51 protein-coding genes (1 of these 51 cut by a window edge) are annotated in these 57,019 nt (G+C 72.1%); 9 read left to right on the top strand and 42 right to left on the bottom strand.

All coding sequences use genetic code 11. The annotated features are described in order from the left end of the window. Window positions 1-205, bottom strand: partial view of a roadblock/LC7 domain-containing protein gene (locus tag AB0M39_RS17800; RefSeq protein WP_365365229.1) — the 5' end (the start) only. The gene continues 239 nt to the left of window position 1, outside the view; only the first 205 of its 444 coding nucleotides appear in the window; it begins with the start codon at window positions 203-205; the stop codon falls past the left edge of the window. Further along, entirely contained in the window at window positions 198-2,873 is a 2,676-nt protein-coding gene (locus tag AB0M39_RS17795; protein ID WP_365365227.1) for a nitrate- and nitrite sensing domain-containing protein, read from the bottom strand. Before AB0M39_RS17795 ends, AB0M39_RS17800 begins: the two co-directional genes overlap by 8 nt. A 212-nt stretch (window positions 2,874-3,085) precedes the next feature. On the opposite strand from AB0M39_RS17795, the gene AB0M39_RS17790 reads away from it, so the two are divergent. Both AB0M39_RS17790 and AB0M39_RS17785 read left to right on the top strand, forming a co-directional pair. Next, complete coding sequence (locus AB0M39_RS17790) at window positions 3,086-4,099, top strand: GDSL-type esterase/lipase family protein (protein WP_365365225.1); 1,014 nt, start codon at window positions 3,086-3,088, stop codon at window positions 4,097-4,099. Window positions 4,100-4,152: 53 nt separating this feature from the next. Further along, window positions 4,153-4,539, top strand: a complete 387-nt coding sequence (locus tag AB0M39_RS17785; RefSeq protein WP_365365223.1) for an ATP-binding protein — start codon at window positions 4,153-4,155, stop codon at window positions 4,537-4,539. A 217-nt stretch (window positions 4,540-4,756) separates the two neighbouring features. Here the strand turns inward: AB0M39_RS17785 and AB0M39_RS17780 are convergent, their stop codons facing one another. The 4 genes from AB0M39_RS17780 to rpe form a co-directional block, all read right to left on the bottom strand. Beyond that, complete coding sequence (locus AB0M39_RS17780) at window positions 4,757-5,557, bottom strand: RNA polymerase sigma factor SigF (protein WP_365365286.1); 801 nt, start codon at window positions 5,555-5,557, stop codon at window positions 4,757-4,759. 235 nt (window positions 5,558-5,792) lie between these two features. Next, entirely contained in the window at window positions 5,793-7,235 is a 1,443-nt protein-coding gene (locus AB0M39_RS17775) for a GuaB1 family IMP dehydrogenase-related protein (RefSeq protein ID WP_365365221.1), read from the bottom strand. Between the two features lie 208 nt (window positions 7,236-7,443). Then, window positions 7,444-8,487, bottom strand: coding sequence for a sugar-binding domain-containing protein (locus AB0M39_RS17770; RefSeq protein ID WP_365365219.1), 1,044 nt, complete (start codon window positions 8,485-8,487; stop codon window positions 7,444-7,446). A 96-nt stretch (window positions 8,488-8,583) separates the two neighbouring features. Continuing rightward, entirely contained in the window at window positions 8,584-9,273 is a 690-nt protein-coding gene (rpe, locus tag AB0M39_RS17765; RefSeq protein ID WP_365365217.1) for a ribulose-phosphate 3-epimerase, read from the bottom strand. A gap of 136 nt (window positions 9,274-9,409) precedes the next feature. Here rpe and AB0M39_RS17760 point away from each other — a divergent pair, with 136 nt between their 5' ends. Continuing rightward, window positions 9,410-11,644 carry an MMPL family transporter gene (locus tag AB0M39_RS17760; protein WP_365365215.1) on the top strand — a complete coding sequence of 745 codons (2,235 nt, stop codon included), beginning with the start codon at window positions 9,410-9,412 and terminating at the stop codon, window positions 11,642-11,644. Between the two features lie 59 nt (window positions 11,645-11,703). Here AB0M39_RS17760 and AB0M39_RS17755 read toward each other — a convergent pair whose 3' ends face one another. Beyond that, window positions 11,704-13,146, bottom strand: a complete 1,443-nt coding sequence (locus AB0M39_RS17755; RefSeq protein WP_365365213.1) for a transcription antitermination factor NusB — start codon at window positions 13,144-13,146, stop codon at window positions 11,704-11,706. 41 nt (window positions 13,147-13,187) lie between these two features. Further along, the gene (fmt, locus tag AB0M39_RS17750) at window positions 13,188-14,132 is read right to left on the bottom strand and encodes a methionyl-tRNA formyltransferase (protein ID WP_365365211.1); all 945 of its coding nucleotides are present in this window, start codon (window positions 14,130-14,132) and stop codon (window positions 13,188-13,190) included. A 226-nt stretch (window positions 14,133-14,358) separates the two neighbouring features. Here fmt and AB0M39_RS17745 point away from each other — a divergent pair, with 226 nt between their 5' ends. After that, the gene (locus AB0M39_RS17745; RefSeq protein ID WP_365365209.1) at window positions 14,359-14,895 is read left to right on the top strand and encodes a hypothetical protein; all 537 of its coding nucleotides are present in this window, start codon (window positions 14,359-14,361) and stop codon (window positions 14,893-14,895) included. A gap of 254 nt (window positions 14,896-15,149) precedes the next feature. Here the strand turns inward: AB0M39_RS17745 and AB0M39_RS17740 are convergent, their stop codons facing one another. The 14 genes from AB0M39_RS17740 to pyrR form a co-directional block, all read right to left on the bottom strand. After that, a complete protein-coding gene (locus AB0M39_RS17740) occupies window positions 15,150-17,294 on the bottom strand; it encodes a primosomal protein N' (protein ID WP_365365207.1) in 2,145 nt (714 codons plus the stop codon). 159 nt (window positions 17,295-17,453) lie between these two features. Beyond that, on the bottom strand, window positions 17,454-18,662 hold the full coding sequence (metK, locus tag AB0M39_RS17735) for a methionine adenosyltransferase (RefSeq protein ID WP_365365205.1): 1,209 nt from the start codon (window positions 18,660-18,662) through the stop codon (window positions 17,454-17,456). Between the two features lie 262 nt (window positions 18,663-18,924). Next, window positions 18,925-20,127: a bifunctional phosphopantothenoylcysteine decarboxylase/phosphopantothenate--cysteine ligase CoaBC gene (gene coaBC, locus AB0M39_RS17730; protein ID WP_365365284.1), complete on the bottom strand. Its 1,203-nt coding sequence runs from the start codon at window positions 20,125-20,127 to the stop codon at window positions 18,925-18,927. A 125-nt stretch (window positions 20,128-20,252) separates the two neighbouring features. Beyond that, complete coding sequence (gene rpoZ, locus AB0M39_RS17725) at window positions 20,253-20,525, bottom strand: DNA-directed RNA polymerase subunit omega (protein WP_005319902.1); 273 nt, start codon at window positions 20,523-20,525, stop codon at window positions 20,253-20,255. 42 nt (window positions 20,526-20,567) lie between these two features. Continuing rightward, entirely contained in the window at window positions 20,568-21,131 is a 564-nt protein-coding gene (gene gmk / locus AB0M39_RS17720) for a guanylate kinase (protein WP_365365203.1), read from the bottom strand. A gap of 38 nt (window positions 21,132-21,169) precedes the next feature. Then, entirely contained in the window at window positions 21,170-21,493 is a 324-nt protein-coding gene (locus AB0M39_RS17715; RefSeq protein ID WP_005319887.1) for an integration host factor, read from the bottom strand. 310 nt (window positions 21,494-21,803) lie between these two features. After that, the gene (gene pyrF, locus AB0M39_RS17710) at window positions 21,804-22,643 is read right to left on the bottom strand and encodes an orotidine-5'-phosphate decarboxylase (protein WP_365365201.1); all 840 of its coding nucleotides are present in this window, start codon (window positions 22,641-22,643) and stop codon (window positions 21,804-21,806) included. Then, window positions 22,640-23,749, bottom strand: a complete 1,110-nt coding sequence (locus tag AB0M39_RS17705; RefSeq protein ID WP_365365199.1) for a quinone-dependent dihydroorotate dehydrogenase — start codon at window positions 23,747-23,749, stop codon at window positions 22,640-22,642. The genes pyrF and AB0M39_RS17705 overlap by 4 nt, the downstream gene beginning before the upstream one ends. Window positions 23,750-23,812: 63 nt before the next feature. Further along, on the bottom strand, window positions 23,813-27,124 hold the full coding sequence (carB, locus tag AB0M39_RS17700; RefSeq protein ID WP_365365197.1) for a carbamoyl-phosphate synthase large subunit: 3,312 nt from the start codon (window positions 27,122-27,124) through the stop codon (window positions 23,813-23,815). After that, entirely contained in the window at window positions 27,117-28,268 is a 1,152-nt protein-coding gene (gene carA / locus AB0M39_RS17695; protein ID WP_365365195.1) for a glutamine-hydrolyzing carbamoyl-phosphate synthase small subunit, read from the bottom strand. The genes carB and carA overlap by 8 nt, the downstream gene beginning before the upstream one ends. Next, the gene (locus tag AB0M39_RS17690) at window positions 28,265-28,891 is read right to left on the bottom strand and encodes a hypothetical protein (RefSeq protein WP_365365193.1); all 627 of its coding nucleotides are present in this window, start codon (window positions 28,889-28,891) and stop codon (window positions 28,265-28,267) included. Before AB0M39_RS17690 ends, carA begins: the two co-directional genes overlap by 4 nt. Further along, on the bottom strand, window positions 28,888-30,183 hold the full coding sequence (locus tag AB0M39_RS17685; RefSeq protein ID WP_365365191.1) for a dihydroorotase: 1,296 nt from the start codon (window positions 30,181-30,183) through the stop codon (window positions 28,888-28,890). The genes AB0M39_RS17690 and AB0M39_RS17685 overlap by 4 nt, the downstream gene beginning before the upstream one ends. A gap of 2 nt (window positions 30,184-30,185) precedes the next feature. Beyond that, window positions 30,186-31,172 (bottom strand): aspartate carbamoyltransferase catalytic subunit, encoded by a 987-nt coding sequence (locus tag AB0M39_RS17680; RefSeq protein WP_365365189.1) that lies wholly within the window; start codon window positions 31,170-31,172, stop codon window positions 30,186-30,188. Window positions 31,173-31,264: 92 nt separating this feature from the next. Beyond that, a complete protein-coding gene (pyrR, locus tag AB0M39_RS17675; protein WP_365365187.1) occupies window positions 31,265-31,843 on the bottom strand; it encodes a bifunctional pyr operon transcriptional regulator/uracil phosphoribosyltransferase PyrR in 579 nt (192 codons plus the stop codon). Window positions 31,844-32,064: 221 nt separating this feature from the next. Between pyrR and bldD the strand changes: the two genes are divergently transcribed. Continuing rightward, on the top strand, window positions 32,065-32,565 hold the full coding sequence (gene bldD, locus AB0M39_RS17670; RefSeq protein ID WP_030355502.1) for a transcriptional regulator BldD: 501 nt from the start codon (window positions 32,065-32,067) through the stop codon (window positions 32,563-32,565). A gap of 237 nt (window positions 32,566-32,802) precedes the next feature. Here bldD and nusB read toward each other — a convergent pair whose 3' ends face one another. From nusB to AB0M39_RS17595, 15 genes are all read right to left on the bottom strand, one after another. After that, complete coding sequence (gene nusB / locus AB0M39_RS17665) at window positions 32,803-33,231, bottom strand: transcription antitermination factor NusB (protein WP_365365185.1); 429 nt, start codon at window positions 33,229-33,231, stop codon at window positions 32,803-32,805. Between the two features lie 2 nt (window positions 33,232-33,233). Further along, window positions 33,234-33,800: an elongation factor P gene (gene efp / locus AB0M39_RS17660; RefSeq protein WP_365365183.1), complete on the bottom strand. Its 567-nt coding sequence runs from the start codon at window positions 33,798-33,800 to the stop codon at window positions 33,234-33,236. 58 nt (window positions 33,801-33,858) lie between these two features. Beyond that, entirely contained in the window at window positions 33,859-34,965 is a 1,107-nt protein-coding gene (locus AB0M39_RS17655; RefSeq protein WP_365365181.1) for an aminopeptidase P family protein, read from the bottom strand. Window positions 34,966-35,043: 78 nt separating this feature from the next. Beyond that, a complete protein-coding gene (locus AB0M39_RS17650) occupies window positions 35,044-35,982 on the bottom strand; it encodes an AAA family ATPase (RefSeq protein ID WP_365365179.1) in 939 nt (312 codons plus the stop codon). Window positions 35,983-36,128: 146 nt separating this feature from the next. Further along, window positions 36,129-36,569 (bottom strand): type II 3-dehydroquinate dehydratase, encoded by a 441-nt coding sequence (aroQ, locus tag AB0M39_RS17645; RefSeq protein WP_365365282.1) that lies wholly within the window; start codon window positions 36,567-36,569, stop codon window positions 36,129-36,131. After that, window positions 36,566-37,660: a 3-dehydroquinate synthase gene (gene aroB / locus AB0M39_RS17640; protein WP_365365177.1), complete on the bottom strand. Its 1,095-nt coding sequence runs from the start codon at window positions 37,658-37,660 to the stop codon at window positions 36,566-36,568. The genes aroQ and aroB overlap by 4 nt, the downstream gene beginning before the upstream one ends. Further along, on the bottom strand, window positions 37,657-38,139 hold the full coding sequence (locus AB0M39_RS17635) for a shikimate kinase (protein ID WP_365365280.1): 483 nt from the start codon (window positions 38,137-38,139) through the stop codon (window positions 37,657-37,659). Before AB0M39_RS17635 ends, aroB begins: the two co-directional genes overlap by 4 nt. Window positions 38,140-38,168: 29 nt before the next feature. Continuing rightward, the gene (aroC, locus tag AB0M39_RS17630; protein WP_365365175.1) at window positions 38,169-39,353 is read right to left on the bottom strand and encodes a chorismate synthase; all 1,185 of its coding nucleotides are present in this window, start codon (window positions 39,351-39,353) and stop codon (window positions 38,169-38,171) included. 309 nt (window positions 39,354-39,662) lie between these two features. Then, window positions 39,663-39,827, bottom strand: a complete 165-nt coding sequence (locus tag AB0M39_RS17625; protein ID WP_365365173.1) for a hypothetical protein — start codon at window positions 39,825-39,827, stop codon at window positions 39,663-39,665. Then, window positions 39,824-40,657: a shikimate dehydrogenase gene (locus tag AB0M39_RS17620; RefSeq protein WP_365365171.1), complete on the bottom strand. Its 834-nt coding sequence runs from the start codon at window positions 40,655-40,657 to the stop codon at window positions 39,824-39,826. The genes AB0M39_RS17625 and AB0M39_RS17620 overlap by 4 nt, the downstream gene beginning before the upstream one ends. Further along, window positions 40,654-42,336, bottom strand: coding sequence for an endolytic transglycosylase MltG (mltG, locus tag AB0M39_RS17615; RefSeq protein WP_365365169.1), 1,683 nt, complete (start codon window positions 42,334-42,336; stop codon window positions 40,654-40,656). Before mltG ends, AB0M39_RS17620 begins: the two co-directional genes overlap by 4 nt. A 107-nt stretch (window positions 42,337-42,443) precedes the next feature. Next, complete coding sequence (gene ruvX, locus AB0M39_RS17610) at window positions 42,444-42,914, bottom strand: Holliday junction resolvase RuvX (RefSeq protein ID WP_365365167.1); 471 nt, start codon at window positions 42,912-42,914, stop codon at window positions 42,444-42,446. Further along, window positions 42,914-45,583: an alanine--tRNA ligase gene (gene alaS, locus AB0M39_RS17605; RefSeq protein ID WP_365365165.1), complete on the bottom strand. Its 2,670-nt coding sequence runs from the start codon at window positions 45,581-45,583 to the stop codon at window positions 42,914-42,916. The genes ruvX and alaS overlap by 1 nt, the downstream gene beginning before the upstream one ends. After that, the gene (locus tag AB0M39_RS17600; protein ID WP_365365163.1) at window positions 45,583-45,930 is read right to left on the bottom strand and encodes a DUF6167 family protein; all 348 of its coding nucleotides are present in this window, start codon (window positions 45,928-45,930) and stop codon (window positions 45,583-45,585) included. The genes alaS and AB0M39_RS17600 overlap by 1 nt, the downstream gene beginning before the upstream one ends. Window positions 45,931-45,936: 6 nt before the next feature. Further along, window positions 45,937-46,374 (bottom strand): DUF948 domain-containing protein, encoded by a 438-nt coding sequence (locus AB0M39_RS17595; RefSeq protein ID WP_365365161.1) that lies wholly within the window; start codon window positions 46,372-46,374, stop codon window positions 45,937-45,939. Between the two features lie 157 nt (window positions 46,375-46,531). Here AB0M39_RS17595 and AB0M39_RS17590 point away from each other — a divergent pair, with 157 nt between their 5' ends. Further along, window positions 46,532-48,730: an AAA family ATPase gene (locus tag AB0M39_RS17590; RefSeq protein WP_365365159.1), complete on the top strand. Its 2,199-nt coding sequence runs from the start codon at window positions 46,532-46,534 to the stop codon at window positions 48,728-48,730. A 46-nt stretch (window positions 48,731-48,776) separates the two neighbouring features. Here the strand turns inward: AB0M39_RS17590 and rpsD are convergent, their stop codons facing one another. Then, a complete protein-coding gene (rpsD, locus tag AB0M39_RS17585) occupies window positions 48,777-49,391 on the bottom strand; it encodes a 30S ribosomal protein S4 (RefSeq protein WP_365365157.1) in 615 nt (204 codons plus the stop codon). Between the two features lie 188 nt (window positions 49,392-49,579). On the opposite strand from rpsD, the gene AB0M39_RS17580 reads away from it, so the two are divergent. Then, window positions 49,580-50,284 carry a DUF2470 domain-containing protein gene (locus AB0M39_RS17580; protein WP_365365155.1) on the top strand — a complete coding sequence of 235 codons (705 nt, stop codon included), beginning with the start codon at window positions 49,580-49,582 and terminating at the stop codon, window positions 50,282-50,284. Window positions 50,285-50,454: 170 nt separating this feature from the next. Here AB0M39_RS17580 and AB0M39_RS17575 read toward each other — a convergent pair whose 3' ends face one another. The 4 genes from AB0M39_RS17575 to AB0M39_RS17560 all read right to left on the bottom strand — a co-directional run bounded on the left by AB0M39_RS17575 (window position 50,455) and on the right by AB0M39_RS17560 (window position 54,614). After that, window positions 50,455-51,843, bottom strand: a complete 1,389-nt coding sequence (locus AB0M39_RS17575; RefSeq protein ID WP_365365153.1) for a replication-associated recombination protein A — start codon at window positions 51,841-51,843, stop codon at window positions 50,455-50,457. A gap of 78 nt (window positions 51,844-51,921) precedes the next feature. Then, entirely contained in the window at window positions 51,922-52,527 is a 606-nt protein-coding gene (locus tag AB0M39_RS17570; protein WP_365365151.1) for a vitamin K epoxide reductase family protein, read from the bottom strand. Between the two features lie 105 nt (window positions 52,528-52,632). Further along, a complete protein-coding gene (gene hisS, locus AB0M39_RS17565; protein ID WP_365365149.1) occupies window positions 52,633-53,895 on the bottom strand; it encodes a histidine--tRNA ligase in 1,263 nt (420 codons plus the stop codon). Window positions 53,896-53,906: 11 nt separating this feature from the next. Further along, the gene (locus AB0M39_RS17560) at window positions 53,907-54,614 is read right to left on the bottom strand and encodes an MBL fold metallo-hydrolase (protein ID WP_365365147.1); all 708 of its coding nucleotides are present in this window, start codon (window positions 54,612-54,614) and stop codon (window positions 53,907-53,909) included. Window positions 54,615-54,770: 156 nt separating this feature from the next. Between AB0M39_RS17560 and AB0M39_RS17555 the strand changes: the two genes are divergently transcribed. Both AB0M39_RS17555 and AB0M39_RS17550 read left to right on the top strand, forming a co-directional pair. Next, the gene (locus tag AB0M39_RS17555; RefSeq protein WP_365365145.1) at window positions 54,771-55,535 is read left to right on the top strand and encodes a peptidylprolyl isomerase; all 765 of its coding nucleotides are present in this window, start codon (window positions 54,771-54,773) and stop codon (window positions 55,533-55,535) included. A 176-nt stretch (window positions 55,536-55,711) separates the two neighbouring features. Next, entirely contained in the window at window positions 55,712-56,941 is a 1,230-nt protein-coding gene (locus AB0M39_RS17550) for a DUF349 domain-containing protein (RefSeq protein WP_365365143.1), read from the top strand. The last annotated feature ends 78 nt before the right edge of the window (window positions 56,942-57,019 follow it).

Raw genomic sequence — 57,019 nt, 5'->3', positions numbered from 1 at the left:
CGCCGGTCTCCCTGGCGAGGCTGTGGAACCCCGCGCAGACGGCGGACAGATGCTCGATGTCCTTTCTGGCCATGCCCTTGGAGGCGCTGGTGGCCAGCCCGTCGGCGGTCAGCAGGACGGCTTGGCGGACGTGGTCGGTCCGGGCCAGCAGATCGTCCAGCAGCCAGCCGAGATCGGGCTGCCCGTCGGTGCGCGGCTCAGCCATGGTCGTCCGTCCCTTCGTCGGTACTGCCGGTCCGCGGCGAGGGCTCGCCGCGCCGCCCACGATCGAGCCCTCGCTGGAAGGCCCCGAAGATGCCCCGCATCTCCTCGGCGGACAGATCCCGCTCGGGCGTCTCGTCGACGACGGGCGGACCGTCTCGCAGCGGCGCGGCGAGAGAGGCCTGCCGCACCCGGGTGGGGAGTCCACCGAGGGTCGCGGGCGCGGCGGGCGTGTGCTGCGTCGACGACGGCAGTTCGGACGCCGCCGGAACGGGGGCGTCCGGCGCCGGGGCCGGGTCTGTCCGGGGCGGCTCGTCCGCGCCCGTCTGGACGTGCTCCGCCGCACCGGCCACCGACACCGCAGGTGCTTCGTCCGGCACCGCGCCGGGAAGCGGGACAGGGCCCACGACCGGCACCGGGCGGGCCGGGTCTGTCCGGGGCGGCTCGTCCGCGCCCGACCGGACGTGCTCCGCCACACCGGCCGTCGGCGCCGGAGGCGCTGCTTCCGGAGCCGTTCGCACGGACGAGTCCGTCCGCACCGGGCCGGGGAACGGGACCGGATGCGCAGCAGGGGCTGGCCGTGCCGGCTCCGCCGGGACCGGGTCCACGACCGGCACCGGCCGTACCAACCCCGCCCCGGGCGAATCGTCCGCGCCCGCCCGGACGTCCTCCGCCGCACCAGCCTCCGGCGCCCCCCGCACCGCCGCCAGCGGGCGCCTCCGCCCGCCCCCCGGCGGCGACACCGCCTCCGGCTCCATGGATTCCAAGATCGTGTCCGGCAGCAGCACCACCGCCGTCGTGCCTCCGTACGGCGACCGTGTCAGCGTCACCCCGATCCCGTGGAGCTCCGCCAGCCGGCCCACCACGTACAGGCCGAGGCGGTCGTCCTGGGCCGGGTTGAAGTCGCCGGGGCGGGCCAGGGTCGCGTGGGCCTCGGCCAGCTCCGCGTCGTCCATGCCCAGGCCGCGGTCGTCGATCTCCAGCACGAAGCCGTTGCGGGCGCGGCTAGGGCGCATCGTGACCTGGGTGTGCGGGGGCGAGAACACCGTGGCGTTCTCGACGAGCTCCGCCACCAGGTGCACCACGTCCGCCACCGCGTCCGCGCCGACGCCCACCGCGGGCATCGGCGGCACCACGACCCGCGTGTAGTCCTCGATCTCGCCGACCGCCGAGGCGACCACGTCGACCACCGGCACCGGCTTGCGCCACCGTCGGCCCGGCGCCGAGCCGGAGAGGATGATCAGGCCCTCCGCGTGGCGGCGCATCCGGGTCGTCAGATGGTCGATGCGGAAGAGGTCCTCCAGCGTGTCCGGATCCTCCGTCCGGCGCTCGAGCGTGTCGACGAGCTTGGACTGCCGGTGCACCAGCGCCTGGTTGCGACGGGCGATGGTGAGCAGTACGGCGAACACGTTCCGGCGCAGCGTCGCCTGCTTGACCGCCGCCTCCACCGCCGCGAGGCGCGCGGTGTTGAGGGCATGTCCGACCTGGCCGATCTCGTCGAGGCGGCCCTTGTCGTCGCCGAAGTCCAGCGGCGGGGCCGCCTGCGCCGCGTCGACCTCCTCGCCCGCGCTCAGCCGCTCCATCACCTCCGGCAGCTGCCGGGCGGCCAGCACGTCGGCGGCGTCCCGCAGCTCCTCCAGGCGCCGCGCGATACGGCGGCCCGCGGCGGCGGAGAACCCGATGGACAGCCCCACCGCGGCCAGCCCGAGCACCCCGACGATCGCCGCCTTGACCATCTCCCGGTAGGCGAAGTCCCGTCCCCGGTCGGCGGTGTTGAGCGCCGACTCGGTGCACAGCAGCATGTACCGCTGGACCGCCCGGTCGGTGGTCGTCCGCCACGACTCCTCGGCCATCGCCTTGCCCGCGCCCGCCGCGCCGGCCCGCAGCAGGGCGTCCTCCCCCTTGGTGAGCGCCTTGTACTCGGCGCTGCGCTCGAAGTCGGCGAAGAGGGCGCGGGAGTCGTCCGGCAGGTCGGGCACGTACGTACGGTGGAAGACCCGGCGGTCCTCGACCGTCGCGGTCAGCGCGTCGTACTGGGGGTCGGTGAGGCGCCCCGCCGCACGCGCCCCCGCCACCAGCGCGTCCTCGCGGGAGACGAACTCCCTTACCCGCACCAGCTCGATGACGACCTGACCCTCGCGCGCGAGCTGGCCCGCCTGGAGCGCGGTGAGCGTGGACTGGACGTCGAAGGCGGGCTGGACGACGGCCGTGTACGCGTCGACGGCCCGGTCCCAGCCGATGGTCCGGGTGAGGACCCGCTCCCGCAGCCGTTCGAGCCCGTCGACCGCGGCCGTCATCGCGTCGAGGGACTCCCGCTGCCGCGGGGAGAGGTCCTCGCGCCGGTCCTGGTCGCCGAGCGCCTCGCGCATGGCGGCGACGGCCCGGTCCGTGGCGCGCTGCTGAGTGGTGAGGGCGGCCACGGCCCGTCGGTCCTGCTCGTCGGCGCCCAGATACTCCGCGGAGAGCCGGCGCTCGATCTGGATCTGGCCCACCGCGGTGTCGACCGGGGTGCCGAAGTCCTCGTACACGCCCTGGACGCGGATCAGCGCCCGGAGGTCGCCGGTCACCGACACCATCGCGGAGACCCACAGCGCCATCAGGGCGATGACCGGTACGACCGTCAGAGTCACGATCCGACGGCGGATCGTGGGGTGGCGGAATCGCCGGAGCATGGTCTCCCCAGGGAGCTTGTGGACGAACGACCGACGGTTACCCTCCGGTAGGGGAGGTCAAGCTACGGGACCTGGCATGCACAACGCAATGTTCCTGGAGGTAACGCGCTCGGCCCCTCCGCCGCGGGCGCCCATTGACACTTCGTCAGGTGTGCGGATGCTGGTGTGATCTCTGGTGTGACCTGCCCGTATGCGACGATCGGAGGACCCGAGTGAGCTGGCTCGACGCCGGACCCTTTCTGCGGGGCGTGGCCTGGCTGGACGAGGGGAAGCCGGTCCGCGCCAACCCCGCCGACCTGGGAAGACTGCCCTGGGACACCGGGCAGCGGGCCGCGCTGCCCATCGGCGTACGGCTGGAGTTCACGGCCCGGGACGCCCACGCGGTGGAGATCCGCTACCGCGCCCGGGTGCCGGACTCGTCCCAGGAGCTGCGGGAGCTCGCGCACGGCTTCGCGCTGTGGCAGGACGACCGCTGCGTGACCGAGACCTTCACCGAGCCGGCCGACGAGGCGGTCGTCACGATCCCCCTCCCCCGCGGCTCGACCGGCCCGTTCACCGTGCATCCGCCCGAGGCCCAGGCCCCGGTGATCCTCGGCCTGCGCGCCCTCGGCGGGTCGATCGCGCCCGCCGCGGCCCGCCCCCGCTGGGTCGTGCACGGCGACTCGATCACCGAGGGCTGGCTGTCCACGCGTCCGGCGCACTCCTGGCCCGCCGTCGCCGGGCGCGCCCTGGGCCTGGACACGGTGAACCTCGGCTACGCGGGCTCGGCCAGGGGCGAGCTCGCCGTGGCGGAGCAGCTCTCGGCGCTCCCTGCGGATCTGATCACGCTGGCGTTCGGCACCAACTGCTGGTCCCGTACGCCGTGTTCGGCCTCTCTGCTGTACGAGACGACGAGGGCGTTCGTCGAGCTCGTCCGCCAGGGCCACCCGCGCACCCCCATCCTGCTGGTCTCCCCTCTGCTGCGCCCGGACGCCGAGCAGACCCCCAACCGGCTCGGCGCGACCCTCGCCGAGCTGCGCACCGCGATGGAGGAGGCGGCCCGCGACCATGTCGCCCACGGCCCGGGCGACCCACGGCTCACCCTGCTCCCCGGCCGCGATCTCGTCCGCGCCGACCAGCTGGCCGACGGACTGCACCCCGACGACGAGGGCCACGCGGCGCTCGCCGCCGCCGTCGTCGCCGAGCTGCGGGGCACCGCGCGGACTCTGGGACGGCCGGCTGATTGAGACGTATGGTGCACGCGTTCATAGACGGGCCGCAATTGGGTAGGCGAGCAGCGATGAACGCAGAACCACATGTGGTGATCGAGGAATCACCGCTCAGGGACACCGCGGGGGCACGGCTGGCCACCGCGGAGTTCCTGCTTCAGCACTGCCCGTGGGCAGACCCGGACGCCGTCCTGCTGGTCGTCTCCGAGCTGGTCGCCAACGCGGTCCGGCACACCGCCGGCTGGTGGCGGCTGCACTTGACGGCCGGGCAGGACACGCTCGTGGTGGAGATGGACGACTCCAGCCCGCAGCCTCCGGTGCCGCGCGAGCCCGACTTCGCGGGCGGCGGCGGCTTCGGCTGGCACATGGTGCTGCGCCTCGCCGGCCGGGTCGAGGTCAGCGAGCTGCCGTACGGCAAGCGGGTCCAGGCGACCTGGATGCGGTCGACCCCCTGCTGACCGGCTCCTGGTCCCGCCACCGACGCTGAGCCGGACCCGTACACGCCGCAATGGACCCCGGCGACCGAACAACGGACCCCGACGACCGAAGCGGACGCCGAACAGAGACGGCGCCCCGGTAGACCGGGGCGCCGTTCCTGCCGTGGGGGGAATCGGTTCGTGGGACGGGCGGGCGGCCGCCCGTCAAGGCCGTCAGGGCCGTCAAAAGGGGAGGCGGTCACTCCACCACGAGGAGCCCCGCGCGCAGCCGTGCCGTGATGCGGGCCAGCAGCCGGGACACATGCATCTGCGAGACGCCCAGCTCGTCGCCGATCTCGGACTGGGTCATCTCCTCGCCGAAGCGCATCTGGAGAATCCTCCGGTCCCGGTCGTCCAGCTCCTCGATGAGCGGCTTGAGCGCCTGGACGTTCTCCGCGGTCTCCAGATCGGCGTCGGGCGCGCCCAGCCGTTCGGACAGGGGCACCGGGGCGTGGTCGGAGGCGTCGTCGACGGGCATGTCGATCGAGCCGGCGGTGTAGCCGTTGCTCGCCACGACGCCCTCGATGACCTCCTCCTCGTCGAGCCCGAGGTGTTCGGCGAGCTCGGCCGTCGTCGGCGCGCCGTCCAGCGTCTGGGAGAGCTCGTCGACGGCCTTGGCCAGGTCGATCCTCAACTCCTGGAGCCGGCGCGGCACATGGACCGCCCAGCTGGTGTCCCGGAAGAACCGCTTGATCTCGCCGACGATGTACGGCACGGCGAAGGTGGCGAACTCGACCTCGCGGCTGAGCTCGAACCGGTCGATCGACTTGATCAGGCCGATGGTGCCGACCTGGACGATGTCCTCCATCTGCTCCGACCGGCTGCGGAACCGGCCGGCCGCGTACTTGACCAGCGCCAGGTTGAGCTCGATGAGGGTGTTGCGGACGTACTGGTGCTCGTGGGTGCCCTCCTCGAGGACGGCGAGCCGTGCGAAGAAGTGCTTCGAGATCGCGCGTGCGTCGGAGGGCGCCACCTCGGCCGGGTTTCCGACGTACGGCAGATCGAGGTCTGCCGCGCTCGGGCGCTGTGCTCCAGGTGGCGGCTGTGTTCCAGGCTGCGTGCGTTCGGTCGTGACCGTGCTCGCCGTGGACACGTGATCCTCCCCTGCTTCGTGGTCAATGCAGAGCGCGTATACCCCGGCTCTCACCACACATGCCTGGCAAGTCGAGTTGGCGTGAAACACACGTGTCCGGCCGCCACGGCGAACGCGGGGCCGGACACGGGCGGTACGGCGACTAGCTCCAGCTGGCGTGCAGCGGCTTGCCCTCGGCGTAGCCGGCGGCGCTCTGCACACCGACGATCGCCTTCTCGGCGAACTCGTCGAGGGTGCTGGCCCCGGCGTACGTGCAGGACGAGCGGACGCCCGCGATGATCGAGTCGACCAGGTCCTCGACGCCGGGCCGGGCCGGGTCCAGGAACATGCGCGAGGTGGAGATGCCCTCCTCGAACAGCCCCTTGCGGGCGCGGTCGTAGGCCGACTCCTCGCTGGTGCGGTTGCGCACGGCGCGCGCGGAGGCCATGCCGAACGACTCCTTGTACAGCCGCCCGTCGGGGGCCTGCTGGAGGTCGCCCGGGGACTCGTACGTACCGGCGAACCAAGAGCCGACCATGACGTTGGACGCGCCGGCGGCCAGCGCCATGGCGACGTCGCGGGGGTGGCGCACTCCGCCGTCCGCCCAGACGTGCTTGCCGTACTTCTTCGCCTCGGCGGCGCACTCCAGGACGGCGGAGAACTGCGGCCGGCCAACGCCGGTCATCATGCGGGTGGTGCACATCGCGCCCGGGCCCACGCCGACCTTGATGATGTCCGCGCCGGCCTCGACGAGGTCGCGCACGCCCTCGGCGGCGACGATGTTGCCCGCGACGATCGGGACCTGCGGGTCGAGCCCGCGGACGGCCTTGATCGCGCTGATCATCGACTCCTGGTGGCCGTGCGCGGTGTCCACGACGAGCGTGTCGACGCCCGCGTCGAGCAGCTGCTTGGCCTTGCCCGCCACATCGCCGTTGATGCCGACGGCGGCGGCGATGCGGAGCCGGCCCTGCGCGTCGACGGCCGGGGTGTAGAGGGTCGCGCGCAGCGCGCCCTTGCGCGTGAGGACGCCGACGAGGCGGCCCTGGGCGTCGACGGCGGGGGCGTAGCGGCGGTTGGCGCCGTCGAGCTTGTTGAACGCCTCGCGCGGGTCGATGTCCGCGTCGAGCAGCAGCAGGTCCTTGGACATGACCTCGGACAGCTGGGTGAAGCGGTCGACGCCGGCCAGGTCGTGCTCGGTGACGATGCCCACCGGCTTGCGGCCGCCGTCGACGACGACGCCCGCGCCGTGCGCGCGCTTGTGCAGCAGGGACAGCGCGTCCGCGACGGTCTGGTGGGGGGCGAGCTCGATCGGGGTGTCGAGCACGAGGTGACGCGACTTGACCCAGGAGACGACGTCGGCGACCACGTCGATCGGGATGTCCTGGGGGATGACGACGAGGCCGCCGCGGCGGGCGAGCGTCTCGGCCATCCGGCGGCCCGCGATGGCGGTCATGTTCGCGACGACCAGCGGGATGGTCGTGCCGGTGCCGTCGGGGGACGAGAGGTCCACACCCTGACGAGAGCCGACGGCCGAGCGGCGCGGCACCATGAACACATCGTCGTACGTGAGGTCGTACGGCGGCTTCAGGTCATTGAGGAAACGCACGTGCTGAACATCCCAGTCGTTCGGAGTTGGCCCCCGGGCATTTCAGCCGGGGGAAAGCACGTACTTCATTCTCCCACGACGACCCCGCCGTCATGCCCGGGAGGAAGCTCCAGCTCGGTCGGGCGGCCCGGAGCAGATCCTCCAAACGACGGCGCGCCTACAGGCCGGCCGAGCCGGGCCGGCCGGCCTGTAGGCGCGCCGGGCGGGCTCAGTCGTCCGGGTCGGCTCTGTCCAGCGCCGGGCGCGGGCCCGGGGCCGCCGTCAGCAGATGGTCCGCGGCCGCCGTGTCCGTCACCAGGCTGGTGACCAGGCCGGAGCGCAGCACCGCGCCGATCGCCTCCGCCTTGCGCTGGCCGCCCGCGATGGCCACCACCTCGGGGATGCGGCGCAGCCGGTCCGCCTCCACGGTGATGCACCGCTCGCCGAGGTCCCGGCCGACCCGGCGCCCCTCGGTGTCGAAGAGGTGCGCGGACATCTCGGCGGCGACGCCGAGCGAGGCGTAGTGCGCCCGCTCCTCGTCGCTGAGCATGTCGTGCACGGTCGAGATGCCCGGCTCCCACGAGCCGATGGAGACGGCCGCGACGGTGACCTTGTCGAAGTACTCGAAGGCGCGGGCGATGCCCGTCTGGTTGCGCAGGGCGGCCGCGGTCGCCGGGTCGGGCAGCAGCATCGGGGCGTAGATCGGGTGCGCCTCGCCGCCGGAGACCTGGGCGGCCCGCCGTACGGCCTCGACCGAGCCGCGCTCCGCGGTGCCGGCGTCGTACACGCCCGTGAGCTGGACGACGGTGCACGGCGGCAGCCGGTCGAGCGCGGCGGCCATGTGGATGGTGGAGCGGCCCCAGGCCAGGCCGAGGACGTCGCCCTCGTTCACCAGCTCGCCGAGCAGGTCGGCGGCCACCTCGCCGAGGTTCTCCGGGTCGGGCGACTCGTCGGCCGCCTCGGCCGGGGACTCGACGACGACCGCGTGCCGCAGGCCGTAGCGGGCCCGCAGCGCGTCGGAGCGCTCCGCGTCCAGCTCGGCGGGGACGCGGATCTCGATCCGTACGAGATCGCGCTCCAGGGCCGTCTCCAGCACGCGCGCGACCTTGAACCGGCTGACCCCGAACTCCTCCGCGATCTGGATCTTGGACTTGCCCTCGAGGTAGAAGCGGCGGGCCATCGCCGCCGCCTGCACCAGCTCCGCGGGTCCCATCCGCAGGGCTGGCCGTCCCGCCGACATTGCAGACACCGCGATCTCCTCACTTCTGTACACACACTCCGGATCCGCCATCCTGTCAGATCCGACGGCCCTTGATCGGCCCAGATGGGCCAACAAAGGTTGAACAAGCGCAGCGCGCCGAGCCGGGGCTCAGCGGTGGCCGCACGCCCAGGCGGCGGAGGCCGTCGCCTCGGTCGCCTGGTTGCGGAGCATCCGCACCGCGGCCTCCGGATCGTCGGTGGCGTACACCGCGGAACCGGCGACGAATACGTCGGCGCCGGCTTCGGCGCACTGTTCGATGGTGGACGCCGAGACCCCGCCGTCGACCTGGAGCCACAGCTCGAGGCCGTGCTTGGAGATGAGCTCCCGGGTACGGCGGATCTTCGGCAGCATGATGTCGAGGAAGGCCTGGCCTCCGAAGCCGGGCTCGACGGTCATGATCAGCAGCATGTCGAGCTCGGGGAGCAGGTCCTCGTACGGCTCGATGGGCGTGGCGGGCTTGAGCGCCATCGAGGCGCGCGCGCCCTTGGCCCGGATCTCACGCGCGAGACGTACCGGAGCGGCAGCCGCCTCTACGTGGAAGGTGACGGAGCCCGCCCCCGCCTCGACGTACTGCGGCGCCCACCGATCGGGGTCCTCGATCATCAGATGGCAGTCCAGCGGCGTGTCCGTCGCCCGGCTGAGCGATTCCACGATCGGGACGCCCAGGGTCAGATTGGGCACGAAGTGGTTGTCCATCACGTCGACATGCAGCCAGTCGGCGCCCTCGACGGCCTTCGCCTCCTCCGCCAGGCGGGAGAAGTCGGCGGAGAGGATACTGGGATTGATCTGAACGGCCATGGGCCAAGCCTGCCATGTTCTGGGGCTCTTCCCCTCCCCGGTACGTCCCTCGGTACGGACCAGAGGCTTCCGGGATCAGCGCCAGAGCACGCATTCCCGGCGATTCGGCCCACGACGAGGGTCCATTGGGGGCGTCATGCCGGACGCGCGACAAGGGCAGGAACCCGAAGAACCGCAGAGATCACAGGGCTGGGAACGGCGCCCCGAGCCGGTCCGCCCGCCACGGCCGCACCTCACCGGCCTGGCTCCGCTGGTCTGCGGCCGGCGCAGCAAATGGGTCGTCCTGGTGCTGTGGCTCGCGGTGATGATGCTCGCCTTCCCGCTGGCCTCCAAGCTCACCGACGCCCAGGACAACGACGCCGCCTCCTGGCTGCCCGGCAGCGCCGAGTCCACCCAAGTCCTCCAGGAGTCCGAGGAGTTCCGGCCCGAGGTCATCCCCGCGATCGTCGTCTACGCGCGCGAGAGCGGCCTCACCGCCGCCGACCGCGAGCGCATCGACGAGGACGTCGCCGCCCTCAAGCAGCTGTCCGACCACGGGCTGCGCGGGGACGAGACGCGCGGCCCGCTCTTCGACCGGCCGCAGGATCCGCGCGCCGCCCAGGTGTTCGTGCCGATCACCATGGACGAGAAGGGCTGGGAGCGCATCGCGCCGGCCGTCGACTCGATCCGCGCGGTCACCGGCGCCAGCGCGGCCGGGCTCGCGGTGCACGTCACCGGGCCGGGCGGCACCGCGGCCGACTTCTCCGAGGCGTTCGAGGGCATCGACTCGACGCTGCTGTTCGCGGCGCTCGGCGTGGTGATCGTGATGCTGTTGATCACCTATCGCAGCCCGACGCTGCTGGTCGTCCCGGTGATCGCGGTGATCGCCGCGCTCGGCGCCGCGCAGGCGCTGATCTATCTGCTGGCCGAGCACGCGGACCTGACCGTCAACGGGCAGAGCGCGGGCATCTTGACGGTCCTGGTCTTCGGCGCGGGCACGGACTACGCCCTGCTGCTGGTCGCCCGCTACCGAGAGGAGCTGCGCCGTCACGAGGACCGCCACGAGGCGATGGCGCTGGCGCTCCACCGCGCCGGGCCCGCGGTGCTGGCGAGCGGCGCGACCGTGATCCTCGGCATGCTGATGCTGATGACCGCGGAGATGAACTCCACCAGCGGGCTCGGCCCGGTCGCCGCGATCGGCGTCCTGGTCGCCCTGATCGCGATGCTGACGCTCTTCCCGGCCCTTCTGGTGGTCTTCGGCCGCTGGATCTTCTGGCCCGTGATCCCCCACCTCGGCACGCCCGAGCCCACCGAGCGCGGATTCTGGTCCCGTATGGGGTCGCGCATCGCCCGCGGCCCGCGGCCGATCTGGGCGGCCACGGCGGTCGTCCTCGCCGTCTGCGCGCTGGGCCTCACCCAGCTGCGGGCCGAGGGCATCAGCAACGCCGACGCCTTCACCGGCGAGCCCGACTCGATCGTCGGCCAGCAGGTCCAGGCCCAGTACTTCCCGGCGGGCAGCGGCGACCCCTTGGTCGTGATCGCCAACGCCCCCCAGGCCAGACAGGTCGGCGAGGCCGTGGCCGGGACCGAGGGCGTGGTGCCGCAGTCCATCGGCATCCCGCCGGGCACGGCGCCCGAGCACGACGGCAGGTTGCTGTTCGAGGCGACGATGACGGACGCGGCGGACAGCCAGGCCGCCCGGGACACGGTCGAGCGCGTACGGGACGCGGTGCACGCGGTTCCGGACGCGGACGCCCAGGTGGGCGGCGGCACGGCCGCGCTGCTCGACATGGACGAGGCGACCACCCGCGACAACATGGTGATCATCCCGCTGGTGCTGGCCGTGGTACTGCTGGTGCTCATGCTGCTGCTGCGGGCCGTGGTCGCCCCGCTGCTGCTGATCGGGACGGTCGTGCTGTCCTTCGCCGCCGCCCTGGGCCTGAGCGCGCTGGCGTTCCGGTACATCTTCGACTACGCCGGCGAGTCCACGGACTTCCCGCTGTTCGTGTTCGTGTTCCTGGTGGCCCTGGGCATCGACTACAACATCTTCCTGTCCACCCGTATCCGCGAGGAGGCCCGCAGCCAGGGCACCAGAGCGGGCGTGGTGACCGGCCTGGCGGCCACCGGAGCGGTGATCACCTCGGCCGGACTGGTCCTCGCGGGCACCTTCGCCGCGCTCGGCACGCTCCCGATGGTCGCCTTCGCCGAGATCGGCTTCGCGGTCGCGCTGGGCGTGCTCCTAGACACCTTCATCGTACGGTCCGTGCTGGTCACGGCCCTGTTCCTGGACATCGGACCGAAGGTCTGGTGGCCGCACCGGCTGGCCGAGGAGGACGGGCCGCCGCCGGGCGGCGAGCCGGAGCCGGAGCGGGTGGGCGCGCCGGGAGGCTGAGCGGAGCCGGAGGCGGCGGCCGGGCCCGGCCGCCGCCTCTGGCTCGCTGTCCCCCTCCGCTACGCGGTGCGGCGCAGCAGCGCCAGATACATCGCGTCCGTGCCGTGCAGATGCGGCCACAGCTGGACGTCGGGCCCGTCGCCGAGCGCGGGCACGCCCGGCATCAGCGGCCTGGCGTCCACCCACTCGGCCTCGGCCGACGGGCCGCCGCGGCCCTTGAGCACGTCCTCGACGACGACGCGGGTCTCGGCGAGATGCGGCGAGCACGTCGCGTACCCGACCACTCCCCCGACCCGCACCGCCTGCAAGGCCTCGCGCAGCAGGGCGCGTTGGAGCGTGGCGAAGCCGTCCAGGTCCTCGGGGCGCCGCCGCCAGCGGGCCTCGGGACGGCGGCGCAGCGCGCCGAGCCCGGTGCACGGGACGTCCATGAGCACCCGGTCGAAGGATCCGGGCAGCCACGGCGGACGGGTGCCGTCCGCGGCGATGACCTGGTACGGACCGGGGTTGCCGGCCAGCGCCCGCTCGACCAGCCGGGCGCGGTGGGGCTGCTTCTCGGAGGCCAGCAGCGACGCGCCCCGCTGGGCGGCCAGCGCGGCCAGCAGAGCAGCCTTGCCGCCGGGGCCCGCGCAGCCGTCGAGCCAGCGCTCGTCGCGGCCCTCGAGCTGGGCGTTGGCCAGGGCGACGGCGACCAGCTGGCTGCCCTCGTCCTGCACGCCGGCCCGGCCCTCGCGCACGGCGTCCACGGCTCCGGGCTCGCCGCCCTCGGCCAGCCGGACCGCGTAGGGCGACCAGCGTCCGGGCAGCACCGTGTCCTCGCCGAGGGCCTCGATCAGCTCGTCGGCGGTGGAGCGGCCCGGGCGGGCGACCAGCGTCACCTCGGGCCGCTCGTTGTCGGCCTCCAGCAGGTCCTCGATGCCGGCGCGCCCGCCGCCGAGGGAGTCCCACAGCGCGGAGACGATCCACCGCGGATGCGAGTGCACGACGGCCAAGTGGTCCTCGGCGTCCTCGTCGTAGGGCGGCGCGACGCGCTCCAGCCAGGCGTCGAGGTCGTGCTGGGAGATCTTCCGCAGCACGGCGTTGACGAACTTCGCCCGCCCGTCGCCGAGCACCACCCGCGCCAGCTCCACGCTCGCCGACACGGCGGCGTGGGTCGGGATCCGCGTCCCGAGCAGCTGGTGCGCGCCGAGCGAGAGCACGTCCAGGACCGGGGGGTCCACCTCGCGCAGCGGCCGGTCGATGCAGGCTGCGACGACGGCGTCGTACGTGCCCTGGCGGCGCAGCGTCCCGTACACCAGCTCGGTGGCCAGCGCCGCGTCCCGCGCGTCGAACTGTTCGGGCCCCTCCTGCTCCCGCGCCTTCTTCAGCAGGGGAGGCAGGACGAGGTTGGCGTACGCGTCCCTCTCGTCGACGGCCCGCAGCGCCTCGAAGGCGAGGATCCGGACGGGATCCTTCTTCGGTCGGCGGTAGGGCTTGCTGGGACGGCGAGGCGGCTGGGCGTTCACGTGAAAGGTGCTCCGCTGAAAGAGATGAGGGCCGAACCCCTTCAGCCTACGTCCGCCGCGCCCACCCGCTCGCCAGGGGCGATGCGCACGCCCCGCGCCCAGTCGGCGGCGCGCATGGGCTTCTTGCCCTGCGGCTGGACCCACAGGAGCTCGACGGCGTGCGAGCCGGTGCCGACGTACACGTTGTTCTTGCCGGCCGAGAGCTCGCCGGGCGCGAGATCCGCGCGGTCGGGCAGCAGCGCCGTCTGGATCAGCTTGAGCCGCTCGCCGCGGAAGACGGTCCACGCACCGGGCGCCGGGGTGCAGCCGCGGACGACCCGGTCGACGCGGAGCGCCGGAGCGGCCCAGTCGACGTGGGCGTCCTCGACGGTGATCTTCGGTGCGAGCGAGATGCCCTCGGCGGGCTGGGCGACGGCCTCCAGGGCGCCGTCCTCGACGCCGTCCATGGTGGCGGAGAGCAGCCCGGCGCCGGCGAAGGCGAGCCGGGTGAGCAGGTCGCCGCTGGTGTCGGTGGGCCGTACGTGCTCGGTGATCACGCCGTAGACCGGCCCGGAGTCCAGGCCCTCCTCGATCAGGAAGGTCGCGGCTCCGGTCATCTCGTCGCCGGCCAGGATCGCGTGCTGGACGGGGGCGGCGCCGCGCCAGGCCGGCAGCAGCGAGAAGTGCAGATTGACCCAGCCGCGGGCCGGGATGTCCAGGGCCGACTTGGGCAGCAGCGCGCCGTAGGCGACGACGGGGCAGCAGTCCGGGCCGATCTCGCGCAGCCGGGCCTGGAACGCCTCGTCCCGGGGGCTGGCGGGCTTGAGGATCTCGATCCCGGCCTCTTGGGCGCGCTCGGCGACCGGGCTGGCCACCAGATGACGGCCGCGGCCTGCGGGCGCGTCGGGCCGGGTGATCACGGCGGCGACCTCGTGCCGGTCGGAGGCGATCAGGGCGTCCAGGGCGGGTACGGCGACCTCGGGGGTGCCTGCGAAGACGAGCTTCATCGTTGGCTGACTGCCTGTCTCTCTCGTGGCTTTGGCGGGCAGCACACCAGTCTATGGGGCCAGGACGCGGGGGGCGTACGGAAGACCGTGCGCCCCGCGCATATGCGCACACGCCCCTGCACCGTGACCACATCGCCCGGTAGAGCGTTGGTCAAGAGAGATTGACCGAAACGGGCCGCCCGGATGCGGCCCGACCCTTTTCAACGCCGGTTCGAGAGGCTTGTAAATGGCCGACCACGCAACCCACGACGCCCAAGCCCGGGCGAGCCTGCACCTGTTGGTGCGGGACATCGAGCGGGTCCGCCGACAGGTGGACGCTCTGCGCACCCTGACCGCCCAGTTGGGCAACGTCTACCGTCCGCGCCGCTCCGGGCCCTCCACGGGCTTCGTCGTCTACGGCAGGGCCCCGGCCCCGACCGTCCGTCTCGCCCAGGAGCTGCGGGACAGCGTCGAGACGCTGGTGACGGCGGCGGTGGACTTCGACCGTTCGCTGGGCTTCTCGTGGGACGCGGTGGGCTCGGCTCTCGGGGTCACCAAGCAGGCGGTGCACCGCCGTTACGGCGCCCGTCGGGCGGCGCAGCAGCCCGGGTCCGCGGAGGTCGAGCACGGCGCCGAGCAGACGACGACGCGGACGCTGCCGGTGGGCCCCGCCCTGCCGGCCGTCCCGGCGGCCCGCGCGATGCCGCCGCAGCCCACCGCGACCACCCAGTCCCTCCGCGAGGAGGCCCGCCCGAGCGCCTTCCCCGGCCCGCGCAACGGCTGACCTTCCCCCCAGGCTGCCCCTGCCCACAAGGGCGGGGGCAGCCGCTTTGCCGCCCAGCCCCACCAGCCCCGCTGACGACCCCGGCCAACCCAGCCCCCGCCGGCACATCCAGCCCCGTGGGGGGTCCCCCGAACGAAGTCTGGGGGGAGATTGAGGCGCGATTCCAGCCCCGTGGGGGTCCCCCCGGACGAAGTCTGGGGGAGGTTAAGGCGCGGGGCCCGGGGGCAGAGCCCCCGCACAGCCGGAGGGCCACCTCAGCCGATGTCCACCGGATCGATCCGGATCCGCACCGACTCCCCGCCCCCCTTCGCCATCCGCCCCGCCTGCGCCGCCTTCAGCGCCGCCGCCAGCGCCGCCCCGCTCCCCGGCGGAACCCGCAGCAGCGCCCGCTCCCACCGCTCGCCCACCGGCGGATCCCCCGGCCGACGCGGCCGGCCCGGATCCGAGACGGCCAGCGGCACAGGCCCCAGCACCTCCACGTCCCCGGGCAGTTCCGCCGACGCCACGAACGCGGCGACCGCCTCAGCCCGGCCCGTGACCGCCGCCATCCGCGACACCGGCGGGAAGCCCAGCTCGGCCCGCTCGGCGAGCTCGCGCTGCGCGTGGCCGACGGGGTCCCAGCGCACGAGCGCCTGCACGGGCCGCTGGGTCGGCTCGGCGACGATCACGACCGTGCCGCCCTCGCCCTGCCCCCGTACCAGCGACGACGCGTCTATCCACCGCCGCAGCGCCTCCTCGCCGGCCCGCAGGTCCGGCCGCCCCAGCATCGCCCAGCCGTCCAGGAGGAGCGCCGCCGCGTAGCCGCCCTCGGCGACGGGCTCCGCGCCCGGGGTGCTGACGACCAGTGCGGGACGTCCGGAGACGCTGTCCAGCACATGGTCACGGCCCGAGGTGCGCACCTGGACGGCGGGGAAGGCCCGCCCCAGCTCCTCCGCCGTGCGCCGAGCGCCGACGACGCTGGCGCGCAGCCGGGTGCTCCCGCAGGCCACGCAGTGCCAGCTGGGAGCGCCCTGCCCGCACCAGCCGCACCTCAGATCGCGCTCGTCGGGCGCCTCCAGCGGTCCGGCGCAGTGGCGGCACCGGGCGGGCGTACGGCACCGCTCGCAGCCGAGCCTGGGCACATAGCCGCGCCGGGGCACCTGGACCAGCACCGGACCGGTCTTCAGCCCGTCCCGTACGACCTGCCAGGCCAGGCTCGGCAGCCGGGCCGCGCGCGCCGCCTCGTCCCGTGCCAGCTCCGCGTCCCCGACCGTGCGCACCAGCGGCGCGGCGGACCGCACCTGCTCGCGGTCGGCGACCAGCGGCAGCGCCCAGCCGCTCGCCACCAGCTGGGCGGCCTCCACCGTGCAGCTCGTACTGCCGAGCAGGAAGCCGCACTTGTCGTGCGCGGCGCGCAGCTCGAGGACCTCGCGGACATGCGGGAAGGGCGCGTTCTCGTCGCTGTGGCTGGAGTCGCCGTCGTCCCAGACCGCGACGAGCCCGAGGTCCTGCACGGGGGCGAACATGGCGGCGCGGGTGCCGACCACGGCCCGCACGGATCCTCTGCGGACGGCCAGCCACTGGCGGTAGCGCTTCTCAGGGCCGGACTCGGCGGTCAGCAGCGCGTGCCGCCCCTCGCCGAGGAGCGCGGCGAGCGCCGCGTCGACCCGGGCCGCGCGCCGCCCGTCGGGCACGACGACGAGCGCGCCCCGCCCGGAGGCGAGGGTCGCCGCGACGGCGCGGGCCAGCTCGTCCGGCCAGTGCGGCCCGGGCAGCGCGGTCCACACGGCCCGCGGCGCGCCGCCGCTCGCGAGGGCCTGCACAAAGGCGGCCCCCCGTCCGTACCGCCCCCAGGTCCCCGCCTCGGGCGCGGGCGGCGGCGGGAGGGGCTCCGGCGAGGGCTTGGCCTCGGCCCGCCCGTTCCTCGGCGGCACGGCGAGCTGCAGCACGTCCGCGAGGCTCCCCGCGTACCGGTCGGCGACGGCCCGCGCGAGCGCCAGCATCTGCGGGCTCAGCACGGGCTCCGGCGAGACGACATAGGCGAGCGCGGCGAGCGCGCCCCCATAGTCGCTCTCGGCACGCCGCTCGATGAGGAACCCGTCGATCAGCCCGCCGCCTTCGCGCCGCCCCTCGCGCACCCGGTGCCCCCCGGCCCCGAACCGGACGCGGACCCGCACTCCGGGCTGCGCGTCCGCGTCGAGCTCGGCCGGCACGGCGTAGTCGAAGTACTGGTCGAGATGCAGCACTCCCTTGTTGACCACCACCCGCGCCACGGGCAGCTCCTCGGCCAGCGCGGCCCCCCGCCATGTCCGCGGCTTGGCCTTGGGCGTCTTGGCCTTGCGCACGGTCTCCCGGATGAGAGCAAGCTGCTCCGGCCCGCCGGCGGCGGGCTCGTCGGGCTGCTCGTTCTGGCTGCTCACAGCTGAATTCCTACCAGACGCCACTGACAGCGCCCCCGTCCGCGGAGACGCTCGCCGCCCTCATGGACACCCGTCTCGGACGCACGAATGCCCGGCCCCCGCGAAGCGGGCGCCGGGCATTCGGTGAGCCGGGGCGTCGTACCTCCCCAGACTCCGTGCTTAGAGGCCGGCCGCCGCGCGCAGGGCGTCCACGCGGTCGGTGCGCTCCCAGGTGAAGTCGGGGAGCTCGCGGCCGAAGTGGCCGTACGCCGCCGTCTGGGCGTAGATCGGGCGCAGCAGGTCGAGGTCGCGGATGATCGCGGCCGGGCGGAGGTCGAAGACCTCGGCGATGGCGGTCTCGATCTTCTCGGTGTCGACCGCGGCGGTGCCGAACGTCTCCACGAACAGGCCCACCGGCTCGGCCTTGCCGATCGCGTACGCGACCTGGACCTCGCAGCGCGAGGCGAGGCCCGCGGCCACCACGTTCTTGGCGACCCAGCGCATCGCGTACGCCGCCGAGCGGTCCACCTTCGACGGGTCCTTGCCCGAGAACGCGCCGCCGCCGTGGCGGGCCATGCCGCCGTACGTGTCGATGATGATCTTCCGGCCGGTCAGACCCGCGTCGCCCATCGGGCCGCCGATCTCGAACCGCCCGGTCGGGTTCACCAGCAGACGGTAGCCGTCGGTGTCCAGCTTGATGCCGTCGTCGACGAGCTCCTTGAGCACGTGCTCGACGACGAACTCGCGGATGTCGGGGGCGAGCAGCGAGTCCAGGTCGATGTCGGACGCGTGCTGCGAGGAGACGACGACGGTGTCCAGCCGGACCGCCTTGTCGCCGTCGTACTCGATGGTGACCTGGGTCTTGCCGTCGGGGCGCAGGTACGGGATGGTCCCGTTCTTGCGGACCTCGGACAGCCGGCGGGAGAGCCGGTGGGCCAGGTTGATCGGCAGCGGCATCAGCTCGGGCGTCTCGTCGCAGGCGTAGCCGAACATCAGGCCCTGGTCGCCCGCGCCCTGCTTGTCGAGCTCGTCCTCGTCGCCTTCGACGCGCTTCTCGTACGCCGTGTCGACGCCCTGCGCGATGTCGGGCGACTGTGCGCCGATGGAGACCGAGACGCCGCAGGACGCGCCGTCGAAGCCCTTCTTGGAGGAGTCGTAGCCGATCTCGAGGATCTTCTCGCGCACCAGCTGCGCGATCGGCGCGTACGCCTTGGTCGTCACCTCGCCCGCGACGTGCACGAGGCCGGTGGTGATCAGCGTCTCCACGGCGACCCGAGAGGTCGGGTCCTCCCGCAGAAGCGCGTCGAGAATGGTGTCGCTGATCTGGTCAGCGATCTTGTCGGGGTGACCCTCGGTCACGGACTCCGAGGTGAAGAGACGGCGGGACACATCGCTCCCTGGGGTTGCAGCGGCTGCTGGCTGATCATTGTCGGACCGGCCGGGGGCTGCGCCCCGCGACGTTCCACGGCCAGTTTATCGGTCGCTTTCCGCCGCTGGACAACCGTCTCGCTCCATGGGAGGCGGTTTACCTGCGGTCCGACGGCAAAGGATACGACGTTTCCGCGCGGGCCGGGGGCGGTTCGCCGGATTTGAGACGTTTTCTACAGTCCGCTTGGGCGAAACCAACATTTCACGAGACGTGCACGACCGCTCACGCGAGGCGCGCGGCCACCATGTCCCAGACCGTGTCGGCGAGCGACTCCTTGGGCCCGTGCGCCACCGGCGTCTCGCCGCCGTCCGCCGCCAGGACCACGGCCTCGTTCTCCTCGGAGCCGAAGGTCTTGCGCTCCCCCACCTCGTTGACGACGAGCAGGTCGCAGCCCTTGCGGCGCAGCTTGTCGCGGCCGTTGGACAGCACGTCGTCGGTCTCCGCGGCGAAGCCCACGATCACCTGGCCGGCGCGCGCCCGGTCGGCGGAGATCTCCGCCAGGATGTCGGGGTTGCGGACCAGCGCGATCGGCGCGGGCTCCTGGCCGTCCTTCTTCTTGATCTTGCCGGTGGCGTACGCGGCCGGCCGGAAGTCGGCGACGGCCGCGGCCATCACCACCGCGTCGGCGTCCGCAGCCGCCTTCAGCACGGCCTCGCGCAGCTGCGTCGCCGTGCCGACGTGGACCACGTCGACGCCCGCCGGGTCCGGGAAGCCGGTGTTGGCCTCGACGAGCGTGACGCGCGCCCCGCGGGCGGCGGCCGTGCGGGCCAGGGCGTATCCCTGCTTGCCGGAGGAACGGTTCCCCAGGTAGCGGACCGGGTCGAGGGGCTCGCGCGTGCCGCCGGCGCTGACGACCACATGGCGCCCGGCCAGGTCCGGCGCCTGCGCGCCGCGCGCCAGGACCCGCCGGCAGACCTCGAAGATCTCGGCGGGCTCCGGGAGCCGTCCCTTGCCGGTGTCGACGCCCGTGAGCCGGCCGACCGCGGGCTCGACGACGACCGCGCCCCGGCGGCGCAGCGTCGCGACGTTCTCCTGGGTGGCGGGGTGCTCCCACATCTCGGTGTGCATCGCGGGCGCGAAGACGACCGGACATCGTGCGGTCAGCAGGGTGTTGGTGAGCAGGTCGTCGGCGAGGCCGTGGGCGGCCTTGGCGAGCATGTCGGCGGTGGCGGGGGCGACCACGACCAGGTCCGCGCCCTGGCCGATGCGCACGTGCGGCACCTCGTGGACGTCGGTCCAGACCTCGGTGGAGACGGGGTGCCCGGAGAGCGCCGACCAGGTCGCCGCGCCGACGAACTCCAGCGCCGACGCCGTCGGCACCACGCGCACGTCATGGCCGGACTCCGTCAGCCTCCGCAGCAGCTCGCACGCCTTGTACGCGGCGATGCCACCGCTGACCCCCAGAACGACCTTCGGCTTGTCCACCACGAGAATCCCCGCTCCTGACGACTCGTACCTGCCTATGACACACCACAGGCCCGGCGGATGCTCCCCCTCGCTTGCGCTGGGGACGCCCCTTGCCGGGCCTGTGCTGAAGAAACGTGGTGCGCCTACTGAGCCGGGCCCTCGATGGCCTCCGACGTCAGCAGACCCGCGTTGATCTCCCGCAGGGCGATCGAGAGCGGCTTCTCGTGCACGTGCGTGTCCACCAGGGGACCGACGTACTCGAGCAGGCCCTCGCCGAGCTGGGAGTAGTACGCGTTGATCTGGCGTGCGCGCTTGGCCGCGTAGATCACGAGGCTGTACTTCGAGTCAGTAGCCTCGAGCAGCTCGTCGATCGGCGGGTTGATGATGCCCTCGGGCGCGGTGATGGAAGAGGACACTCTCTAGCCTTCCGAAGAACTTGCAAATGATTCGGACAAAGATCAGACAACTGCCATCAAGGCTAGCAGCTCACGCGCTACGTCCTCGACGGAGGTGTTGACCAGGGTGACGTCGAACTCGGACTCGGCGGCCAGCTCCACTTTGGCGGCCCCCAGTCGGCGTTCGATGACCTCGGGGGACTCGGTGCCGCGCCCGGTGAGCCGGCGCACCAGCTCGTCCCAGCTCGGCGGGGCCAGGAAGACCAGCTGCGACTCCGGCATGGACTCCTTGACCTGCCGGGCGCCCTGGAGATCGATCTCGAGCAGCACGGGCTCGCCCGCCTCGAGGTGGTCCAGGACCGCACGACGGGGCGTGCCGTACCGGTTGCCCGCGAACTCGGCCCATTCCAGCAGTTCGCCGTTGGCGATCAGCTTGTCGAATTCATCGTCGCCGACGAAGAAATACTCAACGCCATGACGCTCGCCGGGGCGCGGCTTCCGTGTGGTGGCCGACACCGAGAGCCATACCTCGGGGTGGACCTTGCGCATATGAGCGACGACCGTGCTCTTGCCCACCCCAGAGGGGCCGGAGAGCACGGTCAGCCGCGGACGTACCTCTGCTGCCATGCAGCGATTATCCAGCTTCTCGGGAGTGCCCGAGAACGTCAGGCGGCGCCGCCGCCGAACTCGCGCTCAAGAGAGGCGATCTGGTTGGAGCCGAGACCGCGCACTCGGCGGCTCTCGGAGATGCCGAGCCTCTCCATGATCTGCTTGGCGCGGACCTTGCCCACGCCCGGCAGGGACTCAAGGAGGGCGGAGACCTTCATCTTGCCGATGACGTCGTTCTCCTGGCCCTGCTTGATGACCTCGTGGAGGGAGGCGCCGGAGTGCTTGAGTCGATTCTTGACCTCGGCCCGCTCCCGGCGAGCCGCGGCGGCCTTTTCGAGCGCGGCTGCGCGCTGTTCAGGGGTAAGGGGCGGAAGAGCCACGCCTACGTCACCTCGGATGTCGAACTGTCGGATACGGACCGGTGAGGAACCTATTCGCCCCACACCAGGCGAAACGAGCAACGGAGCTGCGCGTTCGCCTCTTCGACGGAGACTAGCGGCCATCACCGCTCCAGTCAGCGAGAACAGACGAAAAGTCCTGGTCAGCATCGACCGACCAGGATATTTCAGACATTACGACCAGGTTTTGGGCCAAGATTCTGTCAAGTGACCCGCCGCTCGGCGCCGCCGACGCGTTTCACAAGCTCACATCGGGGGTCGTGCGCACGAGCCGGGGCTCAGCGGGACGCCGTCAGGCGCCCGCCACCGCCTCGCGTACCTCCGCGGCGAACCGCTCCGCCGCCTCGCGCAGCGCGGCCGCGTCGGGGCCGTGCCGCAGCACTCCCCGGCTGACGCTCGGGACGACGTTGCCCACCGCGGCACCGAAGACGCCCGGGAGGTCCGCGGGCGTCGCGCCCTGGGCTCCGATCCCGGGGGCCAGCAGCGGGCCGTTGACGTCCAGGTCCACGCCCGCGTCGCCGAGCGTCGCACCGACCACCGCGCCCACCGAGCCGAGCGGCTGCGCGCCCGCGTTCTCCGCGGCCATGTGGTCGAGCATCAGCTGGGCCAGCGAGCGCCCGTCGGCGGCCGTGGCGCGCTGCACCTCGGCGCCCTCCGGGTTGGAGGTGAGGGCCAGCACGAAGACGCCCGCGCCGGACGCCGCGGCCGCGTCCAGCGCGGGACGCAGCGAGCCGAAGCCCAGGTACGGCGAGAGGGTGACGGCGTCCGAGAAGAGCGGGGACTCCTCGTCGAGGTAGGTCGCGGCGTACGCGGCCATGGTGGAGCCGATGTCGCCGCGCTTGGCGTCCATCAGGACCAGCGCGCCCGCGGCTCGGGCCTCCTCGACCGTCTTCTCCAGCACGGCGATGCCGCGCGAGCCGAAGCGCTCGAAGAAGGCGGACTGCGGCTTGAGTACGGCGACCCGGTCGGCCAGCGCCTCGACCGTGGTGCGGGAGAACCGCTCCAGGCCCGCCACGTCGTCGTTCAGGCCCCAGGAGTGGAGCAGCGAGGCGTGCGGGTCGATGCCGACGCAGAGGGGGCCGCGGGAGTCCATGGCCTGGCGCAGGCGCGCTCCGAAGGGTGCGAGGGTCACGAGGTCGCCTTCCGGGTCTCGGCGCCGACTGCCTCGGCGAGGGTGGCGTACGGGGAGGCCGCGAGCCGGGCCGCGAGCCCCTTGTGGATCGCGCGGGCGTAGAAGGGGCCCTCGTAGACGAAGGCGCTGTAGCCCTGGATCAGCGTGGCGCCGGCCAGGATGCGCTGCCAGGCGTCCTCGGCGTTCTCGATGCCCCCGACGCCCACCAGGGTGATCCGGTCGCCCACACGCGCGTACAGGCGGCGCAGGACCTCCAGGGAGCGCTCCTTGACGGGCGCGCCGGACAGTCCGCCGGTCTCCTTCACCAGCGACGGCGAGGACTTCAGGCCGAGGCCGTCCCGGGCGATCGTGGTGTTCGTGGCGATGATGCCGTCCAGGCCGAGCTCCAGGGCCAGGTCGGCGACGGCGTCCACGTCCTCGTCCGCGAGGTCGGGCGCGATCTTGACCAGGAGGGGGACGCGGCGGCCGGCGACCGTGCGGTCGGCGGCCTCGCGCACGGCGCTGAGCAGCGGGCGCAGCGACTCGGTGGCCTGGAGACTGCGCAGGCCGGGCGTGTTGGGCGAGGAGACGTTCACGACGAGGTAGTCGGCGTGCCGGGCCAGGCGCTCGGCGGAGACGACGTAGTCCTCCACCGCCTGGGACTCGGGCACGACCTTCGTCTTGCCGATGTTGACGCCGACGACGGTCTTGAAGGCGGGCACGCGCGCGGCGAGCCGCTCCGCGACGGCCGCCGAGCCCTCGTTGTTGAAGCCCATGCGGTTGATCAGCGCGCGGTCCGGGACGAGCCGGAAGAGGCGCTTCTTGGGGTTGCCGGGCTGCGGCTGCGCGGTGACCGTGCCGATCTCGACGTGGTCGAAGCCGAGCATGGTCATGCCGTCGATGGCGACGGCGTTCTTGTCGAAGCCGGCGGCGAGGCCGAAGGGGCCGTGCATCCGCAGCCCGAGCGCCTCGGTGCGCAGCTCCTTGTGGCGGGGGGCGAGCGCGGCGGCGAGCAGGGTGCGCAGCACGGGGAGGCGGGCCGCGAGCCGGATCCAGCGGAAGGCCAGATAGTGGGCCTGCTCCGGGTCCATCCGCTTGAAGACCAGGTTGAAGAAGATTCGGTACATGGGTGCTGGGTGCTTTCCTCATGAAGAGGGGGACACCGGATCCGGTGTCCCCCTCCTGGGCTGCTAGGCCTCGCGGGCCGCGGTCAGGTGTTCCGCGTGTTCCTGGAGTGAGCGCACGCCCACGTCGCCGCGGTTGAGCGCGTCGATGCCCTGGACGGCGGCGGCGAGCGCCTGGACCGTGGTCAGGCAGGGGACGGCCCGTGCGACGGCGGCCGTGCGGATGTCGTAGCCGTCGAGGCGGCCGCCGGTGCCGTACGGCGTGTTGACGATGAGGTCGACCTGGCCGTCGTGGATCAGCTGGACGATGGTCTTCTCGCCGTTCGGGCCCTGGCCCTCGGACTGCTTGCGCACGATGGTGGCGTTGATGCCGTTGCGCTTGAGCACCTCGGCCGTGCCGGAGGTGGCGAGCAGCTCGAAGCCGTGGGCGACGAGCTCGCGCGCCGGGAAGATCATCGAGCGCTTGTCGCGGTTGGCGACGGAGATGAACGCGCGGCCCTTGGTGGGCAGCGGTCCGTACGCGCCCGCCTGCGACTTGGCGTACGCCGTGCCGAACACCGAGTCGATGCCCATGACCTCGCCGGTGGAGCGCATCTCCGGGCCGAGGACGGTGTCGACGCCGCGGCCGTTTATGTCGCGGAAGCGCGACCAGGGCAGGACGGCCTCCTTGACGGAGATCGGCGCGTCCAGCGGGAGCGTGCCGCCGTCGCCGACCGCCGGGAGCAGGCCCTCGGCGCGCAGCTCGGCGACGGTCGCGCCCAGCGAGATGCGGGCGGCGGCCTTCGCCAGCGGCACGGCGGTCGCCTTCGAGGTGAAGGGGACGGTCCGGGAGGCGCGGGGGTTGGCCTCCAGGACGTAGAGGATGTCGCCGGCCATCGCGAACTGGATGTTGATCAGGCCGCGGACGCCGACGCCCTTGGCGATGGCCTCGGTGGAGGCGCGCAGGCGCTTGACGTCGAAGCCGCCGAGGGTGATCGGGGGCAGCGCGCAGGCCGAGTCGCCGGAGTGGATGCCGGCCTCCTCGATGTGCTCCATGACGCCGCCGAGGTAGAGCTCGTGGCCGTCGTAGAGCGCGTCGACGTCGATCTCGATCGCGTCGTCGAGGAAGCGGTCGACCAGGACCGGCCGGGTGGGGCTGATCTCGGTGGACTCGGCGATGTACGACTCGAGGCGGGTCTCGTCGTACACGATCTCCATGCCGCGTCCGCCGAGCACGTACGACGGGCGGACCAGGACGGGGTAGCCGATCTCGTCGGCGATGGCCTTGGCGCCGGCGAAGGTGGTGGCGGTGCCGTGCTTGGGGGCCGGCAGGCCCGCCTCGGCGAGCACCTGGCCGAACGCGCCGCGGTCCTCGGCGGCGTGGATCGCCTCCGGCGGGGTGCCGACGACGGGCACGCCGTTGTCCTTCAGGGCCTGGGCGAGGCCGAGGGGGGTCTGGCCGCCGAGCTGGACGACGACGCCCGCGATCGGGCCCGCCAGCGACTCGGCGTGGACGATCTCCAGGACGTCCTCCAGGGTGAGCGGCTCGAAGTAGAGCCGGTCGGAGGTGTCGTAGTCGGTGGAGACGGTCTCGGGGTTGCAGTTGACCATCACGGTCTCGTAGCCCGCGTCGCTCAGGGCGAAGGAGGCGTGGACGCAGGAGTAGTCGAACTCGATGCCCTGGCCGATGCGGTTGGGGCCCGAGCCGAGGATGATCACCGCGGGCTTGGAGCGCGCGGCGACCTCGCTCTCCTCGTCGTAGGAGGAGTAGAAGTACGGCGTCTTGGCGGCGAACTCGGCGGCGCAGGTGTCGACCGTCTTGTAGACCGGGCGGATGCCCAGCGCGTGCCGGACCTCGCGGACGACGTCCTCGCGCAGCCCGCGGATCTCGGCGATCTGGGCGTCGGAGAAGCCGTGCCGCTTGGCCTCGGCGAGCAGCTCGGGGTGGAGCTTCTCGGCGGCGGCGAGCTCGTCGGCGTGCTCCTTGATCAGGAAGAGCTGGTCGACGAACCACGGGTCGATCTTCGTGGCCTCGAAGACCTCGTCGGCGCTGGCGCCCGCGCGGATGGCCTGCATGACGGTGTTGATCCGGCCGTCGGTGGGCCGCACGGCCTCGCGCAGCAGCTCGTCCTTGTCGCCCGGCTCCCCGGTGAAGGCGAACTGCGAGCCCTTCTTCTCCAGCGAGCGCAGGGCCTTCTGCAGCGCCTCGGTGAAGTTGCGGCCGATCGCCATGGCCTCGCCCACCGACTTCATGGTGGTGGTGAGCGTGGCGTCGGCGGACGGGAACTTCTCGAAGGCGAACCGCGGGGCCTTGACCACCACGTAGTCGAGCGTGGGCTCGAAGGAGGCCGGGGTCTTCTCGGTGATGTCGTTCGGGATCTCGTCCAGCGTGTAGCCGACGGCGAGCTTCGCCGCGATCTTGGCGATCGGGAAGCCGGTGGCCTTGGACGCGAGCGCGGAGGACCGGGAGACGCGCGGGTTCATCTCGATGACGATGATCCGGCCGTCCTCGGGGTCGACGGCGAACTGGATGTTGCAGCCGCCGGTGTCCACGCCGACCTCGCGGATGATCGCGATGCCGATGTCGCGCAGCCGCTGGTACTCGCGGTCGGTCAGGGTCATCGCCGGGGCGACGGTGATCGAGTCGCCGGTGTGGACGCCCATCGGGTCGAAGTTCTCGATGGAGCAGACGACCACGACGTTGTCGTTCTTGTCGCGCATCAGCTCCAGCTCGTACTCCTTCCAGCCGAGGATGGACTCCTCCAGGAGCACCTCGGTGGTCGGGGAGAGCGTCAGGCCCTGGCCCGCGATGCGGCGCAGCTCCTCCTCGTCGTGGGCGAAGCCGGAGCCGGCGCCGCCCATGGTGAAGGAGGGCCGCACGACGACGGGGTAGCCGCCGAGCGTCTCGACGCCCTTGATGACGTCGTCCATGGCGTGGCAGATGACCGAGCGGGCGGACTCGCCGTGGCCGATCTTGGCGTTGACGGCCTCGACGACGCCCTTGAAGAGGTCGCGGTCCTCGCCCTTGTTGATCGCCTCGACGTTGGCGCCGATGAGCTCGACGCCGTACTTCTCCAGGACGCCCTGCTCGTGCATGGAGATCGCGGTGTTGAGCGCGGTCTGGCCGCCGAGGGTGGGCAGGAGGGCGTCGGGGCGCTCCTTGGCGATGATCTTCTCGACGAACTCGGGGGTGATCGGCTCGACGTACGTGGCGTCGGCGATCTCCGGGTCGGTCATGATCGTCGCCGGGTTGGAGTTCACCAGGATGACGCGCAGGCCCTCGGCCTTGAGGACGCGGCAGGCCTGGGTGCCGGAGTAGTCGAACTCGGCGGCCTGGCCGATGACGATCGGGCCGGAGCCGATGACCAGGACGGACTGGATATCGGTGCGCTTAGGCACGCTCGGCCTCCATCTGGGCTGTGTTCATCAAAGACGTGAAACGGTCGAAGAGGTACGCGGCGTCGTGCGGACCCGCGGCCGCCTCCGGGTGGTACTGGACGCTGAAGGCCGGCTGGTCGAGCAGCTGGAGGCCCTCGACCACGTTGTCGTTGAGGCAGACGTGGGAGACCTCGGCGCGGCCGTAGGGGGTGTCGGAGACCTTGTCCAGCGGGGCCTCGACGGCGAACCCGTGGTTGTGCGCGGTGACCTCGACCTTGCCGGTCGTGCGGTCCTGCACGGGCTGGTTGATGCCGCGGTGGCCGTACTTGAGCTTGTAGGTGCCGAAGCCGAGCGCGCGGCCGAGCAGCTGGTTGCCGAAGCAGATGCCGAAGAGCGGGGTCTTGCGCTCCAGGACGCCCTTGACGACGGTCAGGTCGGCGGTGGCCGGGTCGCCGGGGCCGTTGGAGAGGAAGACGCCGTCGGGGGCGAGGGCGTAGACCTCCTCGAGAGTGGCGGAGGCCGGCAGGACGTGCACCTCGATGCCGCGCTCGGCCATCCGGTGCGGGGTCATGCCCTTGATGCCGAGGTCGATCGCGGCGACGGTGAACTTCTTCTCGCCGATGGCCGGGACGACGTACGCCTCGCTGGTGGCGACCTCGTCGGAGAGGTTCGCGCCCTTCATCTCGGGGGCCTGCTGGACGCGGGCCAGGAGCGTGGCTTCGTCGGCGAGGGCCGGGCCGGAGAAGATGCCGACGCGCATCGCGCCGCGCTCGCGCAGATGGCGGGTGAGGGCGCGGGTGTCGATGCCGCTGATGCCCACGACGCCCTGCTGGACGAGCTCGTCGTCGAGCGAGCGGCGGGAGCGCCAGTTGGAGGGGATGCGGGCGGGGTCGCGGACGACGTAGCCGGCGACCCAGATCTTCTTCGACTCGTCGTCCTCGTCGTTGACGCCGGTGTTGCCGACGTGCGGCGCGGTCATCACGACGACCTGGCGGCAGTAGGAGGGGTCGGTCAGCGTCTCCTGGTAGCCGGTCATGCCGGTGTTGAACACCGCCTCGCCGAAGGTCTCCCCCACGGCCCCGTAGGCGCGGCCGCGGAAGGTGCGGCCGTCCTCCAGGACGAGTACGGCGGGAGCGGCGGCCGCTCCCCGGGTGGAGGTCGTCATCGTGCGGTGCCTTCCGTCGTCATGGTCTTGTCTGTGTTGTCGGCGTTGTCGGGGTTGCCGGTGCTGCTGATGTCGCTGATATTGCTGATGGCGTCGACCCAGGCGGTGTGCTCGGCCGCGTGGTCGGAGCGGAAGCCGGAGTCGATCAGCTGGTCGCCGTGCGCCCAGGTGAGGACGAGCAGTCCGCCCTCGGCGAGGACCTTGCCCGCGATGCCCTTGTCGAGCCGGGCCTCGCGCAGACGGTCCCGGGGGATGAAGAAGTCCTGCGCCCCGGGGCGCACGACCGCGACTCCCTCGTCCGTCAGGGTGAGCTCGACCCGGCTGCGCACGCCCAGGCCGTGGGCGACGATCCGGTCGAGCCACTGCCCTGCCGTGGTGGAGCCGTGGTAGCGGCCGGTCAGCTCGAGGACCGGCGCGCCCGGGGTCTTCGGCAGGGTGGGGAGCTCGGGGAGGTCGGACTGGAGGCTGCCGCGCCACTTCCATCCCTGGCGCATCAGCCAGTAGACGAACGCGATGAAGAGCAGCAGTCCGGCCACCCAGCCCAGGCGGGCGGCCCAGTCGGTGACCTCCGCCGACTTCTGCTCGGCTGCCAGAGAGGCCAGATTGCTCAGTGCAGGTGTCACGCCAGCTTCCCGTCCACGACCGTCGCGCGGCCCCGCAGGAAGGTGTGGGTGACGCGTCCCGGCAGCTCACGGCCCTCGTAGGGGGTGTTGCGGCTGCGGGACGCGAAGCCCGCGGGGTCCACGACACCACGGTATGCCGGATCGACGAGGGTGAGGTTGGCGGGCTCGCCTGCCGAGACGGGGCGCCCGTGGTCCTCCAGGCGGCCGATCTTCGCGGGCCGGAAGGACATCCGGTCGGCGACGCCCGCCCAGTCGATGAGGCCGGTGTCGACCATCGTGTGCTGGACGACGGAGAGCGCGGTCTCCAGGCCCACCATGCCCATGGCGGCCGCGGCCCACTCGCAGTCCTTGTCCTCGTGCGGGTGCGGGGCGTGGTCGGTGGCGACGCAGTCGATGGTGCCGTCGGCGAGGGCCTCGCGCAGGGCGAGGACGTCGGCCTCGGTGCGCAGCGGCGGGTTGACCTTGTAGACGGGGTTGTACGAGCGCACCAGCTCGTCGGTGAGCAGCAGGTGGTGCGGGGTGACCTCGGCGGTGACGTTCCAGCCCTTGGACTTGGCCCAGCGCACGATCTCGACCGAGCCGGCGGTGGAGAGGTGGCAGATGTGCACGCGCGAGCCGACGTGGGCGGCGAGGAGGACGTCGCGGGCGATGATCGACTCCTCGGCGACCGCGGGCCAGCCGCCGAGGCCGAGCTCGGCGGAGACGATTCCCTCGTTCATCTGGGCGCCGGCGGTCAGGCGGGGCTCCTGGGCGTGCTGGGCGACGACGCCGTCGAACGCCTTCACGTACTCCAGCGCGCGGCGCATGATCACCGCGTCGTCGACGCACTTGCCGTCGTCGGAGAAGACCTTCACCCCGGCGGCGGAGTCGTGCATCGCGCCGAGCTCGGCGAGCTGCTTGCCCTCCAGGCCCACGGTGACGGCGCCGACGGGCTGCACATCGCAGTAGCCCGACTCCTTGCCGAGCCGCCAGACCTGCTCGACGACGCCGGCGGTGTCGGCGACCGGGAAGGTGTTGGCCATGGCGTGCACGGCGGTGAAGCCGCCGACGGCGGCGGCCTTGGTGCCGGTCAGGACGGTCTCGGAGTCCTCGCGGCCGGGCTCGCGCAGATGGGTGTGCAGGTCGACCAGGCCGGGCAGCAGGATCCGGCCCTCGGCCTCGATCACGGTGGCGCCCTCGGCGGAGAGGCCCTGCCCGACCTCGGCGACGGTCTCGCCGTCGATCAGGACGTCCTGCGGCTCGCCGCCCAGCACCCTCGCGCCACGAATAAGGATCTTCGGAGTCTTGCTCATGGTTACTTGCTCTCCTCGGTACGGGCGTGCGTGGGGCTGACGGCGGGCTCGTTGCCGCCCAGAAGCAGATAGAGGACCGCCATGCGGATGCTGACGCCGTTGGCGACCTGCTCGACGGCGGTGCAGCGGTCGGAGTCGGCGACCTGCGCGGTGATCTCCATGCCGCGGTTCATCGGCCCGGGGTGCATCACGATCGCGTGCTCGGGCATCCGCGCCATGCGGTCGCCGTCCAGGCCGTAGCGGCGCGAGTACTCGCGCTCCGTCGGGAAGAAGGCGGCGTTCATGCGTTCGCGCTGCACACGCAGCATCATCACCGCGTCGGACTTCGGAAGCACCTCGTCCAGGTCGTACGACACCTCGCACGGCCAGTTCTCGACCCCGATGGGGACCAGAGTGGGCGGTGCTACGAGAGTGACGTGAGCGCCCAGGGTGTTCAGCAGCAGGACGTTGGAGCGGGCGACGCGGCTGTGCAGGACGTCGCCGACGACGGTGATCCGGCGGCCGGCCAGATCGCGCCCCAGGCCGGCGTCCGGGCCGACCAGCCGGCGGCGCATGGTGAAGGCGTCGAGCAGCGCCTGGGTGGGGTGCTCGTGGGTGCCGTCTCCGGCGTTGACGACCGCGCCGTCGATCCAGCCGGAGGTGGCCAGGCGGTAGGGCGCGCCGGAGGCGTGGTGGCGGATGACGACGGCGTCCGCGCCCATCGCCTCCAGGGTCAGCGCGGTGTCCTTGAGCGACTCGCCCTTGGAGACGGACGAGCCTTTGGCCGAGAAGTTGATGACGTCGGCGGAGAGGCGCTTGGCGGCGGCCTCGAAGGAGATCCGGGTGCGGGTGGAGTCCTCGAAGAAGAGGTTGACGACGGTGCGGCCGCGCAGGGTCGGCAGCTTCTTGATCGGCCGGTCGGCGACCCGGGCCATCTCCTCGGCGGTGTCGAGGACGAGGACGGCGTCGTCGCGGGTGAGGTCGGCGGCCGAGATGAGGTGGCGCTTCATCTGTTGCTCCGGTATGTCGTGGAGGGGCGCTGGAGGGCGGGCGGGCAGGCCTGTGCGCGGGCCCGGATCACGGGTCCGCGCGCGAAGGGGTGCTACTGCTCGCCGGCCGGGGAGGTCCGAGCGCTTCCGAGCAGCACGGTGTCGCGACCGTCCTCCTCGGCGAGCTGGACCTTGACCGTCTCCCGCAACGACGTCGGGAGGTTCTTGCCTACGTAGTCGGCGCGGATCGGGAGCTCGCGGTGGCCGCGGTCGACGAGGACCGCCAGCTGGACGGCGCGCGGGCGGCCGATGTCGTTCAGCGAGTCGAGCGCGGCGCGGATCGTGCGTCCGGAGAAGAGCACGTCGTCGACGAGGACGACCAGCCGGCCGTCGATGCCGTCGCCGGGGATCTCGGTGCGGGCCAGCGCGCGGGCAGGCCGCATGCGCAGGTCGTCGCGGTACATCGTGATGTCGAGGGAGCCGACCGGGATCTTCCGTCCGGTGATCTCCTCGAGCTTGTCGGCGAGCCGGCGGGCGAGGAACACCCCGCGGGTCGGAATGCCGAGGAGGACCACGTCGTCGGCGCCCTTGGCGCGTTCGACGATCTCGTGGGCGATGCGGGTCAGTACCCGCGCGATGTCGGGGGCCTCGAGGACGGGGCGCGCCGAATCGGAGCTGTCGTGCGTGTCCATATGAAAACGGACCTCCTTCTCCGCCTCACGGGACGGACCTTAAAGGACGTCGGAATTGCGCCACCCACGGTACCAGGGCCTTGGCGCCCGGTGGTCACTCCCCTGGTCGAGCGCGCTGTGGACCATTCGGCTTGACGCATCCAAGTAACGCTGCGTAACCTCACAGTGAGTGACCAGCCGCGCGGCCGAGCCGCACGTCGAGACAGTGTCCGGGGAGCTATATGTCCAGCGAATACGCAAAACAGCTCGGGGCCAAGCTCCGCGCCATCCGCACCCAGCAGGGGCTTTCCCTCCACGGCGTGGAAGAGAAGTCCCAGGGCCGCTGGAAGGCCGTCGTGGTCGGCTCGTACGAGCGCGGCGACCGCGCCGTGACCGTACAGCGCCTCGCCGAGCTGGCTGACTTCTACGGCGTCCCGGTGCAGGAGCTGCTTCCCGGCACCACGCCGGGCGGGGCCGCCGAGCCGCCGCCGAAGCTCGTCCTGGATCTGGAGCGCCTGGCCCATGTGCCGCAGGAGAAGGCCGGCCCGCTCCAGCGCTACGCCGCCACCATCCAGTCCCAGCGCGGCGACTACAACGGCAAGGTGCTGTCGATCCGCCAGGACGACCTGCGCACGCTCGCCGTCATCTACGACCAGTCGCCCTCGGTCCTGACCGAGCAGCTCATCAGCTGGGGCGTGCTGGACGCGGACGCACGACGCGCGGTGGCGCACGAGGAAGGCTGACGCCGCTTCAGGAGAAACGTCACGTCGGAGGGCGAATCCGGGTTGGTCCGGGTTCGCCCTTCGACGTTCTCGTACCCGGATCCGCCCGCCCCGACTCCCCTCCCCCGCACCCGCGTCGAGGCGGTCGGCGGACATCCGGTGGGGACATCCGCTGGGGGCGTCCGGTGCGGACATGCAGCAGGCCCGCGGCAGAAGAGCGGTCGTCTTCTGCTGCGGGCCTGAGGGGCCGACTGCGGGCTATTCGCGCCGCAGGCTCGGCTTGAGGTCCTTGAAGCGGCCCAGCAGGCCGTTCACGAACGCGGGGGAGTCGTCGGTGGAGAACTCCTTGGCGAGCTGCACCGCCTCGTCGATCGCCACCGCGTCCGGGGTCTCGTCGACCCAGATCAGCTCATAGGCTGCCAGGCGCACGATGTTCCGGTCCACGACCGGCATGCGGTCGAGGTCCCAGCCCACGGCGTACGTGGCGATCAGCTCGTCGATGCGGTTCACCTTGTCGGCGTAGCCCTCGACCAGGTCCATGGTGAACGCGTTGACCGGCGGCTGCCGGTCGTCGGACCGCGAGTGCCGCACCCAGTCCGCGAGGACGTCGCGCACGGGCACCCCGCGCTGGTCGGCCTCGAAAAGGATCTGGAATGCGCGCTTGCGGGCCTTGTTCCGAGCGGCCACGGTTAGTTGTTCACCCGGCCGAGGTAGTCGCCGGAACGGGTGTCGACCTTGATCTTCTCACCAGTGGTGATGAAGAGCGGGACCTGGATCTCGTAGCCCGTCTCCAGCGTGGCGGGCTTGGAGCCGCCGGTGGAGCGGTCGCCCTGCACGCCCGGCTCGGTGTGCTGGACGGTGAGCTCGACGGCGGCCGGCAGCTCGACGTAGAGCACCTCGCCCTCGTGCTGCGCGACGTTGGCGCTGAAGCCCTCGATGAGGAAGTTCGCGGCGTCGCCGACCTGCTTGCGGTCGATCATCAGCTGGTCGTACGTCTGCATGTCCATGAAGACGAAGTACTCGCCGTCCATGTACGAGAACTGCATGTCACGGCGGTCGACGGTGGCCGTCTCGACCTTCACGCCGGCGTTGAACGTCTTGTCGACAACCTTGCCGGACAGGACGTTCTTGAGCTTGGTGCGCACAAAGGCAGGGCCCTTGCCGGGCTTGACGTGCTGGAACTCGACGACGGACCAGAGCTGGCCTCCGTCGAGCTTGAGCACCATGCCGTTCTTGAGGTCGTTCGTGGAAGCCACGGTTGCGGAATCTCCTGGACTGAAGCTGGTGGGACCATGGAAGCGCGCACAGCGAGAGCTAGAGCGCGAGCAGCTCCTTGGTCGTAATGGTGAGTAGCTCGGGTCCGCCGTCCGCCTCCTGGCGCACGACGAGCGTGTCATCGATCCGGACCCCGCCCCGGCCCGGGAGGTGGACCCCCGGTTCGACGGTGACCGGCACGCAAGCGTCCAGTTTACCCATGGCCGCAGGCGCAAGCTGCGGGTCCTCGTCGATTTCGAGTCCGACGCCGTGCCCCATGAGCGGAGCGAGGCCCTCGCCGTGGCCCGCCCCGTCCAGAATCTGGCGCGCCGCCCGGTCCACGTCCCGGTAGGCGGCGCCGGGCGCCAGCGCCTCCCGCGCACCCCGCTGAGCGGCGAAGACGAGGTCGTACAGCTCGATCTGCCAGTCCGCGGGCGTCGTCCCGATGACGAACGTGCGCCCGATCTCGGACCGGTATCCGCGGTAGTTCGCGCCCAGGCAGACCGAGAGGAAGTCGCCCTCCTCGACCCTGCGATCGGACGGCCGGTGGCCGCCGCGGCCGGAGTTCGGCCCGGTGGCGACGGAGGTGGCGAAGGCCGGCCCGTCCGCGCCGTGGTCGACCAGCCGCCGCTCCAGCTCCAGGGCCAGATGCCGCTCGGTCCGCCCCACCAGGATCGACTCCAGCAGCTCCCCCAGCGCCTGGTCGGCGATCTCCGCCGCGATCCGCAGGAGGGCGATCTCCTCCTCGTCCTTCACGATCCGCTGCTGCTCGACGGCGAGGCCGAGGTCGGCCAGCCGCAGCCGGGGAGCGACCGAGCCCAGCGCCCGATGCCGGGCGACGGTCAGATGGTGCTCCTCCACGGCGAGCGTCTGCACGCCCTCGGTGCGCGCCAGCTCGGCGGCGGCGACCGCCGGGTCCCCGGCCGAGGTCGGCAGGACGGTCTGGCGCAGCGCCTCGTCCAGCCTGCCCTCGGAGGGGTCGCCGGTGGGCGTGCGCGGGCAGAGCAGCATGTCCTCGCCCGGCCCGACCAGCAGCACGGCCCCGGACGGCGCCCCGCCCGCGAGGTAGCGGACGTTGGCGGGACGGGAGACCAGCGCCGCGGCGCTGCCGGTGGCCTCGCACCGGTCGCGCAGCTGCCCGCGCCGGACCCCATACACCTCTGACATGCCACGAGCGTACGAGCGTGGGCGCGATCCGGCCGGTTCAGCGCGTCCGACCGGGGGTGGGCACGGCCGTGCGCGCGGCTACCAGTTCGGCGGGCTGGCGATGGACCTGGCCAGCACGTCGTCGAGGACGCGGGCGGTGGTCTCCACGTCGTACTTGGAGTTGTCGATGATCGGCAGGCCGGAGCCGTACCAGCCGGCCATCCGGCCGTGGATGCCGGCCACCTCCTCGTCCGAGAGACGGCGGTTGCCGCTGCGCTCGGCGTTGCGCTCCAGGACGATCTCCAGGCCGGGCAGCAGGACGACGGGCAGCAGGCCGGGGCCGACGTGCCGCTTCCAGCCGCCGAGGCCGACGACGGGCCGGTCGGGGAAGACGGCGTCGTCGAGGATGCAGGAGATGCCGTTGGCCAGGAAGTTCCGCGCGGCGAAGCCGCAGGTGCGGCGGGCCAGGCGGTACTGGGCCTCGGAGTTGTCGTTCCAGCCGGACTGGGGGTCGGCGAAGCCGGAGCAGACCCACTCGCGGACGTCGTCGAGGCTGATGTGCGCGGTCGGGACGCGGCGCTGGTTCGCCCAGTGCCGGGCCACGGTCGTCTTGCCGGCGCCGGCCGGGCCGATCAGCAGGACGGCCAGCGTCGTGGCTCCTGTGCCGCTGTCGGCCTGCGGCGGGGCGGGTATGGGCACCGGGCCGCCGGGCGGCAGCTGGATATGGCCCGTGGACTCGCGGGAGGGCGGCATCGGGGCCTGCGGCGGCACGGACGCGTTCCAGCCGGGTGCGGCGGGCGGCGGCGACGCGGGAGGCTGCCCGTGCGGCGGCGGGGAGGCGGGCGGCGGTCCGGCGGGCGCGCCGTGCGGCGGCGCAGAGGCCGGAGGCGCCATGGGAGCGCCGGGCGGAGGTCCTGCGGGGACGCCGGGCGGATGGCCCATCGACGGCCCTGGGTGCTGGGCGCTGTGTGTCCATGCGGCCGGTCCCTGCCCCGGTCCGTGGGGAGGCGGCAGCGGAGCCCCCACTGCGTGCTGCATCCGGTGCCACTCCGTCTCGTGCGACTGACGCTGGTCAGGCGGCAGTTCGGCCGCCTGACCGAACCGTACCTCCCCCGGCGGGCGCGGGGAGGAGCACCTTCCCGGCCGCTGCCTTGCGAACGGCCGGGAAACGCCCGAAGTGCCCGTCAGCCGCTGGTCTCCTCGGCGAGCGCGCGCAGGGCCAGCCGGTAGGAGCCGACGCCGAACCCGGCGACCGTGCCGCTGGCCACCGCCGCGACCACGGAGGTGTGCCGGAAGGCCTCGCGGGCGTACGGGTTCGAGATGTGCACCTCGATCAGCGGGGCGGTCCGCTGGGCCGCCGCGTCCCGCATCGCGTACGAGTAGTGCGTGAACGCGCCCGGGTTGAGAACGACCGGAATCGAGCCGTCTGCGGCCTCGTGGAGCCAACGGACCAGCTCGCCCTCGTCGTTGGTCTCGCGGACGTCTACGTCGAAGCCGAGCTCCTTGCCGAGGGTCTGGCAGGTGTCCACCAGACCGGCGTAGGAGGTCGCGCCGTACACGTCGGGCTCGCGGGAGCCGAGCCGGCCGAGGTTGGGGCCGTTGAGGACCAGCACCTTGCGCATCAGGCGGACACCTCTCCGTAGGCCGCGAGCAGCACCGCCGGGTCGGGGCCCTCCAGCACGGTCGGCTTGGCCAGGCCGTCCAGGACGATGAAGCGCAGCAGGCTGCCGCGGGACTTCTTGTCGACCTTCATGGTCTCCAGCAGCTTGGGCCACTGGTCGCCGCGGTAGGTGAGCGGCAGGCCGACGGACTCCAGGACGGCGCGGTGCCGGTCGGCGGTCGCGTCGTCCAGCCGCCCCGCCAGCCGTCCCAGCTCGGCGGCGAAGACCATGCCGACGGAGACGGCCGCGCCGTGCCGCCACTTGTAGCGCTCGTTCTTCTCGATGGCGTGGGCGAGGGTGTGGCCGTAGTTGAGGATCTCGCGCAGTCCCGACTCCTTGAGGTCGCTGGAGACGACCTCGGCCTTGACCCGGACGGCGCGCTCGATCAGCTCCGAGGCGTGCGGGCCGGTGGGCGTACGCGCTCCCTGCGGGTCCGCCTCGATCAGGTCGAGGATCGCGGGGTCGGCGATGAAGCCGGCCTTGACGATCTCCGCCAGGCCCGAGACGTAGTCGTTGACGGGCAGCGAGTCCAGGGCCGCCAGATCGCACAGCACCCCGGCCGGGGGGTGGAACGCGCCGACCAGGTTCTTGCCCTCGGCGGTGTTGATGCCCGTCTTGCCGCCGACGGCCGCGTCGACCATCCCGAGGACCGTGGTGGGCACGGCGATCCAGCGGACCCCGCGCAGCCAGGTCGCCGCGACGAAGCCCGCGACGTCGGTGGTGGCGCCGCCGCCGACGCCCACGATCACATCGGAGCGGGTGAAGCCGGTCTGGCCCAGAGCCTTCCAGCAGTACGCCGCGACCTCGACGGTCTTGGCCTCCTCGGCGTTCGGCAGCTGGATCGCGATGGCGTCGTAGCCCTGCGCCGCCAGGTCCTCGCGGATCGCGTCGCCGGTGCCGGCGAGCGCCTCGGGGTGCAGCACGGCCACCCGCTGCGCCTGGGTCCCGATCAGCGCGGGCAGCTCGCCCAGCAGCTGCCGGCCGATCAGCACGTCGTACGGATCGGAGCCCTCCGTGCCGCCGATGTGGACACGGGTCACAGCCTGCTCGCTCATACGTCCTTCAGCTCCAAAGCGTCGAGGACCGCCTCGGCGACCTCTTCGGGGGTCCGGTCGTCGGTGGCCACGACGGTGCGAGCCACCTCGGTGTAGAGATGGCGGCGGGCGTCCATGAGCTCGCGCCACTGGCGGCGGGGGTTGACGGCGAGCAGCGGGCGCGCCTGGTTGAGGCCGACCCGCTTGACCGCCTCCTCCACCTCCATCGAGAGGTAGACGACGGGCAGCCCGCTCAGCAGGGCGCGCGTGGAGTCGTCGAGGATCGCTCCGCCGCCGAGGGCGAGGACGCCCGTGTGCTCGGCGACGGCGGCGCGCACGGCCGCTCGCTCCAGCTCGCGGAAGTACGGCTCGCCCGCGTCGACGAAGATGTCCGAGATCTCCCGGCCCTCGGCCGCGACGATGTCTGCGTCGGTGTCCCGGTAGCCCACGCCGAGCCGGTCGGCGAGCAGCTCGCCGACCGTGGACTTGCCGGACCCCATGGGCCCGACCAGGACGATCAGCGGGGCGCTCACCGGATGTGCAGGTTCTCGAGGTAGGACTGCACGTTGCGGCGGGTCTCGGCGACGCTGTCGCCGCCGAACTTCTCCGCGACGGCGTCGGCGAGGACGAGCGCGACCATCGCCTCGGCCACGATGCCGGCGGCCGGGACGGCGCAGACGTCGGAGCGCTGGTGGTGGGCCTGGGCGACCTCGCCGGTGGTGACGTCGATCGTGGCGAGGGCGCGCGGGACCGTCGCGATCGGCTTCATCGCGGCGCGCACGCGCAGCAGCTCGCCGGTCGACATGCCGCCCTCGGTGCCGCCGGAGCGGCCGGTGGAGCGGCGGATGCCGTCCGCGGTCGGGACGATCTCGTCGTGCGCCTTGGAGCCGGGGACGCGGGCGAGGTCGAAGCCGTCGCCGACCTCGACGCCCTTGATCGCCTGGATGCCCATGAGCGCGGCGGCCAGTCGGGCGTCCAGCCGGCGGTCCCAGTGGACGTGCGAGCCGAGGCCGACGGGGACGCCGTAGGCCAGGACCTCCACGACGCCGCCCAGGGTGTCGCCGTCCTTGTGGGCCTGGTCGATCTCCGCGACCATCGCCTTCGACGCGTCCGCGTCCAGGCAGCGCACCGGGTCCTCGTCCAGCCGCGCCTCGTCGGCGGGGGTGGGGTAGACGCCGTAGGGCGCCTTGGCGGCGGCGAGCTCGACGACGTGCGAGACGATCTCGACGCCGGTCGTCTCCTTGAGGTACGAGCGTGCCACCGCGCCCAGCGCCACGCGCGCCGCCGTCTCACGGGCGCTCGCCCGCTCGAGGATCGGCCGAGCCTCGTCCAGCGCGTACTTCTGCATGCCCGCGAGGTCGGCGTGGCCGGGGCGCGGGCGGGTCAGCGGGGCGTTGCGGGCCAGCTTGGCGAGCTCCTCGGGGTCGACCGGGTCGGCCGACATGACCTGCTCCCACTTGGGCCACTCGGTGTTGCCGACCATCACGGCGACCGGCGAGCCCATGGTCAGGCCGTGGCGTACACCGCCGAGGAAGGTGACCTCGTCGCGCTCGAACTTCATCCGCGCGCCGCGGCCGTAGCCCAGCCGGCGCCGGGCCAGGTGGTCCGCCACCATCTCGGTGGTGACCGGCACACCGGCGGGAAGACCCTCCAGCGTCGCCACCAGTGCGGGTCCGTGCGACTCCCCCGCGGTCAGCCAACGCAACCTGCTCAACGGTGCTCCTCATGCTCGCGCCTCGAACTGCGACGGCGCGACCGGGTGCGCGGCCCTGGCCCGCCTCCCTCTGATCCTCCCATGACCTGGGACCCGACCCGGTCGCCGGTCCAGCAGACGGACGCCGAGCGGGCCCGCAAACGCGGGTCTGCCGGCGGACAGCTTCGTCGCGGCCGGTTCCTGCCGGTGACCGACGACGGCGTCTGGACCGACAGCGCACGCCAGAGCGTGGACGAGACGGTCGATGCCGACCTCGATGCGACGGGGCCCTGGAGCGTGCAGCAGCGTCCGGTCAGCCGGAGAAGCCTGTCAGCCGGAAGAACCGGAAGCGGAGGACCTGGCGGCGGCCCGTCGCGCCTTCGCCAGCAGCACGATCACCGCGACGCCGACGGCCAGCCCGAGATACGCCTCGAACGGCACGAGCCGCACGAGGAACCGGAAGACGTCCTCGGGCAGCTGCCCCGCGAGCGTCATGCGCCGCCCCCGGCCAGCGCCCGCTCGCCCGCGGCCCGCATGGCCGCCAGCGGGGCCGGCTTGCGGCCGGTCATCTGCTCGACCTGGAGCACCGCCTGGTGGACGAGGAGGTCCAGGCCGCCCACGACCGCGCCGCCCCGCGCCGCCCAGCCGGCCGCCAGCGCGGTCGGCCACGGCTCGTACAGCACGTCGAAGAGCGTGCCGGGCCGCTCAGGCGCCTCGGCCGCCAGCTCGTCCGTCGTCCCGGCCGGGGTGGTGGCGACGACCAGGGGCGCCTCCAGCGCGGCCGGCGCCTCCGCCCAGTCGGCGATCCGCACGTCGACGCCGAGCCGCTCCCCCCAGCCGCGCATCTCCCGCGCCCGGGCGGCGCTGCGCACATACGCGGTGACCGGACCGGCGCAGATCTGGGCGAGCGCGGCGAGCGCCGAGGACGCGGTCGCGCCGGCGCCGAGCACGGCGGCCGACTCGACCCGGTCGACGCCCCGCTCGCGCAGAGCGGCGATCATGCCGGGAATGTCGGTGTTGTCGCCCAGCTTCCGGCCGTCCTCGGCGAACACCACGGTGTTCACCGCCTCGACCGAGGCGGCCGTGTCGCTGACGCCGTCGAGCAGCGGGATGACCGCCCGCTTGAGCGGCATCGTCAGCGACAGCCCCGCCCAGGCGCCCTCGAGCCCCGCCATGAACCCGGGCAGCCCGGCCTCGTCCACCTCGAACCGGTCGTACGACCAGTCGGACAGGCCGAGCTCCGCGTACGCCGCGCGGTGCAGCACCGGCGAGAGCGAGTGGGCGATCGGCGATCCGAGGACCGCCGCCCGCTTGGGAGTGCTCACTGGCCGTTCTTCTCCTGCTGTTCCTCGTACTTCTTCCGGTTCCGCTCGTGCTCCGCGTTGGTGACCGCGAAGAGCGTCTGGTCCTCGGTGACCGACACGAAGTAGTACCAGGGGCCGGGCGTGGGCTTGAGCGCCGAGTTGAAGGCGGACAGACCCGGGTTGCCGATCGGACCGGGCGGCAGGCCCTTGATGTCGTACGTGTTGTACGGGTCCTTGATCTTCCGCAGGTTGTCGACCGCGCCGAGGTCCAGCTTGCTCTCGCTGCGGATGTAGTTGATCGTCGAGTCGAACTCCAGCCGGCCGACCGTCTCGGCGTTGTTCGGCTTGAGGCGGTTGTAGACGACCCGCGAGACCTTGTCGAAGTCGTGCTTGTACTTGCCCTCGGCCTGGACGAGGCTCGCGACGGTGAGCACCTGGAGCGGCGACTTCAGGCCGAGCTTCTGGGCCTCGGCCTCGAGGTCCTTCTTGCCGAACTCCTCGTTGGCGCGGGCCACCATCTTCTCCAGGACCTCCTCGGGCTTCATGCCCTTGGCGACCGGGTAGCTCGCGGGGAAGAGGAATCCTTCCAGCGGGTCCTTGATGTCCGAGTCGTCGTTCGCCCACTTCGGCAGGCCGAGGCTCTTGGCCTTCTCCTTCGCGACGGCCTTGGTCGTGCCGGCCTTGAGGGAGAGGCGCTTGTCGATCTGCTCGTAGACGTACGCGTTCCGCTTGCCCTCGGGAATGATGAGGTTGTTGCGGCTGGCGGGGCTGAGCATCTCCTTGACGGCGTTCGCCCCGGACATCTCCTTGCTGAGGGTGTAGACCCCGGCCTGGATGGACTTGCCCTCGGGGTTGGCGTTGGCCGCGGAGACGAAAGCGCCCGAGCTCTTGACGACCCCGGCCTCGGCGAGGATCTGGCCGATCTGCGACAGACCCGCGCCCTTGGGCACGGTGACCTGGGTCGAGCCGCTGCCCGCGCCCTCGTAGTCCTCGGCCGCGCCGAACTTGCCCTGCCAGAACTGGTAGCCGAAGTAGCCCACTCCGCCGAGACCGCCCACCAGGACCACAGCGACGACCAGGCACGCGACGCCGTTGCGGCTCTTCTTCTTGCCCTTGCCCTTGCCGCGGCGCTCCCGGCCGTCGCCCCGGCGCGACTCGCGCCCGTCGTCGTCGCCGTCGTCGTCACGGTCGTCGCCGGCGAAGAAGGGGTGGGTCTCCTCCTGCGGCGCCTCGCCCTGCCAGTCGGGGGCGGGCTGCTCGGCCTCGGGCTCGGGCTCGGGCCGCCGGCCCGGGGGCTGCGGCGGCGGGTAGGCCTCGGGGGTGGCGTAGTAGTCGGCGCGCTCACCGCCGTAGCCGGGCTGCTGACCGCCGTAGGGATCGGTCGGATCGGCGCCGTACGGCATCGCGGCCTGCTGACCCGTGTCCCAGCCGCCGTTGTACTGCTGCTGGTCGTACTGCTGCTGCGGGTGCTGCGGCTGCTGAGGCTGCTGCTGGCCGTACTGCTGCTGATACGGGTCCTGCTGGTACTGGTCGTGCTGACCGTACTGCTGCTGCGGCTGCTGCGGGTACTGCTGCTGCGGCTGGCCGCCGTAGGAAGCATGGCCGTCCGCGGCCTGCTGCCCTCCCCATCCCTGGTCCCCGTACAACGGGTCCTCGGGATGCCACGGTTCAGAGCCGGGGCCCCGGCCATACTCAGTCATCGATCCCCTAGGGCCGCGAGACGGACGCTGAACGGAACGGCCGCCTCTTTGCTGTGCGTCGGCTGTTCGAACACCGGCGCATCGCGCGGAACGTTACCGTATCGCGATCAGACAACCACTTCGACGCCCTCGCCGGGGGGCTCGCCGGACCCTCGTTCGGACTCGAGAGCGTTCTGGAGGATCACCACGGCGGCCGCCTGGTCGATGACAGAACGGCCCTTTCTGGACTTCACGCCCGAAGCGCGCAGTCCCTGACTGGCCGTCACTGTGGTCATCCTCTCGTCGACCAGTCGGACGGCGACAGGGGCGATGGAGCGGGCGAGCGTCTGCGCGAAGGCGCGGACCTTGACCGCCGCCGGCCCCTCCCCGCCGCTGAGCGAGCGGGGCAGGCCGACGACGACCTCGATGGGCTCGTACTCCTCGACGAGTTGCCTTAGCCGCCGGTGGGCGGCCGGGACGTCGCGTCCCGGCACGGTCTCCACCGGCGTGGCGAGGACCCCGTCGGGGTCGCACGAGGCGACCCCGATCCGGGCGTCCCCGACGTCGATCGCGAGGCGGCGGCCCCGGCGGATCGACATCAGGCGGTTTCGGCGACGAGACGCTCGACGGCGGCCATGGCGTCGTCGACGGCGTCCGGGTTCTGGCCGCCGCCCTGGGCGACGTCCGGCTTGCCGCCACCGCCGCCGCCCAGCGTCTTGGCGGCCGTGCGGACCAGGTCGCCGGCCTTGAGACCGCGCTCACGGGCGGCCTCGTTGGTGGCGATCACGGTCAGCGGGCGGCCGTTCGCCGTGGTGAACAGGGCCACGACGGCCGGGCGGTCGCCCTGGATGCGACCGCGGACGTCGAGCACCAGCTTGCGCAGGTCGTCGGCGGAGGTGCCGTCGGGGACCTGACCGGTCACCAGCGCCACACCGCGGACGTCCTTGGCGGACTCGACCAGGCCGGCGGCGGCCTGGAGGACCTTCTCCGCGCGGAACTTCTCGATCTCCTTCTCGGCGTCCTTCAGCTTGCCGAGCATGGCGGAGATCTTCTCCGGCAGCTCCTCGGGGCGGCCCTTGACCAGCTCCTGGAGCTGGGCGACGACCGTGTGCTCGCGGGCGAGGAAGTTGTACGCGTCGACGCCGACGAGGGCCTCGACCCGGCGCACGCCGGAGCCGATCGACGACTCGCCGAGCAGCTTCACCAGACCCAGCTGGGCGGTGTTGTGGACGTGCGTGCCGCCGCACAGCTCCTTGGAGAAGTCGCCGATCGTCACGACGCGGACCCGCTCGCCGTACTTCTCGCCGAACTCGGCGATGGCGCCCTGGCGCTTGGCCTCGTCGATCGACATGACCTCGGCGTGCACGTCGAGCTCCCGCGACAGAACCTCGTTGATCTTCTGCTCGACGTCCGTGAGGACCGTGCCGGGCACCGCGTTCGGCGAGCCGAAGTCGAAGCGGAAGCGACCGGGCGAGTTCTCCGAGCCGGCCTGGGCGGCCGTGGGGCCCAGGGCGTCGCGCAGCGCCTGGTGCGTGAGGTGGGTGGCGCTGTGGGCGCGGGCGATGGCCCGGCGGCGGCGTACGTCGATGGTGGTGTAGGCGGTGGAGCCGACCGTCACCTCGCCGACCTGGACGGAGCCCTTGTGCACGGTGACGCCCGGGACCGGCTGCTGCACGTCGCGGATCTCGACGACGGCGCCGCTGTGCAGCTTGATACGGCCCTGGTCGGCGAGCTGGCCGCCGCCCTCGGCGTAGAACGGGGTGCGGTCGAGGACGACCTCGACGTCGTCGCCCTCGGTGGCGGCGGGCGACGGCAGGCCGTTGACCAGCAGGCCGACGACCGTGCTCTCGCCCTCGGTGTTGGTGTAGCCGGTGAACTCGGTGGCGCCGTTGCCGTCGGCGATCTCGCGGTAGGCGGTGACGTCGGCGTGGCCGGTCTTCTTGGCCTTGGCGTCGGCCTTGGCCCGGTCCCGCTGCTCCTGCATCAGACGGCGGAAGCCGGCCTCGTCCACGGACAGGCCCTGCTCGGCGGCCATCTCCAGGGTGAGGTCGATCGGGAAGCCCCAGGTGTCGTGGAGCAGGAACGCCTTGTCGCCGGCGAGGACCGTGCCGCCGGCGGCCTTGGTCTCGGTGACGGCGGTGTCGAGGATGTTGGTGCCGCCCTTGAGGGCCTTCAGGAAGGCGGCCTCCTCGGCGAGGGCGACGGTCTCGATGCGCTTGCGGTCGGTGACCAGCTCCGGGTACTGCTCGCCCATCGTGTCGATCACGGTGTCGACGAGCTCCCGCACGACCGGGCCGGTGGCGCCGAGCAGACGCATGTTGCGCACGGCGCGGCGCATGATGCGGCGCAGCACATAGCCGCGGCCCTCGTTGCCGGGGGTGACGCCGTCGCCGATGAGCATCACGGAGGTGCGCATATGGTCGGCGACCACGCGCAGCGACACGTCGCTGTCGTGGGACTTGCCGTAGGCGACGCCGCTGAGCTCGGTGCCCTTGTCGATGACGACCTTGAGGGTGTCGGTCTCGTACATGTTCTGCACGCCCTGGAGGATCATCGCCAGGCGCTCGAGACCGAGGCCGGTGTCGATGTTCTTCGACGGCAGGTCGCCGAGGATCTCGAAGTCCTCCTTCGAGGTGCCCTCGCCGCGCTCGTACTGCATGAAGACGAGGTTCCAGATCTCCACGTACCGCTCGTCGTTGACGGCCGGGCCGCCCTCGACGCCGAACTCGGGGCCGCGGTCGTAGTTGATCTCGGAACAGGGGCCGCAGGGGCCGGGGACGCCCATCGACCAGTAGTTGTCCTTCTTGCCGAGGCGCTGGATGCGCTCGGCGGGGACGCCGACGACGTCGCGCCAGATCCGCTCGGCCTCGTCGTCCTCCTGGTAGACGGTGATCCACAGGCGCTCCGGGTCGAGGCCGTAGCCGCCGTGCTCCACCGAAGAGGTAAGGAGCTCCCAGGCGAGCTTGATGGCCCCTTCCTTGAAGTAGTCGCCGAACGAGAAGTTGCCGCACATCTGGAAGAACGTGCCGTGGCGGGTGGTCTTGCCGACCTCTTCGATGTCCGGCGTGCGCACGCACTTCTGCACGCTGGAGGCGCGGGCGAACGGCGGCTTGACCTCGCCCAGGAAGTAGGGCTTGAAGGGGACCATGCCCGCGGGCACGAGGAGCAGAGTCGGGTCGTCCGCGATGAGCGACGCCGAAGGGACGACGGTGTGCCCGCGCTCCTCGAAGAAGCTCAGCCAGCGGCGGCGGATTTCAGCCGACTCCATCAGTGGTCCTCATTCCGGTTGTACGAGTTGTAGGAGTGCTTGGGGTGCTTGGGGTGCTTGGCCTGCTGCGGCTGCCCGAGGGCCGCCAGACGCCGCTGCGCGGGAAGCTCGGGGTCGGGCTGCCCCTCCAGGCCCAGCGCCTCGCCCAGTTCGGCCTCGCGCTGGACCATGTTGGCCCGGACGTCGAGCGCGAAGTCCTTGAGCTTGTGGCCGGTCTCGATCGCCTTGTTCGCGGCCTGAGCGGCGAGGCTCTCGGGGGTCAACTGCTTGATCTTGCGGTTGACCTTCGTGGTGGCCCACACACCGGCGGCGGCGCCCGCGGTGAACCAGAACGTACGGCGGAACATCGCGCGTCAGCCCTTCCGCTTCTTGTTCGTGCGCCGGGCGGACGGCACCGTGCGACCGATGATCACGGTACGCCGGGACGGCTCGGCCGGCATGTCGTCGCCCTTGCGGCTCAAGGCCCGTCGGACGCCGTAGCCGAAGGCGGCGACCTTGACGAGCGGGCCGCCGAAGGTCGAGGCGACCGTCGAGGAGAGCGCGGAGGCGTTGGAGGCGACCTCCTGGACGTCCGAGGCGATGGCGTCCACCCGGTCCAGCTGCGTCTGCGCGGAGCGCACCGTCGCGGAGGCGTCCGCCATCAAGGGCACCGCCTGCTCGGTCACTTCCGCCACGAGTCTGGTGGTCGCCTTGAGCGTCTGGGCCAGCCTCGCCAGCACCACGGCGAGGAAGGAGACCAAGATCGCCCAGAACACGGCCACCAGGATCCCGGCAACCTCTCCACCGGTCACTGCGCACCGCTCTCTGCTCGTCTGTGGACACCTCGGAAATCGTCCTCCGACCCTATCGCGCCCAGGGCCGCGCCCCATACCGCATTAGCGGTCCGGGGGGCGGGAGTTACCGCCTGGATTGTACGCAGCGCATGCACGCGAGTACGCTCCGTATCTCATGCGACGCCCCCCGCGCTCTGTTCCATCGCCCGACGACCATCCGGGTATTCCCCCTGCTCAAGGCCGTCTCCCCGCCGAGCTCAACCAGTTCGTCGGACGCGCGCGGGAGCTCGCTCGGCTCGGCGGGCTGCTGGACGAGGCCCGTCTGGTCACCGTCGTCGGCGCCGGCGGCGCCGGGAAGTCCCGCTTCGCCCTCCACGGCGCGGCCGAGCTGCAGAATCGGTACGTCGACGGGGTGCGGCTGGTCGAGCTCTCCACCCTGCGCGATCCCTGGGTGCTGGTCCACGCCGTGATCGAGGCGCTGGGCGTCACCGACCACACCAGCAGGCCGCCGCGCGACGTCCTGCTCGACCATGTCCGCGAGCTTCGGATGCTGATCGTCCTCGACGGCTTCGAGCAGCTCGTGGACGACTGCGCGGAGCTCGTACGGGAGGTGCTGCGCTGCGCTCCGGGCGTCCAGGTGCTGGCCGCGGGCCGCCGGCCGCTGCGGGTGGACGGCGAGCATCTGCTCCAGCTGCCTCCGCTGACCGAGCAGGACGGCGTCGAGCTCTTCGCCGACCGGGCCGCCGCGGTGCGGCCCGGCTTCCGGCTGACGAACGAGGTCGACGCCTCGGTCCGCGAGCTCTGCCGCCGTCTCGACGGCATCCCGCTGGCGCTGGAGCTGGCCGCGGGACGGCTGCTCGTCCTCTCCCTGGACCAGGTCCTGCACCGGCTGGACGACCGCTTCGCCCTGCTGACCTGCGGCGCCCGGGGCGCTCTGCCGCGCCACCAGACGCTGCGCACGGCGGTGGGCTGGAGCCATGAGCTGTGCACCCCGCCGGAGCGGCTGCTGTGGGCGCGGCTCTCGGTCTTCGCCGGCCAGTTCGACCTGGAGGCGGTGGAATACGTCTGCAGCGGCCCGGACCTGCCGTCCGACACCGTGGTCGACGTGCTCGGCGAGCTGCTCGCCCAGTCGGTCCTCTTGCGCGAGGAGGCGACCGCGGGCGTGCGCTACCGCATGCTCGACACGGTCCGGGCGTACGGCGCCGACTGGCTGCGGTCGCTCGGCGACGACGAGCGGATGCGCAGACGGCACCGCGACTGGTACATGGGCCTGGCCACCTGGTGCGAGCTGGACTGGTTCAGTCCGCGCCAGGCCGAGGTCGCCGACTGCACCGAGAGCGCGCTGCCCAATCTGCGCGAGGCGATGGAGTACTGCCTGGAGCATCCGGACGAGGCGCACCTGGGCCAGTATCTGGCGGGGACGCTCTGGTTCTACTGGGTCGGCTGCGGCCGGCTCGCCGAGGGCAGGCTCTGGCTGGACCGGGTCCTGGCGGTGGAGGCACGGCACGAGGAGTCGCGGCTGAAGGCGCTGTGGGTGCTCGGCTATGTGGCGATCCTCCAGGGGGACGGCGCCGCGGGGGCGGGGGCGCTGTACGCGTGCCAGGAGGGCGCCGAGCGCACGCAGAACCCGGTGGCCGCCGCGTACGCCGCCCACCGCCTGGGCTGTCTGGCGCTCGTCTCGGACGACATGACGCGCGCGGAGGAGCTGCTGCGCTCGGCGCTCGCCTCGTACCGGGACGTCGGCGAGCTGAACAGCAATGTGCTGATGGGCCAGATCGAGCTGGCCATGACGCTCGTCTTCCAGAACCAGCTGGATGCGGCGGTCGCGCTCTGCGAGGAGGTGCGGGAGGTCTGCGAGGAGCGGGGCGAGCTGTGGACCCGCGCCTACGCGCTGTACGTCCTGGCGTACGCGGCGTGGACCGCGGGCGAGCACGGCCGGGCGCGGGAGCTGCTCGGCCAGTGCATCGTCATCGACCACCGGTTCCACGACCTGGTGGGGCTGGTGCTGGCGATCGAGCTGCTGGCGCTGGTGACCGCGAGCGAGGGCGACCCGGCGGAGGCCGCGGTGCTCCAGGGGGCCGCGGCCCCGGTGTGGGACTCGGTCGGTCTGCCGCTGTTCGGATCCGGCTATTTCGGCGCCCCGCGCGCGCTGTGCGAGCAGCGGGCCGGCGAGGTGCTGGGCCCGGAGCGGTACGCGGCCTGCGTACGGGAGGGGCGCGGGCTCGCTCTGGACGCGGCGGTGGAGCGGGCGCTGGCCGCCCGGGAGCGCCGCCCCGCTCCCCCGGCCCAGCGCAACAGCGTGCGCCCGGCGCCCCTGGAGACGCGAGAGCCCGCCGGCTCTCCCACCGGCGACGGCGGGGAGACGGCGGGCTGAAGCGCTGTGAGCGGCTACTCCCCCAGCTTCCGCTGGGGGCCCGGGATCAGCGGGCGTAGTACTCGACGACCAGCTGCTCGTCGCAGATGACCGGGATCTCCTTGCGCTGCGGGTCGCGGTCCAGGCGGAACGCCAGGGCCTTCAGGTTGACCTGCAGGTAGCGCGGGGTCTCGCCGTCGGCGGCGAAGCCACCCTCGCGCGCGACCTGGAAGAGGCTCTTCTCGCGCGAGCGCTCGCGGACCATCACGACGTCGTCGGGACGGACGCGGAAGGACGGCTTGTCGACCTTGCCGCCGTTGACCTCGATGTGGCCGTGGACGACCATCTGACGGGCCTGGTAGATGGTGCGGGCGATGCCCGAACGCAGGACCAGGGCGTCGAGGCGGCGCTCGAGCTCGATGATCAGGGCCTCGCCGGTCTTGGCCTGGACCTTGCTGGCGCGCTCGTAGGCGCGGACCAGCTGACGCTCGGAAACGTCGTACTGCGCACGCAGACGCTGCTTCTCGAGCAGACGGACCTTGTAGTCCGAGTTCTGCTTGCGGCCACGGCCGTGCTCGCCCGGCGGGTAGGGGCGCGCTTCGAAGTACTTGACAGCCTTCGGCGTCAGCGCGATACCGAGAGCGCGCGACTTCTTGACCTTGGGACGCGACTGGTTAGGCACGTTCTCCAGACCTCCATTGTAGGTTAGGTTAGGCTCACCTTACTCAAGGAGATCGCATGTCTCGCCCTGGGAACACCAAGCGCATCACGGACAGCACAAAGAACGTCGACGCTTCTCAGAGCGTCGAGGCGACGGAGGTCCGATCAGCTCATGGTCAGCCGCGTCCCAGCGGGCTTGAAATCACTCGGATGCCGTCAGCAGCCGAGCGCACACGAACTCTCGTACAGAGTACATGCTCCGCGGTACTGCTGGTCCCGGGCCTGGAAGGGGCCCGTCCCGACCAGCTGACCCCACAGGCCAGGGCCGTGGGCGCCGACGGCGAGGTGTTCCTGCTCTTCCCCGCGGACTCCCCGGCCGTACGCGCCGCCACGCACGCCCAGGACGACGAGCTGGCCGCTGTGCTGGAGATCACCGACGTCGCGCCGGTCTCCGTGCCCAACCGCATCCGCGGCCGCGCCTGGGTCTCCGGCTGGCTCACCACCGCGCCCGGGCTGGCCGCCGAGCCCGGCTGGATGATGCTCCGCCTCGAGGTCGGCGAGGCGTCCGTGGACGATCTGTGGGGCGCGGACGGCGTCGAGCCGGAGGACTTCGCGAAAGCGTCCGTCGACCCGCTGGTCTCGCACGAGACCGACCTGCTCCAGCATCTGCACTCCGCGCACAGCGCCCAGGTGCAGGAGCTGTCCGTACTGCTCGGCGACCGCGCGGAGCACATCGCCGGGGCGGGCGGGGACGGCTGCAAAGCCGTGCCGCTGGCGCTGGACCGGTTCGGGCTGCGGGTGCGCTTCACCGGCCAGAAGTCCTTCGACGCGCGCTTCGACTTCCCCGAGCCGGTGCGCGACGTCACCGAGCTGCGCCGCGCCATGCACACCCTCTTCGAGGCCGCGGCGCACTGAACGGCGTGCCGCCGCGCACCGAACGGCGGGGCCACGGCGCAGGCCCGCCCGGCCGGACGTGACGACCGCGGCTGCGGCTTCGGCTTCGGCTTCGGCGAGCTCGACGGCCTCGTCCCGGCACGACACCCCGCTGCTCGCCGCGCCCGCCCAGGTCCTCTGCGCCCACGCCCTCAGCGCGCTTCGGCGGAGCCGTCCTGCGCGTCCGGGGCGCCGCCCCGGCCCAGCCGTTCGCGCACCTTCTCCACCACGTCGGCGTACCGCGCCTCCGCGCCGTACCGCGTCGGTTCGTAGTACCGCTTGCCGTGCACCGCGTCGGGGGCGTACTGCTGGGCGGCGATGCCGCCCGCGACGTCGTGCGGATAGACATAGCCCTGCGCATGGCCCAGCTTGGCCGCGCCCTTGTAGTGGCCGTCGCGCAGATGCGGCGGGACCGGTCCGGCCAGGCCGTTGCGCACATCCTGCTGGGCGGCGAAGATCGCCGTGGTGGCGGCGTTCGACTTGGGGGCCAGGGCCAGCGCGATCGTGGCGTGGCTGAGGGTGAGAGCGGCCTCGGGGAAACCGATCATGGCCACCGCCTGGGCCGCGGCGACCGCGGTCGGCAGGGCCGTCGGGTCGGCGAGGCCGATGTCCTCGCTCGCCGAGATCATCAGCCGGCGCGCGATGAACCGCGGGTCCTCCCCCGCCTCGATCATCCGGGCCAGATAGTGCAGCGCTGCGTCCACGTCGGAGCCGCGGATGGACTTGATGAGCGCGCTCGCCACGTCGTAGTGCTGGTCTCCGTCGCGGTCGTAGGTCACCGCCGCGCGGTCGACGGTCTCCTCCAGCGTCTGGAGGGTGATCTCCTTCTCGCTCTTGTCGAGCGCCGCGCCGGCCGCGGCCTCCAGGGCGGTCAGCGCGCGGCGGGCGTCGCCGCCCGCGATCCGCAGCAGATGCGCCTCGGCGTCCTCGGGGAGCGCGACGGCGCCGCCCAGCCCCCGCTCCTCCTCCAGCGCCCGGCGCAGCAGACCGCTCAGGTCGTCGTCGGTCAGCGACTCCAGCGTGAGCAGCAGGGAGCGGGAGAGCAGCGGAGAGATGATCGAGAAGTACGGGTTCTCGGTGGTCGCGGCGATCAGCGTCACCCAGCGGTTCTCCACGGCGGGCAGCAGCGAGTCCTGCTGGGCCTTGGAGAAGCGGTGGATCTCGTCGAGGAAGAGGACGGTCTCCTTGCCGTACCCGCCGGTGGCCCGGCGGGCGCCCTCGATGACCGCCCGGACCTCCTTGACGCCCGCGGTGATCGCGGAGAGCTCGACGAAGCGCTTGTTCGTCGCCTTGGAGACGACGTACGCGAGGGTCGTCTTGCCGATGCCGGGCGGGCCCCAGAGGATCACCGAGGAGGGTCCGGCGGGGCCGCCGCCGCCCTCGCCGACGAGCCGGCGCAGCGGGGAGCCCGGCTTCAGCAGATGCCGCTGGCCGACGACTTCGTCGAGGGTGCGCGGGCGCATCCGTACGGCCAGGGGGCTGCTGGACGGATCCTTCTCCTGGCGGTCTTCGGCTGCGGCGGTAAAGAGGTCGGGCTCCACGCGGTGAAGCCTATGCCAGCCCACTGACAACGCCCGGCGAAGGGCGTCCGGCGACGGCGACGGCTGTCCCTGGCGGGATCAGCTGGTCCAGAAGTCCCACCAGCGGGTCAGGATCAGCATGCCGATGACGCCGATCCACAGGACGGGCGGAACCCAGTGGAACTCGAGCAGGCCCTTGCGCAGGACCTCGGGCACCTTCACGATCCGGTGCTCGATGTTGTGGACCGTGACGTAGCAGAACATGACGATGGTGGCGACCCAGGCCAGCGAGCACCACAGGCAGAGGGAGCCGATGGTGTAGAGCGACTGGTACTGGAGCCAGGTGCAGAAGCCGACGCCGAAGAGCGTGCCCGCGTTCAGGCCGAGCCAGAACCAGCGGCGGTAGCGCGCCCCGGCCAGCAGCCCGGCGCCGACGGCGATCACCACGGCGTACGTCACGAGCCCGAGCATCGGGTTGGGGAAGCCGAAGACCGACGCCTGCTCGCTCTTCATGATGTTGCCGCAGGAGACGATCGGGTTGAGGCTGCAGCCCGGCGTGAAGCTCGGGTCCTCCAGCAGCTTGAACTTGTCGATCGTGATGATCCAGGAGGCGAGCAGGCCCGCCGCGCCCGTGATCATCAGCAGCCAGGCGAAGGGGCGACTGCCGCCGACGGTCCCTGTGGTCTGTGCACCCGCTTGCGTCATGCCGAGCATTCTGCCGTATGGAGTAACCACCGTTCTCCGGCGGGCGCGGCTGCCCGCCGCGGGAGACCACGCCGGGCGGCTAGGGCCGCCCGGCGCCCTCGTTCCTCACGCGAGCCGTGCTCGCACCGTCGCGACCACCTCGGCCAGCGCCACAGCCGACTGCTCTCCGCTCTCCATGTCCTTCAGCTGGACCGCGCCCTCGGCGAGGTCCCGCTCGCCGGCCACGATCGCGAAGGGGGCGCCCGAGCGGTTGGCGGCCTTCATCGCCGCCTTCATGCCCTTGCCCCCGTACGCGAAGTCCGCCGCCACGCCCGCGTTGCGCAGCTCGCGCACCAGGCCGAACAGGACCTTGCGCGCCTCGTCGCCGAGGGGCACCGCGAAGACGGACGTGGTGGCCGGGATGGGCAGCTCGACGCCCTCCGCGTCCAGCGCCAGGACCGTGCGGTCCACGCCGAGCGCCCAGCCCACCGACGGCAGCGCCGGGCCGCCGATCATCTCGGAGAGGCCGTCGTAGCGGCCGCCGCCGCCCACCGCGGACTGCGAGCCCAGGCCGTCGTGGACGAACTCGAAGGTCGTGCGCGTGTAGTAGTCGAGCCCGCGCACCAGCTTCTCGTCGTCCTCGAAGACCACGCCGGCCGCGCCGAGCAGCTCGCGCACCTCCTCGTGGTACGCCTTGCACGCGTCGCACAGGTAGTCGCGCAGCAGCGGCGCGCCCACCAGCTGCTTCTGCACGTCGGCGCGCTTGTCGTCGAGCACCCGCAGCGGGTTGATCTCGATCCGGCGGCGGGTGTCCTCGTCCAGGTCGAGCGCGCGCAGGAAGCCCTGCAGCGCGTCCCGGTACACCGGGCGGCACTCCTTGTCGCCCAGGGAGTTCAGCAGGATGCGGAACTGGCGCAGCCCGAGCGAGCGGTACGCCTGGTCGGCAAGAATGATCAGCTCGGCGTCCAGCGCCGGGTCCTCGGTGCCGATCGCCTCGGCGCCGACCTGCGAGAAGTGGCGGTAGCGGCCCGCCTGGGGCTTCTCGTAGCGGTAGTACGAGCCGGAGTACCAGAGCTTGACCGGGAGGTTTCCGGCCTTGTGCAGATTGGCCTCCAGCGCGGCGCGCAGCACGGAGGCCGTGCCCTCGGGGCGCAGCGCCAGCTTGTCGCCGCCCTTGGTCTCGAAGGCGTACATCTCCTTGGAGACGATGTCGGTGGACTCGCCCACGCCGCGCGAGAACAGCTCGACGTTCTCGAAGCCGGGCGTCTCGATGTAGCCGTAGCCGGAGCCGCGCAGCGGCGCGGCGATCGCCTCGCGCACCGCGAGGTACTTCGCGGAGCGCGGCGGGATCAGGTCGTACGTGCCCTTGGGGGCCTGGAAAGTACTCACGTGAGAAGTCGTCACATTCCTCGTCGGGGAGCGTCGAAGCTCCCGAGGCAGGCGGCCACGTCCCGCAGATACGGGTTCGAGGCGCGCTCGCGGCCGATGGTCGTCTGGGGGCCGTGGCCGGACAGCACCACGGTCGAGTCGTCGAGCGGCAGGCACACACGCGCCAGCGACTCGAGCATCTCGGCGTGGTCGCCGCCGGGCAGGTCCGTGCGTCCGACGGAGCCGGCGAAGAGCAGATCGCCCGAGAAGAAGACCGACGGAATGTCCGCTGCCTCGGGCATCTGGAAGGTCACCGACCCCTTGGTATGGCCGGGCGCGTGCGCGACGGACAGCTCCAGACCGGCCAGGCTCAGCTTCGCGCCGTCGGTGAGCTCGTGGACGTCGTCCGGCTCTCCCACGGTCAGCTCGCCCATGAGCGGCATCCCGATCGAGCGGCCGAGCGCCTTCTCCGGGTCGCTCATCATGTACCGGTCGGCGGGGTGGATCCACGCCGGCACGTCGTGCGCGCCGCACACCGGGACGACGGAGGCGACATGGTCGATGTGGCCATGGGTGAGCACGACGGCGACGGGCTTGAGCCGATGCTTCTTCAGCGTCTCCTCGACTCCCTGGGCGGCCTGGTGGCCCGGGTCGATGATCACGCACTCCTCGCCTGCGGCGGGGGCGACCAGATAGCAGTTGGTCCCCCAGGCCCCGGCGGGGAACCCGGCAATAAGCACGATCGTCCTCAGTGTGGTCGTCCGACGGGGTTTCGCTGTGTCGAAATACAGCGGGATGCAGCAGATCAGAGCCTACCGGCGCTGCTCATTCCACAGCCAACCCGTATACGGTACGGGGCCAGCGACGCACATTCCGACCTACAAGGAGAAGACCCGGTGGTCAGCAGCGATCAGCGGCGGCGGCAGCTCGCCCGAGAGAAGTTCGAGCGGCAGCAGCAGCGCCGTACGGAGGCGAAGAAGAAGGCCAAGCAGCGCAACGCGGTCATCGCGGCCGTGCTGGCCGTGGTCCTCGCCGCGGGCGGCGCCGCCTACGTCTTGATCGGACTGGCCGACGGCGACGACGCGGCCAAGAAGAAGGACGACGCCCCCACCGCCGACTCCGGCGAGCCCGCCATGGCGATCGACAAGAAGGCGAAGTACTCGCTGGACCTGACGACGGACCGGGGCGAGGTCTCCATCGCCATGGACGCGGCGAAGACCCCGCACACCGTGAACTCGTTCAAGTCGCTCGCGGACAAGGGCTACTTCAACGGCACGAAGTGTCACCGCCTGACCACGGAGGGCATCTTCGTCCTCCAGTGCGGCGACCCGAAGGGCAACGGCCAGGGCGGCCCGGGCTACAACATCCCCGACGAGAACCTGGACGGGCTGGGCAAGGCGGGCGACGACGGCAAGGTGGCGTTCCCCGCGGGAACGGTCGCGATGGCCAACACCAGCGCGCCGAACACCGGCGGCAGCCAGTTCTTCCTCGTCTACAAGGACTCCAGGCTGCCCCCGACGTACACCCCGTTCGGGAAGATGGACGCCAAGGGCCTCAAGGCCGTGCAGGAGGTGGCGAAGGCCGGCGTCGACGGCGGCGGCTCGGACGGCGCTCCCAAGACGTCCGTCACCCTTGAGAAGGCGGCCGTCCCGAAGGTGTGAGCCGGGGAATTTCGGCCGCGCTGAGTGCGGACAGCCGGGCGGCCGGTCGCCTAGATTGGGCGTTGTGCAGCGTGGGCCCGGTTCGCGCTGTGGAAGGCGGGCGAGGCCCGTCCAGGAAACTGTGGACGATGCCCGGGGGGCGAACCCCCTCGCAGGCATCAGGTGGAGGAGGCGCTGTGAGCAGCGACCCGTGGGGCCGCGTCGACGAGACGGGCACCGTGTACGTGCGTACTGCCGATGGCGAGCAGGTCGTCGGATCGTGGCAGGCCGGAACTCCCGAGGAGGCCCTGGCCTATTTCGAGCGCAAGTACGAGGGCTTGGTGGTCGAGATCGGCCTCCTCGAGCGGCGGGTGAAGACCACCGACCTTTCGGCCAAGGACGCCCAGACCGCGATCGACCATCTGCGCCAGCAGGTGGACGAGCATCACGCGGTGGGCGACCTCGACGCGCTGAAGAAACGCCTCGACGCGCTCGTCTCGACCGTCGAGAAGCGCCGCGAGGAGCGCAAGGTCCAGAAGGCGAAGCAGAGCGACGAGGCGCGCCACGCCAAGGAGGCGCTGGTCGCCGAGGCCGAGGAGCTGGCGCAGAGCGAGCAGTGGCGCTCCGCGGGCGAGCGGCTGCGGGCCCTGGTGGACACCTGGAAGGGCCTTCCCCGGCTCGACCGGAAGTCCGACGACGAGCTGTGGCACCGCTTCTCGCACGCCCGCTCGGCGTTCTCCAAGCGCCGCAAGGCGCACTTCGCCTCGCTGGACGCCCAGCGCGAGGAGGCCCGCAAGGCCAAGGAGAAGCTGGTCGCCGAGGCCGAGTCGCTCTCCGGCTCCACCGACTGGGGCGCCACGGCCGCTCGCTACCGCGAGCTGATGGCGGACTGGAAGGCCGCGGGCCGCGCGCAGCGCGAGGCCGAGGACGACCTGTGGAACCGTTTCCGCGGCGCCCAGGACGTCTTCTTCGCGGCCCGCAGCGGCGTCTTCGCCGAGCGGGACGCCGAGCAGGCGGAGAACCTCAAGCTCAAGGAGGAGCTCGCCGTCGAGGCCGAGAAGCTGGTGCCGGTGACGGACCTCAAGGCCGCGCGTGCCGCCTTCAGGGCCGTCAACGAGCGCTGGGAGGCCATCGGCCATGTGCCGCGCGACGCCCGTCCCAAGGTCGAGGGCCGGATGCACGCGGTGGAGCGGGCGCTGCAGGAGACCGAGGAGAACGAGTGGCGGCGGACCAACCCTGAGGCGCGTGCGCGTGCCGAGGGGCTGACCGGCCAGCTCCAGGCCGCCGTGGACAAGCTGCGCGGCCAGATCGACGCGGCGCGCGCGGCGGGCAACAACGCCAAGGCGGACAAGCTCGCCAAGGAGCTCGAGGGGCGTCAGGCGCTGCTCGACCAGGCCCTGAAGGGTCTGGAGGAGTTCGGCGGCTGAGCACGGCGCCGAGCCTGCCGCTCTGGGCTCCGCCAGGGCCGACGGAAGGGGCCTCCCGAACCCGCAGTGGTTCGGGAG

The sequence above is a fragment of the Streptomyces sp. NPDC051907 genome (assembly GCF_040681075.1).
Taxonomy (GTDB): Bacteria; Actinomycetota; Actinomycetes; order Streptomycetales; family Streptomycetaceae; genus Streptomyces.
The sequence above is the reverse complement of the archived record's forward strand: the minus strand, read 5'-3'. Positions and strand labels throughout refer to the sequence as shown.

What these genes read in the sequence shown, in the direction of transcription:
- AB0M39_RS17795 (WP_365365227.1), bottom strand. Translation starts at nt 2,873, where the DNA reads ATGCTCCGGCGATTCCGCCACCCCACGATCCGCCGTCGGATCGTGACT.
- AB0M39_RS17785 (WP_365365223.1), top strand. Translation starts at nt 4,153, where the DNA reads ATGAACGCAGAACCACATGTGGTGATCGAGGAATCACCGCTCAGGGAC.
- rpe (WP_365365217.1), bottom strand. Translation starts at nt 9,273, where the DNA reads ATGGCCGTTCAGATCAATCCCAGTATCCTCTCCGCCGACTTCTCCCGC.
- AB0M39_RS17760 (WP_365365215.1), top strand. Translation starts at nt 9,410, where the DNA reads ATGCCGGACGCGCGACAAGGGCAGGAACCCGAAGAACCGCAGAGATCA.
- fmt (WP_365365211.1), bottom strand. Translation starts at nt 14,132, where the DNA reads ATGAAGCTCGTCTTCGCAGGCACCCCCGAGGTCGCCGTACCCGCCCTG.
- AB0M39_RS17745 (WP_365365209.1), top strand. Translation starts at nt 14,359, where the DNA reads ATGGCCGACCACGCAACCCACGACGCCCAAGCCCGGGCGAGCCTGCAC.
- gmk (WP_365365203.1), bottom strand. Translation starts at nt 21,131, where the DNA reads ATGGCAGCAGAGGTACGTCCGCGGCTGACCGTGCTCTCCGGCCCCTCT.
- AB0M39_RS17705 (WP_365365199.1), bottom strand. Translation starts at nt 23,749, where the DNA reads ATGTACCGAATCTTCTTCAACCTGGTCTTCAAGCGGATGGACCCGGAG.
- carA (WP_365365195.1), bottom strand. Translation starts at nt 28,268, where the DNA reads ATGACGACCTCCACCCGGGGAGCGGCCGCCGCTCCCGCCGTACTCGTC.
- AB0M39_RS17685 (WP_365365191.1), bottom strand. Translation starts at nt 30,183, where the DNA reads ATGAGCAAGACTCCGAAGATCCTTATTCGTGGCGCGAGGGTGCTGGGC.
- AB0M39_RS17680 (WP_365365189.1), bottom strand. Translation starts at nt 31,172, where the DNA reads ATGAAGCGCCACCTCATCTCGGCCGCCGACCTCACCCGCGACGACGCC.
- pyrR (WP_365365187.1), bottom strand. Translation starts at nt 31,843, where the DNA reads ATGGACACGCACGACAGCTCCGATTCGGCGCGCCCCGTCCTCGAGGCC.
- bldD (WP_030355502.1), top strand. Translation starts at nt 32,065, where the DNA reads ATGTCCAGCGAATACGCAAAACAGCTCGGGGCCAAGCTCCGCGCCATC.
- AB0M39_RS17655 (WP_365365181.1), bottom strand. Translation starts at nt 34,965, where the DNA reads ATGTCAGAGGTGTATGGGGTCCGGCGCGGGCAGCTGCGCGACCGGTGC.
- AB0M39_RS17650 (WP_365365179.1), bottom strand. Translation starts at nt 35,982, where the DNA reads ATGCAGCACGCAGTGGGGGCTCCGCTGCCGCCTCCCCACGGACCGGGG.
- aroB (WP_365365177.1), bottom strand. Translation starts at nt 37,660, where the DNA reads ATGAGCGAGCAGGCTGTGACCCGTGTCCACATCGGCGGCACGGAGGGC.
- AB0M39_RS17635 (WP_365365280.1), bottom strand. Translation starts at nt 38,139, where the DNA reads ATGGGGTCCGGCAAGTCCACGGTCGGCGAGCTGCTCGCCGACCGGCTC.
- AB0M39_RS17625 (WP_365365173.1), bottom strand. Translation starts at nt 39,827, where the DNA reads ATGACGCTCGCGGGGCAGCTGCCCGAGGACGTCTTCCGGTTCCTCGTG.
- mltG (WP_365365169.1), bottom strand. Translation starts at nt 42,336, where the DNA reads ATGACTGAGTATGGCCGGGGCCCCGGCTCTGAACCGTGGCATCCCGAG.
- ruvX (WP_365365167.1), bottom strand. Translation starts at nt 42,914, where the DNA reads ATGTCGATCCGCCGGGGCCGCCGCCTCGCGATCGACGTCGGGGACGCC.
- alaS (WP_365365165.1), bottom strand. Translation starts at nt 45,583, where the DNA reads ATGGAGTCGGCTGAAATCCGCCGCCGCTGGCTGAGCTTCTTCGAGGAG.
- AB0M39_RS17600 (WP_365365163.1), bottom strand. Translation starts at nt 45,930, where the DNA reads ATGTTCCGCCGTACGTTCTGGTTCACCGCGGGCGCCGCCGCCGGTGTG.
- AB0M39_RS17590 (WP_365365159.1), top strand. Translation starts at nt 46,532, where the DNA reads ATGCGACGCCCCCCGCGCTCTGTTCCATCGCCCGACGACCATCCGGGT.
- AB0M39_RS17580 (WP_365365155.1), top strand. Translation starts at nt 49,580, where the DNA reads ATGCCGTCAGCAGCCGAGCGCACACGAACTCTCGTACAGAGTACATGC.
- AB0M39_RS17570 (WP_365365151.1), bottom strand. Translation starts at nt 52,527, where the DNA reads ATGACGCAAGCGGGTGCACAGACCACAGGGACCGTCGGCGGCAGTCGC.